The sequence below is a fragment of the Poseidonibacter ostreae genome, assembly GCF_009208075.1.
Classification (GTDB): Bacteria; Campylobacterota; Campylobacteria; order Campylobacterales; family Arcobacteraceae; genus Poseidonibacter; species Poseidonibacter ostreae.
On the sequence record NZ_WFKJ01000026.1, the window covers coordinates 1 to 40,937 of the forward strand.

The 40,937-nt window shown below is 26.4% G+C and carries 50 protein-coding genes; 36 read left to right on the forward strand and 14 right to left on the reverse strand.

Going from position 1 to position 40,937, the window contains the following annotated elements:
* Window positions 1–72: 72 nt before the first annotated feature.
* Together rlmF and GBG18_RS09120 are read left to right on the forward strand one after the other, a co-directional pair.
* Window positions 73–1,014 (forward strand): 23S rRNA (adenine(1618)-N(6))-methyltransferase RlmF, encoded by a 942-nt coding sequence (rlmF, locus tag GBG18_RS09115; protein ID WP_152190399.1) that lies wholly within the window; start codon window positions 73–75, stop codon window positions 1,012–1,014.
* Window positions 999–1,637, forward strand: a complete 639-nt coding sequence (locus GBG18_RS09120) for a SanA/YdcF family protein (RefSeq protein ID WP_152190400.1) — start codon at window positions 999–1,001, stop codon at window positions 1,635–1,637. The genes rlmF and GBG18_RS09120 overlap by 16 nt, the downstream gene beginning before the upstream one ends.
* On the opposite strand, the gene GBG18_RS09125 is transcribed toward GBG18_RS09120, so the two are convergent.
* The 3 genes from GBG18_RS09125 to GBG18_RS15325 are packed head-to-tail and all read right to left on the reverse strand — an operon-like array spanning window position 1,625 to window position 5,311.
* The gene (locus GBG18_RS09125; RefSeq protein WP_152190402.1) at window positions 1,625–4,429 is read right to left on the reverse strand and encodes a PAS domain S-box protein; all 2,805 of its coding nucleotides are present in this window, start codon (window positions 4,427–4,429) and stop codon (window positions 1,625–1,627) included. The two genes, GBG18_RS09120 and GBG18_RS09125, sit on opposite strands and share 13 nt — an antisense overlap.
* Before the next feature lies 1 nt (window position 4,430).
* Window positions 4,431–5,096: a leucyl/phenylalanyl-tRNA--protein transferase gene (aat, locus tag GBG18_RS09130; RefSeq protein ID WP_152190404.1), complete on the reverse strand. Its 666-nt coding sequence runs from the start codon at window positions 5,094–5,096 to the stop codon at window positions 4,431–4,433.
* Window positions 5,097–5,140: 44 nt separating this feature from the next.
* A complete protein-coding gene (locus tag GBG18_RS15325; RefSeq protein WP_193311107.1) occupies window positions 5,141–5,311 on the reverse strand; it encodes a hypothetical protein in 171 nt (56 codons plus the stop codon).
* A 276-nt stretch (window positions 5,312–5,587) separates the two neighbouring features.
* Between GBG18_RS15325 and GBG18_RS09135 the strand changes: the two genes are divergently transcribed.
* From GBG18_RS09135 to GBG18_RS09145, 3 genes are all read left to right on the forward strand, one after another.
* Window positions 5,588–6,355, forward strand: a complete 768-nt coding sequence (locus tag GBG18_RS09135; protein ID WP_152190406.1) for a DUF4344 domain-containing metallopeptidase — start codon at window positions 5,588–5,590, stop codon at window positions 6,353–6,355.
* A 59-nt stretch (window positions 6,356–6,414) separates the two neighbouring features.
* Complete coding sequence (locus tag GBG18_RS09140; RefSeq protein WP_193311108.1) at window positions 6,415–7,254, forward strand: 3'-5' exonuclease; 840 nt, start codon at window positions 6,415–6,417, stop codon at window positions 7,252–7,254.
* A 184-nt stretch (window positions 7,255–7,438) separates the two neighbouring features.
* Window positions 7,439–7,657 carry a cold-shock protein gene (locus GBG18_RS09145; protein ID WP_152190409.1) on the forward strand — a complete coding sequence of 73 codons (219 nt, stop codon included), beginning with the start codon at window positions 7,439–7,441 and terminating at the stop codon, window positions 7,655–7,657.
* Window positions 7,658–7,706: 49 nt separating this feature from the next.
* Here GBG18_RS09145 and GBG18_RS09150 read toward each other — a convergent pair whose 3' ends face one another.
* The 5 genes from GBG18_RS09150 to tatB all read right to left on the reverse strand — a co-directional run bounded on the left by GBG18_RS09150 (window position 7,707) and on the right by tatB (window position 12,145).
* Window positions 7,707–9,044, reverse strand: coding sequence for a sodium-dependent transporter (locus GBG18_RS09150; RefSeq protein ID WP_152190411.1), 1,338 nt, complete (start codon window positions 9,042–9,044; stop codon window positions 7,707–7,709).
* Between the two features lie 69 nt (window positions 9,045–9,113).
* Window positions 9,114–9,866, reverse strand: a complete 753-nt coding sequence (locus tag GBG18_RS09155; protein WP_152190413.1) for a 3'-5' exonuclease — start codon at window positions 9,864–9,866, stop codon at window positions 9,114–9,116.
* A gap of 15 nt (window positions 9,867–9,881) precedes the next feature.
* Window positions 9,882–10,904 carry a tRNA preQ1(34) S-adenosylmethionine ribosyltransferase-isomerase QueA gene (gene queA / locus GBG18_RS09160; protein ID WP_152190415.1) on the reverse strand — a complete coding sequence of 341 codons (1,023 nt, stop codon included), beginning with the start codon at window positions 10,902–10,904 and terminating at the stop codon, window positions 9,882–9,884.
* Window positions 10,905–10,910: 6 nt separating this feature from the next.
* The gene (tatC, locus tag GBG18_RS09165) at window positions 10,911–11,705 is read right to left on the reverse strand and encodes a twin-arginine translocase subunit TatC (protein WP_152190417.1); all 795 of its coding nucleotides are present in this window, start codon (window positions 11,703–11,705) and stop codon (window positions 10,911–10,913) included.
* Entirely contained in the window at window positions 11,705–12,145 is a 441-nt protein-coding gene (tatB, locus tag GBG18_RS09170) for a Sec-independent protein translocase protein TatB (RefSeq protein WP_152190418.1), read from the reverse strand. The genes tatC and tatB overlap by 1 nt, the downstream gene beginning before the upstream one ends.
* 132 nt (window positions 12,146–12,277) lie before the next feature.
* Here tatB and GBG18_RS09175 point away from each other — a divergent pair, with 132 nt between their 5' ends.
* Genes GBG18_RS09175 through GBG18_RS09215 form a run of 9 tightly spaced genes read left to right on the forward strand, consistent with a single transcriptional unit; the run spans window position 12,278 to window position 17,771 of the window.
* On the forward strand, window positions 12,278–13,033 hold the full coding sequence (locus tag GBG18_RS09175; RefSeq protein WP_152190420.1) for a TerB family tellurite resistance protein: 756 nt from the start codon (window positions 12,278–12,280) through the stop codon (window positions 13,031–13,033).
* Window positions 13,033–13,266 (forward strand): (2Fe-2S)-binding protein, encoded by a 234-nt coding sequence (locus GBG18_RS09180; protein WP_152190422.1) that lies wholly within the window; start codon window positions 13,033–13,035, stop codon window positions 13,264–13,266. The genes GBG18_RS09175 and GBG18_RS09180 overlap by 1 nt, the downstream gene beginning before the upstream one ends.
* Window positions 13,266–13,496: a (2Fe-2S)-binding protein gene (locus tag GBG18_RS09185; RefSeq protein WP_152190424.1), complete on the forward strand. Its 231-nt coding sequence runs from the start codon at window positions 13,266–13,268 to the stop codon at window positions 13,494–13,496. The genes GBG18_RS09180 and GBG18_RS09185 overlap by 1 nt, the downstream gene beginning before the upstream one ends.
* Before the next feature lie 3 nt (window positions 13,497–13,499).
* Window positions 13,500–13,712 carry a hypothetical protein gene (locus GBG18_RS09190; RefSeq protein ID WP_152190425.1) on the forward strand — a complete coding sequence of 71 codons (213 nt, stop codon included), beginning with the start codon at window positions 13,500–13,502 and terminating at the stop codon, window positions 13,710–13,712.
* Window positions 13,713–13,733: 21 nt separating this feature from the next.
* A complete protein-coding gene (locus tag GBG18_RS09195) occupies window positions 13,734–14,501 on the forward strand; it encodes an NAD+ synthase (RefSeq protein WP_152190427.1) in 768 nt (255 codons plus the stop codon).
* Complete coding sequence (locus tag GBG18_RS09200) at window positions 14,501–15,640, forward strand: DegT/DnrJ/EryC1/StrS family aminotransferase (RefSeq protein WP_152190429.1); 1,140 nt, start codon at window positions 14,501–14,503, stop codon at window positions 15,638–15,640. Before GBG18_RS09195 ends, GBG18_RS09200 begins: the two co-directional genes overlap by 1 nt.
* Window positions 15,641–15,646: 6 nt before the next feature.
* The gene (locus GBG18_RS09205; RefSeq protein ID WP_152190431.1) at window positions 15,647–16,600 is read left to right on the forward strand and encodes a tetraacyldisaccharide 4'-kinase; all 954 of its coding nucleotides are present in this window, start codon (window positions 15,647–15,649) and stop codon (window positions 16,598–16,600) included.
* Window positions 16,593–17,066: a hypothetical protein gene (locus GBG18_RS09210; protein WP_152190433.1), complete on the forward strand. Its 474-nt coding sequence runs from the start codon at window positions 16,593–16,595 to the stop codon at window positions 17,064–17,066. Before GBG18_RS09205 ends, GBG18_RS09210 begins: the two co-directional genes overlap by 8 nt.
* A 15-nt stretch (window positions 17,067–17,081) precedes the next feature.
* Window positions 17,082–17,771, forward strand: coding sequence for an aspartate/glutamate racemase family protein (locus tag GBG18_RS09215; protein ID WP_152190435.1), 690 nt, complete (start codon window positions 17,082–17,084; stop codon window positions 17,769–17,771).
* On the opposite strand, the gene GBG18_RS09220 is transcribed toward GBG18_RS09215, so the two are convergent.
* From GBG18_RS09220 to GBG18_RS09230, 3 genes are all read right to left on the reverse strand, one after another.
* The gene (locus GBG18_RS09220; protein ID WP_193311109.1) at window positions 17,764–18,660 is read right to left on the reverse strand and encodes a formate dehydrogenase subunit gamma; all 897 of its coding nucleotides are present in this window, start codon (window positions 18,658–18,660) and stop codon (window positions 17,764–17,766) included. The two genes, GBG18_RS09215 and GBG18_RS09220, sit on opposite strands and share 8 nt — an antisense overlap.
* A 192-nt stretch (window positions 18,661–18,852) precedes the next feature.
* On the reverse strand, window positions 18,853–20,031 hold the full coding sequence (locus tag GBG18_RS09225; protein ID WP_152190439.1) for a glutathionylspermidine synthase family protein: 1,179 nt from the start codon (window positions 20,029–20,031) through the stop codon (window positions 18,853–18,855).
* A 3-nt stretch (window positions 20,032–20,034) separates the two neighbouring features.
* Window positions 20,035–20,676, reverse strand: coding sequence for a UPF0323 family lipoprotein (locus GBG18_RS09230; protein ID WP_152190441.1), 642 nt, complete (start codon window positions 20,674–20,676; stop codon window positions 20,035–20,037).
* 322 nt (window positions 20,677–20,998) lie between these two features.
* Between GBG18_RS09230 and GBG18_RS15835 the strand changes: the two genes are divergently transcribed.
* From GBG18_RS15835 to GBG18_RS09245, 3 genes are all read left to right on the forward strand, one after another.
* Window positions 20,999–22,411, forward strand: coding sequence for a methyl-accepting chemotaxis protein (locus GBG18_RS15835; protein WP_152190443.1), 1,413 nt, complete (start codon window positions 20,999–21,001; stop codon window positions 22,409–22,411).
* Complete coding sequence (locus tag GBG18_RS09240) at window positions 22,408–22,620, forward strand: hypothetical protein (RefSeq protein ID WP_152190445.1); 213 nt, start codon at window positions 22,408–22,410, stop codon at window positions 22,618–22,620. The genes GBG18_RS15835 and GBG18_RS09240 overlap by 4 nt, the downstream gene beginning before the upstream one ends.
* A 95-nt stretch (window positions 22,621–22,715) precedes the next feature.
* Window positions 22,716–23,240 carry a PAS domain-containing protein gene (locus tag GBG18_RS09245; protein ID WP_152190447.1) on the forward strand — a complete coding sequence of 175 codons (525 nt, stop codon included), beginning with the start codon at window positions 22,716–22,718 and terminating at the stop codon, window positions 23,238–23,240.
* Between the two features lie 114 nt (window positions 23,241–23,354).
* Here the strand turns inward: GBG18_RS09245 and GBG18_RS09250 are convergent, their stop codons facing one another.
* Both GBG18_RS09250 and GBG18_RS09255 read right to left on the reverse strand, forming a co-directional pair.
* Entirely contained in the window at window positions 23,355–24,143 is a 789-nt protein-coding gene (locus tag GBG18_RS09250; protein WP_152190448.1) for a shikimate dehydrogenase, read from the reverse strand.
* Between the two features lie 11 nt (window positions 24,144–24,154).
* Window positions 24,155–24,763, reverse strand: a complete 609-nt coding sequence (locus GBG18_RS09255; protein WP_152190450.1) for a class I SAM-dependent DNA methyltransferase — start codon at window positions 24,761–24,763, stop codon at window positions 24,155–24,157.
* An 81-nt stretch (window positions 24,764–24,844) separates the two neighbouring features.
* Here GBG18_RS09255 and pgeF point away from each other — a divergent pair, with 81 nt between their 5' ends.
* From pgeF to GBG18_RS09310, 11 genes are all read left to right on the forward strand, one after another.
* Entirely contained in the window at window positions 24,845–25,513 is a 669-nt protein-coding gene (pgeF, locus tag GBG18_RS09260; RefSeq protein WP_152190452.1) for a peptidoglycan editing factor PgeF, read from the forward strand.
* Window positions 25,514–25,827: 314 nt separating this feature from the next.
* Window positions 25,828–27,084: a malic enzyme-like NAD(P)-binding protein gene (locus GBG18_RS09265; RefSeq protein WP_152190454.1), complete on the forward strand. Its 1,257-nt coding sequence runs from the start codon at window positions 25,828–25,830 to the stop codon at window positions 27,082–27,084.
* A gap of 79 nt (window positions 27,085–27,163) precedes the next feature.
* Entirely contained in the window at window positions 27,164–27,997 is an 834-nt protein-coding gene (purU, locus tag GBG18_RS09270; RefSeq protein ID WP_152190455.1) for a formyltetrahydrofolate deformylase, read from the forward strand.
* Window positions 27,997–28,461 carry a tRNA (cytidine(34)-2'-O)-methyltransferase gene (locus GBG18_RS09275; protein ID WP_152190457.1) on the forward strand — a complete coding sequence of 155 codons (465 nt, stop codon included), beginning with the start codon at window positions 27,997–27,999 and terminating at the stop codon, window positions 28,459–28,461. The genes purU and GBG18_RS09275 overlap by 1 nt, the downstream gene beginning before the upstream one ends.
* Window positions 28,462–28,470: 9 nt before the next feature.
* Window positions 28,471–29,130 (forward strand): response regulator transcription factor, encoded by a 660-nt coding sequence (locus tag GBG18_RS09280; protein WP_152190459.1) that lies wholly within the window; start codon window positions 28,471–28,473, stop codon window positions 29,128–29,130.
* A complete protein-coding gene (locus GBG18_RS09285; protein ID WP_152190461.1) occupies window positions 29,120–29,971 on the forward strand; it encodes a sensor histidine kinase in 852 nt (283 codons plus the stop codon). Before GBG18_RS09280 ends, GBG18_RS09285 begins: the two co-directional genes overlap by 11 nt.
* Window positions 29,972–30,004: 33 nt before the next feature.
* Complete coding sequence (locus GBG18_RS09290) at window positions 30,005–30,934, forward strand: SPFH domain-containing protein (RefSeq protein ID WP_152190486.1); 930 nt, start codon at window positions 30,005–30,007, stop codon at window positions 30,932–30,934.
* On the forward strand, window positions 30,927–31,355 hold the full coding sequence (locus GBG18_RS09295) for an NfeD family protein (protein WP_152190463.1): 429 nt from the start codon (window positions 30,927–30,929) through the stop codon (window positions 31,353–31,355). Before GBG18_RS09290 ends, GBG18_RS09295 begins: the two co-directional genes overlap by 8 nt.
* Before the next feature lie 17 nt (window positions 31,356–31,372).
* On the forward strand, window positions 31,373–31,798 hold the full coding sequence (gene exbB / locus GBG18_RS09300; protein WP_152190465.1) for a TonB-system energizer ExbB: 426 nt from the start codon (window positions 31,373–31,375) through the stop codon (window positions 31,796–31,798).
* Window positions 31,779–32,156: a TonB system transport protein ExbD gene (exbD, locus tag GBG18_RS09305; RefSeq protein WP_152190466.1), complete on the forward strand. Its 378-nt coding sequence runs from the start codon at window positions 31,779–31,781 to the stop codon at window positions 32,154–32,156. The genes exbB and exbD overlap by 20 nt, the downstream gene beginning before the upstream one ends.
* Window positions 32,153–32,860 carry an energy transducer TonB gene (locus GBG18_RS09310; protein WP_152190468.1) on the forward strand — a complete coding sequence of 236 codons (708 nt, stop codon included), beginning with the start codon at window positions 32,153–32,155 and terminating at the stop codon, window positions 32,858–32,860. The genes exbD and GBG18_RS09310 overlap by 4 nt, the downstream gene beginning before the upstream one ends.
* Window positions 32,861–32,875: 15 nt before the next feature.
* On the opposite strand, the gene GBG18_RS09315 is transcribed toward GBG18_RS09310, so the two are convergent.
* Window positions 32,876–33,502 (reverse strand): HAD family hydrolase, encoded by a 627-nt coding sequence (locus GBG18_RS09315; protein WP_152190470.1) that lies wholly within the window; start codon window positions 33,500–33,502, stop codon window positions 32,876–32,878.
* Between the two features lie 303 nt (window positions 33,503–33,805).
* Here GBG18_RS09315 and GBG18_RS09320 point away from each other — a divergent pair, with 303 nt between their 5' ends.
* The 8 genes from GBG18_RS09320 (at window position 33,806) to GBG18_RS09355 (ending at window position 40,866) form a co-directional block, all read left to right on the forward strand.
* Complete coding sequence (locus tag GBG18_RS09320) at window positions 33,806–34,309, forward strand: hypothetical protein (protein ID WP_152190472.1); 504 nt, start codon at window positions 33,806–33,808, stop codon at window positions 34,307–34,309.
* On the forward strand, window positions 34,309–35,019 hold the full coding sequence (locus GBG18_RS09325; protein ID WP_152190474.1) for a sulfite exporter TauE/SafE family protein: 711 nt from the start codon (window positions 34,309–34,311) through the stop codon (window positions 35,017–35,019). The genes GBG18_RS09320 and GBG18_RS09325 overlap by 1 nt, the downstream gene beginning before the upstream one ends.
* Window positions 35,020–35,100: 81 nt before the next feature.
* Window positions 35,101–35,286: a hypothetical protein gene (locus GBG18_RS09330; RefSeq protein ID WP_152190475.1), complete on the forward strand. Its 186-nt coding sequence runs from the start codon at window positions 35,101–35,103 to the stop codon at window positions 35,284–35,286.
* A 22-nt stretch (window positions 35,287–35,308) separates the two neighbouring features.
* Window positions 35,309–37,132, forward strand: coding sequence for a TonB-dependent receptor plug domain-containing protein (locus GBG18_RS09335; protein ID WP_152190477.1), 1,824 nt, complete (start codon window positions 35,309–35,311; stop codon window positions 37,130–37,132).
* A 1-nt stretch (window position 37,133) separates the two neighbouring features.
* Window positions 37,134–37,961 carry an ABC transporter substrate-binding protein gene (locus GBG18_RS09340; RefSeq protein WP_152190479.1) on the forward strand — a complete coding sequence of 276 codons (828 nt, stop codon included), beginning with the start codon at window positions 37,134–37,136 and terminating at the stop codon, window positions 37,959–37,961.
* Window positions 37,945–38,643, forward strand: coding sequence for an ATP-binding cassette domain-containing protein (locus GBG18_RS09345; protein WP_152190481.1), 699 nt, complete (start codon window positions 37,945–37,947; stop codon window positions 38,641–38,643). Before GBG18_RS09340 ends, GBG18_RS09345 begins: the two co-directional genes overlap by 17 nt.
* Entirely contained in the window at window positions 38,640–39,599 is a 960-nt protein-coding gene (locus GBG18_RS09350; protein ID WP_152190483.1) for a FecCD family ABC transporter permease, read from the forward strand. The genes GBG18_RS09345 and GBG18_RS09350 overlap by 4 nt, the downstream gene beginning before the upstream one ends.
* 16 nt (window positions 39,600–39,615) lie before the next feature.
* Entirely contained in the window at window positions 39,616–40,866 is a 1,251-nt protein-coding gene (locus GBG18_RS09355) for a cobyrinic acid a,c-diamide synthase CobB (RefSeq protein ID WP_226898697.1), read from the forward strand.
* Window positions 40,867–40,937: the final 71 nt, after the last annotated feature.

A 40,937-nucleotide genomic window follows, 5' to 3' on the forward strand; every position in this document is an offset into this window, starting at 1 on the left:
ATATACTTAGTAAAATTTTAGAATTAGCAAGATGATAGTACAATACAAAAAACTAATACTAAGACAATAAATATGGCATATAAGAAACACAAAAAAGGCTTACATGAACGTAACCCACATAATAAAAGATATGATTTTCCTGAACTAATTAAAAGCTTAGCAAAATTAGGTGACTTTGTAGCAAAAAACAAATACGATGAATTATCAATAGACTTTTCAAACCCTGATGCTGTTTTGACTCTAAACAAAGCACTTTTATCTCACTTTTATGGTATTAAAAAGTGGTCCATTCCAAATGGCTATCTTTGTCCTCCTATTCCTGGACGTGCTGATTATCTTCATTATATTGCTGATTTATTAGCTGAGTTTAATGATACAAAAATTCCAACAGGTACAAATGTAAAAGGTTTAGATATTGGAATTGGTGCAAATTGTATTTATCCAATAGTTGGAAATAGTGTTTATAATTGGTCTTTTGTAGGTAGTGATATTGAAAAAGAGTCTATTGAATCTTCTCAAAAAATTATTGAAAACAATCCTTCTTTAAAAGGAAATATTGAGTGTAGATTACAATTAAATCATGATAGTATTTTTACAGGAATTATTAAAGAAGATGATAAATTTGATTTTACTTTATGTAATCCACCTTTTCACAAGTCACAAAAAGAAGCTCAAGCTGGAAGTAAAAGAAAGGTTCAAAATCTTACAAAAACAGTAATAGAAAAAGCCTCTTTAAACTTTGGTGGAAAAAATAATGAATTATGGTGTAAAGGTGGAGAGCTTGCTTTTGTTAAAGCTATGATAAAACAGAGTAAAAAATATGCTAAAAACTGTTTTTGGTTTACAACTATAGTTTCAAAAAAAGACAATCTTCCTTTTATTTATGATGCTTTAGATGCAATTAATCCAGTTGCTTATAACACAATTGAAATGCAACATGGACAGAAGATTAGCAGAATTGTAATTTGGACATTTCTTACAAATGAAGAACAAAATCAATGGTTCAAAAAATAAAATCACTTTTTTTAATTTTAGTTCTATTTTCAACAGTAGGGCTAAATTCTCTTTTTGCAAATGATAGTAATTATTTAATTTATTCTGATATAAATAAAGTACCAACAAAAAAAGCAGCTTTAGTTTTAGGAACTGCAAAATATGTTTCAAAGGGCAAGCAAAACTATTTTTATACTTATCGTATAAAAGCTGCTGTAAAACTTTGGAAAGCAAAAAAAGTTGATGCTATAGTTGTTTCAGGTGATAAAAGTAAATATTATGATGAAGTTACAACTATGTATAAAGATTTGATAAGAGCAGGGGTTCCAAAAAAATATATTACAAAAGATTACTTTGGTTTTAGGACTTTTGATTCAATTGTTCGAGCTAAAGAAGTTTTTGATTTAGATGATTATATTATTGTATCTCAAAAGTTTCATTTAAATCGTGCCCTTTATATTGCTCATGAAAAAGGACAAAATGCAATAGGTTTTGCAGCTAAAGCAATTGAAGGAACTAAAGCTGCTAAAAAGATGGAAGAACGAGAAGCTCTAGCTCAAATAAAAGCTTTTTTAGATATTAATATTTTGATGACTAAACCTAAAGTCTTGGGAAAGAAGATAAAAGTAAATTATCGAGAATAACTATCAAAAGTTATTGTAAATTCACATCCTTTGTATTTTTTATCTTTATAAATATAGTTAGAGTTTTCAACTACTATTTTGCCTTTCATTCCCTCAACTATAAAGTTATAAGTAATATTTAATCCTAAACCTGTTCCTAAGCTTTGATATTTACTTGTTGTATATGGTTCAAAAACTTTTTTTATTAGTTTTTCATCAATGCCACCTGCATTATCTTTTATTTTTATAAGGATTTTTTCATCTTCTTTTCTACTAGTAATAAAAAAATATTTTTCATCTTTTGAAGATTGTTCAAATGCATCAATTGAGTTATTAATTATATTTATAAAAGCTTGAATAATATCATTTTGATAATTTTGCATGATAATATTGTCATCTAAATCAAGTACAACTTTAAGATCACTTTTTATAATCGAACTATGAACAACATTTAAAAAACTTTTTATTGTATTTGTTAGATTAAAATCACTTATCTCTCTATTAGCTTTAATAAATTGTCTGAAATTATCTATTGTTTCTGATAAGTATTGAGTATTTTTATTTATAATTTCCATATGCTTATAAAAATCTTCATTTGATAAGATATCTAACTCTTTTTCAATCTTAGAAGCAGTTGCAATAGAAGAAATAATAGATAAAGGTTGTCTCCATTGATGCGCAATATTACCAATCATTTCACCCATTGAAGCTAGTTTTGTCTGTTGAAAGATGATATCTTGCTGTTTTTTTTGTTCAGTAATATCTGTAATATAACCAATAAAATGAGTAACTTTCTCATTTTCATCTTTTTTCATTACTGTATAATCTAAAACCCATTTTATATCACCATTTTTATGAAAAATTCTATATGGCTCATGTTTAAAATAGTCTAAATTATTTGAAAGAGCATTCTTTACTTCTTCTCTTACTTTTTTTATATCATCTTTATGTATAAATTTTGAATATATAAAATGGTTTTGTAAAACTTCTTCTTTTTTATAGCCTAATAATTTATAAATACTAGTAGATATATACTCTATATCCCAATCAGAATTGTTTTTCCATTCAAAAAGTACTGAATCACCTTTATCAAATAGTGATAATAAATTTGCTTGTGAATCTGTAAGTGATTTAGCTAATTTATTTAGCTCTTCTAACTTATCTAATTGCTCTTTTCTTTTTGTTACATCGTGACCAATTCCTAATACACCAATAATTTTGCCATTATGATCATGCATAGCTTTTTTTGTTGTATCAAGTAAAACTTGTTGTTTACTAGATGGATAAGATACCCATTCTTCATTTATAAGAGATCCTGATGCTTTCATAGCTAATTTATCATTTAATCTAAATTCATCAGAAGTTTTTTTATCTTTAAATTCATAATCAGTTTTATTAATAATATCTTCTTTTTTAGCTCCAAAAAACTTTTCAAATTCATGATTACACATTAAGTATTTTCCATTTGTATCTTTTAGCCAAATCATATCAGGGATAGTTTCTAGTATATTTTTATTTAATAATTCACTATCTCTTAATTTAATTTCATACGATTTTCGTAAAGAAATATCATTTATAGTCCATAAAACACCATTTGTTAATTCAATTGGAAGAGTTTTATCTAAAACTTTTCCTGAAAGTTCACACCATATGATAGTTCCATCTTTTTTCTTGAATTTATACTCTATATTAAAAAGTTCATTATCTTTTAAATGTAATGCAAACTGCTTTTTAAAATTTGAATTACTACTTTTTGATATATGAAAATCACTTGTCTTTCTACCAATTATTTCATCTACTGATTTATAACCAAAAATTTCTGCAAAACGCTTATTTGCTTTTATTATTTTTCTTCTATTATTTATATATATTAAACCACTTTGTGTATTATTAAATAGTTGCGAAAGTTGATACTCATTTTCAAGAACTTTTTTATAAACATTATCTTTCTCAATTGCTATTGAAGCCATATTTGAATAAGAAGAAATCAATTTTAATTCAAATTCAGAGGGTGCTTTATATATGCTATTATATATTGCAAAAGTTCCAAGAACTTCATTATTTGAAGATATAATTGGTTCAGACCAACATGCATGTAAGTTTGCTTTTCTTGTTAATTCTAAATAAGGTTGCCAATTTTCATGAGTATCAATATTTTCTATAATAACTCTTTGTTTCTTATAAGCAGCACTTCCACAAGAACCAATTTTTTCGCCAATTTCAACACCATTTATAGCTTCATTATAAAAATCAGGCAGACTTGGTGCAGCACCTTTTAATAGATGTTTTTTACTTTTATCTAATAATAGAATAGAACATTTAGTGTCTTCATTTCTTTCTTCTGCTAAAGAGATGATTTTTGTTAAAATTTTTTCTAAATCATTTTCTATCGCAATATATTCTAATAAGGATTTATTATCTTCATATATTAATTCATACTCTTTTCTAATAGTTATATTTCTTGCAACACAAAATAGTCCAACTTCATTATCTTCTAAATCATAAAGTATTTGTTTTGATATATTAAAATATGAGATGCCATTATCATCTTTTACTATTTGTTCTTCCATATTTTCTAAATCTATTTTATTTTCTAATATTTCTAAATCTATTTTTCTGAATCTACTTGCATCTTCTTTATTAAATAAATCATAGTCAGTTTTAAAAAGTACATCTTCTCTACTTTTATTAATAAAAGTTAAAAATGCTTTGTTTATATGAGTATATTGTCCTTTAAAGTTTTTAATAAATACTAAATCAGACATTAATTCTATAAAATTGTGTAATTCTTTTAAGTCATGTTTTGTTTTCATTTTAGACCTTTAGTATATTAAAATATTCTTCTCTAGAAATCTCTTTTGCACCTAGTGAAGCTAAGTGATCATTATAAACTTGACAATCAATCATTTTGATGCCATTTTCCTTAGCCTGATTACATAAATGATAAAAAGCTACTTTTGAAGTATCATTTACTTTTGCAAACATGCTTTCTCCACAAAATACATCATTTATAAGAAGACCATATAGTCCTCCAACAAGCTTCTCTTCTAAATAACACTCTATTGAAAATACATAACCTAATTCAAAAAGATTAGTATATGCTTGAATAAATTCCTCACTAATCCAAGTATCTTCTTCATGTTTTCTTTTAATATTAGCACAGTTTTTTATTACTTCTTCAAAGTTTTCATTTGATTTAATAACAAAACCCTTGTTTTTTATACTTTTTTTCAAGCTTTTTGAGAGCTTAAAATCTTCTGGATAAAGAACCATTCTTTTCTTAGGACTATACCAATGGATATAATTACTTTCATCTATAAACCATGGGAATATAGCATTTTTATAAGCTTTTATTAATCTTTGTGGATGAAAATCTCCTCCTATTGCAACTAGGTCATTATTCATCATTTTTAAGCTTGGAAAAGTAAAATTATTTTCTTCTAAAAGGTAAACCTTTTCTTCTATATCCAGTAATTCCATGATATTATTTTATCTTAAAAAGAATAAATGTAAGTTCAATATTATTAACATTCGTCTTTTAAGGTAATTGTCCAGTCTTTATATTCTGGATTATTTTTGATTTCATCTATTTGTTTTTGAGTTAAATCTTGATACTTCATAGTTTTACCATCCCAAATAATACACTCAAATAGTTCTTCTTTTACAAATATATTTTTTATAGTATTTAAAAACATTAGAATCCTTTAATTAATTTTATAAAAATAATACTAAAATTAAGCAAAGTTTAATTTAAAAAGATGTTATAATGTCAGTAAGAAAATAGTACGGAGGTGTAAATGACGAAGGTTTCACATTTTTAGTATTGTTACAAACTAAGATAATAATTTAAATCACTGTGTAGTGATAAGTTAAATAAATGTTTTATTTAACTAAGTATTTAAAAAAGGGAGATTAACTTTTAGTTAACTCCCTTTTTTTATGCCTAATAACTTCAAAAAGATGGATAGTATATGTTTTATAAAAGAGTTGTTTTAATATTGCTTTTTCCTTTACTTACTGTAAGTAGTTTATATTCTAATAATATAAAGTTAAGTTTTTTAAAGCCTAATAACTATTTTGAAAAACAAATAAAAAACAGTCTAAAGAATTCTGATTCATTAGATATTTTGATAGATACTTTAAATAGTAATTTCACTTTTAAAAAAGAAATAGTTATTGAAATAGGGCGAAATACAGGACCTTTATATGAGAATAAAACAAATAAAATTCTAATTCCTTATATCTTTTACCAAGAAACATATGATATGTTTAAAGAAGCTGAGTATGAAAAAACTGGTATTACACTAAAAGAGGCTACTATTGATGTTTTTATACAAACAATACTACATGAATTAGCACATGCAATAATTAAAATCCACAATTTACCAATTGTTGGAAAAGAAGAAGATATTGCAGATAGTTTTGCTGCTATTATTTTAATAGAATTTTTTAAAAATGGAGATGAAATACTTTTAACTTCTTCTGATGCTTTTAAACTTTATAGCAATAAGTATAAGTTTAACCAAGAAGATTTTATTGATGAGCATAGCTTAGATATACAAAGATTTTATGATTCTATATGTTATGTTTATGGAAGTTACCCCATAAAGTATAAAAATCTTTTGAAAAGTCTGAATTACAGTGAAGATAGAAAACTTTTATGTGAAGAAGATTATATTAAAAATGTAAATAATTGGTTTCATATTTTAAGAAATTATTTGAATAAAAATAGAACATAAGCTTGTTATTCAAATAGTTTTAGATATTATTTCAATAAAGTATAATTTCTGGAGATTTTTTGAAGATAGATATATCAGAATCGTTTATAAATAAAAGTAGAGTTAATTTAATAAAAAAGATTTGTGGCAATAAAGCTGGTGAAGAACTAGAAAAAGCTGTTTCAAATGCTTTTGAAAATATAGCAGACTCACTTGATGAAAAAACATATAAATTAATTGATTTTATCACTAAACTTGATAATATTAATACTCATACAGATGAGAACTTGCCTAATTACACATTAAAAAATAAAAATGTTCATGTTATAAAAGATGAAAAAAGTTTAAATGAAGCAGTTTCATCTTTGAATAATTCTAAAATATTAGGATTTGATACAGAACAAAAACCAATTTTTCAAAAAGGTGTTCCTCCAAGTCCTATTGCAATTATTCAAATGTCTAATGCAAGTGATTGTTATTTGTTTCAAGTTCATTTAATAAAAAATATAAAACCACTGTTAGATATTTTGACCAATAGAAATATTGTAAAAGTTGGAATTGGTTTAGATGGTGACAATTCAGCTTTATATAAAGAGTTTAGAATAAGGCCAAAATGTTGTATTGATTTTGGTTCTTTATTCAAATCAAAAATGGCATATCCAAATGATATTGGAGCAAAAAAGAGTGTTTTACTTTTTTTAAATAAAAACTTACAAAAATCGAAAAAAATATCTAGATCTAACTGGGAAAATATAAACTTAACAGATACTCAAGTTAAATATGCAAGTGAGGATGCTTCTTGTGTTTATGATGTATTTTGTAATATGCTTACAACTTATCCTTTTCTGATTCAAATACTTCCTTCATGGTTTGAAGAAAGATATAACAAAAATGAATATAGAGAATTAATCAAAATATAGCTAAATATACAACTTTTATACATCATTAGTGTAACTATTGCCTTTTTTTTGTATAAAAGTGAAAAAATATTGATATTGTAAAATTTTTTTGCTATACTTTAATAACTGAAACATAGAAGAGTATTTACTTTTTATTTTCGACCACTTTAGAAATAGAGTGTATTACAATTATAAGGATTTTGCAATGGCAGAACAAGTTAACGGAACTGTAAAATGGTTCAATAGTGAAAAAGGTTTTGGATTTATCCAACAAGAGACTGGTGGCGATGATGTATTCGTACACTTTAGACAAATCAATAACACAGGTTATGGTAGAGTTTCTCTTGAAGAAGGACAAAAAGTGTCTTTTGAAATCGGTGAAGGTCAAAAAGGACCTCAAGCTCAAAACGTTACAATTCTGTAAGTTTTTTCAATAAGCAGATTTAAATCTGCTTATTGTTTCTTTCTTTTTCTTATTTTAAAATTCCCAACTTATTTAATAACAATACTAATATCACAAATGGCACAATATATTTAACTAAAATATACCAAGTTTCAAATAGTGTTTTAGAAGTATGCTTTAAAAACTTTTCTTCAAGTAGTTTTTTATCAACATAATATCCTAAGAAAATACAAGTTAATATAGCAGCTAGTGGCATCATAACTGATGATGTAATAAAATCCATTATATCAAAAGCATTTTTTCCAAAGAAAGTTAAATCAGCTCCATATTTTGTAGACATTGAAAGTAGGGCAATAATACCTAAAATATAAAATGTACCACCACATAAAATAGTGGCTTTTTTTCTAGTCATATTAAATCTTTCTATAAAATACATTAGTGATGGTTCAATCATAGAAACAGCAGATGTAATACCTGCAAATACAAGTGCTAAGAAAAAAGAAACTGCAATAACTTGTCCTAATATTCCCCATCCTGAAAAAATCACAGGTAATGAAATAAATACAAGTCCAGGTCCTGCTGAACTTTGTGCACCTGCTTCAAAAAGAAAAGAGAAGATTATAAGTCCTGCAATAATTGCAATAGAAGTGTCAACAATTGCAACAAGTACAGATGATTTTACAAAATTTACTTCTTTATCAAGAGATGCTGAATAAGTCATAATTGTACCAACACCTAAAGAAAGAGTAAAGAAGGCTTGCCCTAAAGCTGCAAGTAAAGCATTCTCATCAATCTTTGAAAAATCAGGTGTAAACATAAAGCTAAGAGCTTTAGTAAAACTATCAAGAGATAAAGCATATAAAAGTAGTCCAAATAATATTACACCTAATAGGGGCATTAAAATTAGATTTATTCTTTCAATACCATCTTTAATACCTTTTAAAACGATATAAACAACAGTTCCTGCTATTAAAGTGTGATAAAAAAGTTGTAAAGCAATATCTTTTGATATTAATGTCTCAAAAGCTAAACCGGCTGTTTTAGCATCGCTTGGAAGAGTTGAAAAGGAAGTGAATACATAATTTAATATCCAACCTAATACAACTGAATAAAATGATAATATAATTAATCCTGAGAATATTATAATACCTGCGAATTTCCATTTGGAATTTTTTGATTTTGAAGTTTCTATAAATGAAGTTGCAACATTTGCTTGTGCATTTTGTCCAATTACTGCTTCAGCTAAAAAAACAACTAAACCAATAAATAAAATAGCTAATAAATAAACTATTACAAAAGCTCCACCACCATATTCACCTGTCACATATGGAAACTTCCATATATTACCTAGTCCTACAGCAGAACCTGCAGCTGCAAGGATAAAACCTATTCTTGAGAATTTATTCACATAAATACCTTTTTAGAAATTATAGTGTAATTAAAATGAAATTAATATGAATAAATCTTTATAGTAGTTTTAGTAAGGGTTTGCACTTCCTAAAACTTTGTCAAGAGTATATTTTAAATCCTCATCTAAATCCATATTTGTTCTCATCCAGTTTAAATAACCTGAATCTTCTTTAGCAACTTCTGCTACGTCTTTACCTTTGTGTTTACCGAACTTGAACGTTTTGATATATACAGGAGTTGATGTAAGTTCAACAAGTTTTTCCATTGGATTATAGTCTGGGTAAACTTCTCTACATTTAGCAACTAATTTAGATAAGAATAATTTCATTACTAAAACATCACCTAGTGCATCATGAGCTTTTATTGTAATACCAAGTTTATCTGCTTCTATTTTTTCTGTTTTATATAAATCAAGAGCATATCTTAAGTACTGAAGTCTATGAAAAGGAAGTTCAGAAAATAGATGTTTTGCACATCTTAATGTATCAATTTCTTTATAATTATTTACAAAACCTTCTTTTTTTATCATTCCCATATCAAAAGAGATATTATGTGCAATTATATAATTTTCACTTGTATTTAACTCTTCAAGCTTTTTATAGAATGTTGTTTGAGTTGCAGTTACTTTACCTTCAATCATATCTGGAGTAATATTGTGAACTTCCATTGCTTCAATTTTTATTCCAACATCAGTAGAACAAAATTCATCGTAAGCTTCAACTTTTCCTTTTTGGTCAATAATCATTGCTCCAAATTGAATAACTCTATCGTCGTCTTTATTACCTGTAGTTTCTGTATCAAATAGTACATAATGTGCCATTGTGTAAATTCCTCTTTATATAATTAACATTCCATCACCATAAGAGAAAAATCTGTATTCTTCTTTTATAGCTTCTTCATAAATCTCTAGTGTTTTTTCTAAACCAACAAATGATGCAATTAACATAATTAATGTTGATTTTGGTAGGTGAAAATTTGTAAGTAAGTGATCAACTTTTATAGGTTCATTTGCTGGATTTAAAAATAAATCACACTCTCCTGAAATCATATTTTTTCTTGCATAATACTCTATTGTTCGTGTAACCGTAGTTCCAACTGCAAGTACTTTAGAAGCTTTATCTAAAGACTCTTTAGCTTCTCTTCCTATTTCAAAATATTCACTGTGCATTGGATGACTTAAAATGTCTTCTGCATCAACTGGTTTAAATGTTCCTGCACCTACATGAAGTGTTAAATAGTTTACATCATATTTATCATTAATTTTTTCTAATAACTCTTGCGTAAAGTGTAATGATGCAGTAGGAGCTGCTACTGCTCCATAGTTTTTAGCAAATAGTGTTTGATAGTTGGTATTATCTTCTTCATTATCTTCTCTATTCATGTAGTGAGGAAGTGGTAAATGACCAATTTTATTTAAAGTCTCAACTAATGTTAAAAAATCAAGTTTTTTTTCATTTTGATAAAACTCTACTACTCTTGTACCATCTTCATTTATTTCTAGTACTTTTACTATTATATCTTCTTCAAAATATAAAAGCATTCCAATACTTACTTTTCCTCTAATCATTACTAAATATCTATCCATAAATAGAGGTTTATTTAGTAATAACTCAACTTTTCCACCTGATAATTTCTTACCAAATATTCTTGCTTTTATAACTTTTGTATCATTTAAAAAAACTGATATATCTTCAGGTAAAAAATCCATTAAATTTTTAAATGTTGAGTGAGTGATTGTATTAGTTTCTCTATTATAGACCAATAACTTTGCACTATCTGCTGGATGAACTGGTTTTGAAGCTATGAGTTCTTTGGGTAAATCATAATCATAGCTTGAAGTTTTTAAGGGGTCTAACATATATTCTTATTTTCTCTCTTTTTCATCTTCATAGTCTTCTTCTAATTCTTCATCTTTTTCGTCATCTAAATCTTCGTCTTCATCTTCTTCTGTTGGAGCAGGATTGAAAACTTTTGCAATATAGATTGATACTCCATAAAGAATAATAAGTGGACCTGCCATTAAGAATTGAGTTAATACATCAGGTGGCGTTAAAAGTGATGCTAAAATAAAGATTAAAACAACTGCATATTTAAAGAAGTCTTTTAACATTCTATCATCTACAAGACCTATTTTTGCTAGGAAAAATGTAATTACTGGTAATTCAAAAGCAACACCAAAACCAAATAATAGTTTTGTAAAAAAGCCTACATACTTACCAATACTAGGTAAGATTGTAACAACAGCAGAACCAAAGTTTACAAGAAATTCAAAACCATAAGGTACAACTACATAATAAGCAAATGAAGAACCCATTAAGAACATTAATGTTGCAAAAAATACAAAAGGAACTACAAGTTTCTTTTCATGGTCATAAAGTCCAGGTGCTAAAAACAGCCATAACTGCCAAAATATTACAGGTAGTGAAAGGATAAAACCTGAAAAGAATGCAACTTTAAGTGCTGTGAAGAATGTTTCTTGTATTTCAACTGCAACCATTTTTGAATCAGGTGGAAGAACAGCTTCAACAGGAACCATCATCCATGTTAAAATTGGTTCATAGAAGAAAAAACATGCAAAGAACATCACTAAAAGTGATAATCCTGATATCATTAATCTTTTTCGTAAATCCGCAATATGTGGTTTTAAATCATCAAACATTAAGCCTTGTCCTCTTTCTTTTCATCATCAAAATTAACTTTAAATTTATTTGCTGGATTTTCTTCTACTTTTGTAGCTTCTTCAATCTTTTCAGCTTTTTCAGTTTTCTCAGCTTTTTTCTTTTTATCTTTTTTGATTTTTGGTTTCTCTTCTTTTAGCTCATCATTCATAATATCATCAAGGCCTAAATCTACTTTAGAACTACTTGTCATTGACATCTTTGTATCTGATAGTTGAGCTTTAAACTTATTAGCTTCTTCTTTCATTTCTGTTATATTTAATTCATTATCTAAAGTTGATTTTGCATCTGCAACTCCAGATTTAAATTTCTTTAAAAACTTTGCTACTTCTACCATAGCCGTAGGTAGTTTATCAGGTCCAAGTGCAATAATTGCAATAATTGCAATTAAAAAGATTTCCATAAAGCCCATTCCAAACATTATCTAACTCCAATGTATATTTAAAGTAGAGATTTTATCCAATTAGAACAAAAAGACAAATTAATTTTATTTTTCAAGTAAAATTAGATAAAATCTATTAGAGTTATTTAAGATAAAAATTTAAGGAAAAGTATGAAAATTATAGTACTACTAATAATAGGATTTATATTATATATAATTGCAAAAAACTATAAAACAGAAAAGTTTAAAAATATTAATTTAAAATATAAAGAGAATTTTGATGGGGATTTATTAAATCATGAAGCAGGGCTATTAATAGCTTTAATGGCAAAAGTTGCAAAGGCAGATGGAAAAGTATGTGAATTAGAAGCAGAACTTTTAAAACACACATTTAATGATATTTCAAGTCATTTTGAAAATAATGAAGAGGTTAGAGAAAAACTAAAAGTATTATATAAAGAACAAAAAGAGAGTTTTGATAATACTCTAGAAATTTGTCAAAGTTTATACACTTTAACAAAATTTGACTATTCAAAACGTGTTAAAATTATGGAGTATTTACTAAATCTTGCATTTATAGATAAAGAGTTTTCCAAAACTGAAAAAATGATTGTTGAAGATATTTCAAATGCATTAAAAATTAAAAAACACGATTTTGAAAATTTAATTAATACTTTTGAAGCTTTCTATTCTAATCAAGCTTCTTCAAATGCACTCTCTTTAGAAAAAGCATATGAAGTTTTAGAATCTAATAGTAGTGAAGATAATAATACTATTAAAAAAAGTTATAGAAACTTAGTAAAACAGTATCATCCAGATATTATGTCAGGACGTGGTGAAGCTCAAAATATAATTGATGAAGCTACTAAAAAACTTCAAGAGATAAATGAAGCTTATGAATTAATCAAAAAAGATAGAGGAATCTAATGTTAGGTTTTGATACTTCATATGAAGTTTGTAATTGTAAAAGAGTTTCTATTGAACAAATTGTTTTAGCACTTGAAGATAAGAGTGAACCAACTTTAAGAGATATACAAGACTTAACTACAGCAGGTACTGAATGTAGACATTGTATTTTTAAAGAGGGCGATAATGGAAAATTAAAAAAGAAAATATATTGTAAAGATATATTAAATGAAATTAAAAATAAGAGAGTATAATGTCTAGAAAATTTCAACACTCATATGAAGTTTGTACTTGCAAACATACAACATTAGGTGAGATTATTCATGCTATAAAAGATAGAGGAGCTTCTTCAATTGAAGAGATTGGAGAGTTAACAGACGCAGGTACTTGTTGTAAATCATGCATAAATCCAAGTCATGATAAAGGCGTGGAAAAGATGGAACTATATTTAGAAGAAATAGTAAATAAATTTGTAAAGAATTAGAAGATGAAAGAAGAATTAATAGTTCAAATAAAAGAGTTACTAAAGATTAATAAAAATGAAGTAATAGATATCAACCCTAATTATCTTGAATATTTTCAAGAAGAAGAATTAGAAGATATTGTAAATCAATTAAATGGTAGAAAACAGAACGTATCATCGATAACTGCAGAGTATTTAGATGAGATTTATGAAAAAACAAAAAAAGATGAGATATAATTATTATATAAAGGATTATAATTGATAAATTGGCCAAATATAAAAATACAATTAATTGACTTTTTAAAAAGTGAAGTTGAAAAGTCTGGGTTAGAGAAAGTTACAGTTGGATTATCAGGTGGATTAGATTCAGCAGTAGTTGCAGTACTTTGTAAAGAAGTTTTCGGAGATAAGTTAAACTGTGTTTTAATGCCCTCACAATTTTCATCACAAAGTTCAACAGACCATGCAGTTGAGCTTTGTGAAAAATTTAATATTAAATATGAAATCATCTCAATAGCACCAATGGTTGAGTCTTTTATAAACAATATGGATGAAGATAAATTAAGAATTGGGAATTTTTCTGCAAGAATGAGAATGTCTGTACTTTATGATGTATCTTCACGTGAAAAATCTTTAGTAGTAGGAACTTCAAATAAAAGTGAATTATTATTAGGTTATGGAACAATTTTTGGTGATATTGCTTGTGCTATTAATCCAATTGGTCAAATGTATAAAAGTGATGAATTTGAATTTGCAAAACATTTAGGAGTTGTTGACTCAATTCTTACAAAAGCTCCAAGTGCAGACCTTTGGGAAGATCAAACGGATGAAGATGAACTTGGATATTCATATAAACAAATGGATGATGCATTAAAACTTTTAGTTGATGAAAAAAAGAGTAAAGAAGAATTAATATCAACTGGTTTTGAAAAAAAATTAGTAGATATGTTAGATTATAGAATGAAATCAAATGCCTTTAAAGGTAAATTACCAACAATTGCAAATATTAATTGGAGCTTGAAATAATGAAAAGAGATATTGCTATATATAAAGCATCTTTAGATAATGAAGAATTAACTCAAATTAGAAGTGTTTTAGAATCAAAAGATGATTTATCTAAATCTATTGAATTTGAAGAAAAAATGATTAAATTCATTGGTTCAAAATATGCAGTTGCAACATCAACTTCTACTTCAGCTATTCATCTTGCTTTGAGTGCAATAAAACTTAAAAGAGGTGATAAAATTTTAATGTCTGTAAACTCTTTTGTAAACTTACCTGAAGTTGTAAGACATTTTGATGCAGAGCCTGTATTTATTGATATTAATATGGAAGATATGAATATTGATGTTGATAAGTTTGAAAAAGCCTTAGCTGCAAATGAATCAAAAAAATTAAGAGGTGCTATTATTACTTTTGTTGGTGGTCAAACTCCTGACTTAGATAGAATTTATGATATTGCTCAAAAATATGGAATTATTTTAATTGAAGATTGTAGATCAGCTTTAGGTGTAATGTATAAGGGAAAAAGAGTAGGAAATTTAAGAGCAGATATGACTATTTTCTCAACAAATCCATCAAATAGTAAATATGCAATTTCTAGATCTGGAGTTATTACAACAAATAATGAAGAGATAGCAAATAGAGCAAAACTTCTTAGAACTCATGCACTAACAACTACATATGATAGTTATGGAAACTTAGATTATGTATATGATGTAGTTGATATTGGTCATAAATATGATTTATCTGAATTAGATGCAGCCTATGCACTTGCACAGTTAAATAAAACAGATAAGTTTATAAAAAGAAGAAAAGAAATAGCAAAACTTTATGCAAAAAGATTAACAGGTGTTAAACATATAGAAATACCTACATATAAAGATGAGCATATTTTTACGCAGTTTATTATAAAAGTTTCAAGAAATAGAGATGCTTTTGCAAGAGCATTAAAAGAAAGAGGAGTTGCTACTGGTCTTAACTATATTCCTTTACATTTACTTTCTTATTATAAAACAAAATATTCTATAAAAATTACTGCATTTTCAAATGCATTAAATAATTATCAACAAATATTGTCTTTACCAATATATGCAAGTTTAACAGATGAAGAAGTTAATTATGTATGTGATCAGGTAATTGATGTTGCTTCTGAGTGGATTTAATCTACTTTGAAACAAAAACTTTATTTATGGATTGAAGATTATCTCTTCTTTCCAAATGCTTTTCAGCAAATAATTGCCTATCTTTTACTCCCTTTAACATTTATCTATATGCTTATCATCTTAACAAAACGTACTTTTGCAAAAGAAAGAGATTTTGGAATACCAGTGATTTCTATTGGAAATATTATAGTAGGTGGAAGTGGGAAAACTCCAGTTGCTATAAAATTAGCAAGCTCTTATGAAGATGTATGTGTGATTTTAAGAGGTTATGGAAGAGCTTCTAAAGGATTGTATGTAATATCTAATAAAGGTCAAATATTAGAAGATATTAGTGTTAGTGGTGATGAAGCAATGCTTTTAGCAAAGTCTTTATCAAAAGCTACAATTATTGTAAGTGAAGATAGAAGTAAAGCTATTTTAAAAGCAAAAGAGCTTGGCTGCAAAATTATATTTTTAGATGATGGTTTTTCAAAATATAATATTAAGAAGTTTAATATTTTATTAAGACCAAAAGATGAACCAACAAACTTTTATTGTCTGCCAAGTGGTGGGTATAGAGAGCCTAAAGGCTTATATGCTTATGCTGATTTAGAATTAAAAGAGGGTAGAGATTTTAATAGAATTATAACCATTAGAAAAAATGCAAAAGATAATAAGGAAGTTAGTTTAGATAAGAAAGTTCTAGTTTTAACAGCTATTTCTAAACCAAAGAGACTTTTAGAATTTTTGCCAAAAGATACAAAACTTTTAGCTTATCCAGATCATCATACTTTTATAAAAGAAGAAATAGAAGAAATAAAAGAAAAATATAAAGAGTATCAAATATTAACTACTGGAAAAGATTTAGTAAAGCTTGAAAATTTTAATATCAAAAATTTATACTTAATGCACTTAGATATAAAAATAGAGGAAAGTGTAGACTTTTCTTTAATGAGGGAGTATATAAAAAGCTATGAATAAAATATATTATTTAGATGATGAAGCTTTATTTCATTTGGACTCAACGAAAAAAACCAACTCTTTATTATGGAAAGTGATGTATAAAAGAGTAAAGAAAAACTTAAATACAAAGCTAATAAATCCTTTAACTTTAAAAGAGATTATTTTTAATAAACACATAAATAAAAGTATAGTTTATAACTCTCCTCTTCCAAATGTAATGATACAAAAAGGTTCTAATTGGTATTTAGGAGATGATGAAAAAGAGTATTATTTACCAATCTCATTAAGCTTTTCAAATGATAAAATAAGATTTGACCTTGTGTTAATTGACGGTGTTATTGATATTAGAAATGTTGAGTTAAATGATGATAAAAAACCTTTAAAACATAAACCAATGTTACTTTTAAAAAATTTAAAAGTTCTTGAATTATGTTTTGAATTATTGTTAGATCAATTACGAAATTATGAAGAAGATAATGCATAAAAGAGATAAGAGATTATGAAAACAATTGGATTATTAGGTGGAATGTCTTGGGAAAGTACAGCAGGTTATTATAAAGCTATAAACGAAGGTGTTAAAAATTCCCTTGGTGGTTTACACTCTGCAAAAATTGCAATGTATAGTGTTGATTTTGACCCAATTGAAAAGTTACAACATGAGGGTAATTGGGAAGAAACAGCTACAATTTTATGTAATGCTTCTAAAAACATAGAAGCAGCTGGTGCAGATTTTCTACTTATTTGTACTAATACTATGCATAAAGTTGCTCCTATTATTGAAAAATCAATTAATATTCCTATTCTTCATATAGCAGATGCTACAGCAGAAATTTTACTAGAAAAAGAAATTAAAACTGTGGGTTTATTAGGAACTGCTTTTACAATGGAACAAGATTTTTATAAAGGAAGACTTGAAGATAAATACTCTTTAGAAGTATTAATTCCAAATAAAAAAGATAGAGCTATTATTCATAATGTTATTTATAAAGAACTTTGTTTAGGTCTTACAAATGATGATTCAAAAAAAGAGTATTTACGAATAATTAAATCATTATTTGATAATGGAGCTCAAGCTGTGATTTTAGGATGTACTGAAATTGGAATGTTAGTTAGTCAAGAAGATACAGAAGTAATACTTTTAGATACTACTTCTATTCATGCACAAAAAGCTGTTGAGTATGCTATTTAACAGCTATATCTTTTTCTTTTAACTCTTTATAATATGAGCTATGTAAAATCTTAACTTCCTCTTCTTCTTTATATCCACTTATGATACTTTGTAATGCACCTTTAATAGCAAACATTGACATATAAACATGTGTAAAAAATAGTGCAACCATAGCCATACCTACTACATTATGAACAATAATACAATATCTTAACATTTCAATTTTTGTAAATCCAAACATTGTTAAAACACCCAAATTTAAGTCTTGAACATAAATAGTAATACCTGTAAAAATCATTGCAATACCACCTATTGTACATACCCAGAACCACATTTTTTGACCAGCATTGAATTTTCCAGCAGGAATTGGTTTTTTCTCTTTAGATAAATATCCACCTAAAATCATAAACCATTTAATATCTTCACCTGTAAATAACATATTTTTAACCCACATTATAAACATAGGAACAACACTTATCATAAATAAGAAGTTTGATACTGCATGAAGTTCTTTAGATACTCTTACAAACTCTCCACCACCAAAATATGAACCAAACATCATAATTAATCCTGTTGGTACTAAAATCATAAATGATACAGCGGCCATTCCATGAACTATTCTATTAAACAAAGAGAATATATAATACTTTTTTCCCTCATGACTGAACTTTTTTGGGCCAATAATTAGATAATGAACTAAAAAAATCAATGGAATAATTACAATGATTCCTAGATAAGTATTTTTAAATAGTTTTGTTTGTAAAGCTACAAATACTTCATCTAAATAAACACTACCTTCTTTTCCATAAGCTAGCATTGTATAAATTAAATCTTGATTTGATTCACTAACTGCTGTATAAGCAAAGGCAATTGAACTAAGACCTAAAAGCATTAACAATGTCTTTAACATGACATACTCCTGTTTTATAAATTATGTGAAATTATGTCTTTGCAATATGACCTTAGTATGACATTTAGAATAATAGTAAATTTTTATTTACTAAAAATTTTTAAGATTAAAGAAGTTTCTAGGAGTTTTAAAAGTTAAAGTAAAAAAATATTTACTCTTGAAGTAGATTAAATAGCTAAGAATAAATCTTAACTATTTAACAATATGACCTACAAATTTAGATGTGTTATTTAAAATCTTTTCTCCACGTCTAAATCCTAAAGCACAAGCTTCATAGGCATAAAATACACCAGCTTGGTAAGTAACCCCATTTGAGTCTGTATTTAGCTCTACATACTCTTGGTATATTGCTTTATGACCTTCGTATTCTCCAGAAGTTTCAACATCAATACTTCCATCTTCATTTATGATTTTAGTATTAGCTCCCTCTCTTCCAAAACATCTTTTTTCAACTTGCTTTTTCCCTTCTAAAGGCTCAAAAGAAGTTTCAAGTAGAAGAGGGTGATTTGGATATAAATCCCAAAGAATTTTCATAAAACCTTTAGATTGAAACATTAAAGTATAAGCAGGATTAAAAATAATTGCTTTTTTCTCTTTTATAATCTCTGCTAAAATAAGAGCTAATTCACTCTCATCAATTGCAATATCTTCCCAAGGAATTAATTTAAACCAGAATTCAAAGCTTTCTTCGCCTTTAAAAATTCCTTCATCATTAAATTCAACTTTGTCAATATGTTCAAAGTCAGTATTAAAACCAGCCTCTGTTGCAATATGTTGTAAAAGTTTAGTTGTGTTTTCATCTTCATCTGAACTTGAAATAGAAGAAAATAGTATTTTCCAACCTAAATCTTTATAGTATTCTTCAAACTTTTCAATATCAGAATCTAATGTAATAATTCTTTTAAAGTTATCTTTTAATGCATCATAAAGATTGTTAAATTGACTAGCTTCATCTAAACCATTTGCTTTAAGTAATGCCCATTGAATAATTGCTGTTTCAAAAAGAGAAGTTGGTGTATCAGAGTTTAATTCAATAAGTTTAATAGGTTTACCATCAAGTCCACCTGCTAAATCAAATCTTGAATATAAATGCCAATGTACGTCATTTTCCCAAGATTCTTTTATTGTATCAACTAAATTAAAAGGTATATTTATTTCATGAAATAAATCATTTTCTATTACATACTCCCCAGCTTCACAAAACATATCATATAGTTCATTTGTTGCTTCGTAAAAAGCATTTGCTTCTTCTTCACTTACTTCAACTACTTCATCTGCAATATATGAAGTGTTATCTTCATCTGTATGCCATTTAAAACCAATTGATTCTAAATATTCATCTGTTAAGGCTTGTAATTTTAATAAATTCATTTTTTAACCCCCAAAGAATGAAGATCTAGATTTTGTACTTGAAGAACTTTTATTTCCAAAGAATCCACTTTTTTTAGAAGCACTTGATTTATTAGTAGTTGATGCTGCTTTAGAAAATGAACTTTTTGACTTACTATAAGTTTGAGGAGATTTATACTGTGCTTTTCTTTGATTTTGGTAGTTTTGGTTACCAAATAGTTTATTTCCAATATATGAACCTAACATAGCTCCTGCAATTGAAGACATTAAAACTCCACCAAGTCCCATTCCCGCACTTGCTTCTTCTGAATTAGGATTTGTTAATCCAGATGTTCCATTATCAATTTTCGTAGCTTCTAATTTTACTAACTTATCAATCTCTTCTTTTGTAAGAATTCTCTCTGTTCCATCTGGTTTTCTTAAAACAATTGTAGTTTTAGATGCAGGAAACTCATCAACAATTGCATATTTACCATCTGTTGACTCTTCTATAATTACAAAAGCTGCTTGTCTTTGGCTCGCATTTCCAAAGGCTTCACTTTGTTGAAAATTCTCTTGATTGTTTGATTTGTCTTCACAACCAACTAAGCCAGATACTAAAATAGCTCCTAGTCCACCAACCATTGCGTAATTTGATATTTTCTTAATATTATTATTCTTTTTCAAAATTAATAATCCTTTTAATCTTTTTATTCTGTTTAAATTTTAGTTATATTACTGAATTATTACTATAAAGCTAATAAATAGAATTTTATTTATAAAATTGAAAATAAATCCAATTATTTCGATTTAATATATTATTAAATTATATTATTAAAAAATTACATTTAATTAGTAATAGTTAAAAAAATAATTGCTATAATCTAAATATCAGGAGTATTATGATGTTTTTAAATTTAACAATCAAGGGTAAACTTTTTATATCAGCAGTTATTTCAATATAAATAGTAATATAAAAGATAATTTGATATCTTATAAAAAAGATTTTTTGAATTTAGTTAAAAAAGAAGAAGATATAGGTTTAAATAGTAAATTAGGTCTTCAAGGAAAAATGCGTACTACTATTCATAAAACAGAAACTATTTTAAAAACTATTATTCTAGAATTAGACAAAACTGTTAGTGATAAAGTTCATTTCTTAGAAAAAATAATTGCCTTATTAGGAATAGCTTTTGTTATAATAATTGCAATTATATCTTATTTTACTGCTAGAAATATAATAAAAAATATACTTAAATTTAGAAATAGTTTATTTTCTTTTTTTGATTATTTAAATAGAAGAATTGATACAGTAAAACCTTTAGAAGTAAAAGGAAACGATGAAATAGCTCAAATGGGATCAATGGTAAATGAGCAGATTCAATCAATAGAAAATAGTTTAGAAGAAGATAAAATTCTTATAAATGATTCTATATCTACATTAAAAGAGTATGAACAAGGAGATTTCAGCTTTAAAATCACTTCTACTTCATCAAACCCAGAATTAAATGAATTGGTAACTATTATTAATAATATGAGTGTTAATCTAGAGAAAAATATTGATGATATTTTAGAAGTTATGAAAATATATTCTGCTTCAGATTATACAAAACAAATATCAATTGAAGGTAAAAAAGCAAATTTAAAAGAACTATCATTGGGTGTAAATGATTTAGGAAAAAGTATCTCTGAACTTTTAAAAAAATCTCTTGAGATAGGTTTAACTTTAGATAATTCATCTGATATTTTAATTGATAATGTTCAAATACTAAATGATTCTTCAACTTCTGCAGCAACTTCACTTGAAGAAACTGCTGCTGCACTTGAAGAAGTTACTAGTACTATAATAAGCAGTAATGAAAATATTGCTCAAATGAGTATCTATGCAAAAGATTTAAATACTGCTGCAAAACAAGGTCATGACGATGCTTCTAATACAAGTCATTCAATGGATAATATTACAGAGCAAGTTACTTTAATTAATGAATCTATCTCAATTATTGATCAAATTGCTTTCCAAACAAATATTTTATCATTAAATGCTGCTGTTGAAGCTGCCACTGCAGGAGAAGCTGGTAAAGGATTTGCTGTAGTTGCTCAAGAAGTTAGAAACCTTGCAAGTAGATCAGCAGAAGCTGCCAAAGAAATTAAAAACTTAGTTGAGAATGCAACAATAAAAGCAGTAGATGGTAAAAAAATTAGTGATAAGATGATTAATGGTTATAGCTTGCTTCTTGATAATATTGAAAAGTCAACTAAAAAAATTGAAGAAATTTCATATTCAAGTAAAGAGCAACAAAGTGGAATTAAACAAATAAATAATGCAATTAATCAATTAGACCAACAAACACAACAAAATGCATCAATTGCAGCAAAAACAAATGAAATAGCAAAAGACACTGATAAAGTTGCAAAAAAATGATTGTATCGGATGTAAATAGTAAAGATTTTATTGGTAAGGATGAGATTAAAATTGTAAAGAAAGAAATAAAAACTCCACAAGCAAATTTAGCTCCAAAAATTAAAGTGGAAAAGAAAGAAGAAAAAAAAGAAGCAGCAGTATCTCCATCACTATTAAATAAAACAATTACTCCTCAAAATGACAAAGAAGAGGAATGGGAAAGTTTTTAATTAAAAACTTTCTTCGTTAAAAAAGAATAAAAATTATTGATATGTTACGTATTTTTATTTTAAGATAAAAGATATAATTTTTAAAAGGATTATATATGAGTAAAATAGTTCCTCTAAATGAAGAAATAAAACTAGAAAATAAAAGATATTTAGTTAGTGAAACAGATGCAAAAGGTGTGATTACGTATTGTAATGATTATTTTACAGAAATCTCTGGTTATTCAAAAGAAGAATTACTAGGAAAACAACATAATATTATAAGACATCCAGATATGCCAAAAGTTATATTTAAACTACTTTGGGAAAGAATCCAATCTGGAAAAAATGTAAACGCAGTAGTTAAAAATCTTGCTAAAAATGGTAAATACTATTGGATATTCACAGAGTTTAAGACAAGAGTTGATTTAGATACAAATACGGTTATTGGTTATACTGCACATAGAAAAACAATCTCACATTCAGCTATTGATGTTATCGCACCTTTATATGCAAAGTTACTTGAAATTGAAAAAGATAAAGATGTTGAATCTGCTCAAAAGTATTTAAGTGAATTTTTAAATGAAAAAGATGAAAATATAACTTTTGTTAATTTATTAGATTATATTCACAAATTTTATTAAAACTTAAAAATTAGAGTATAAAAACTCATAATCACTATTATGATAAAATTTATAATAGTGATTATTTCTTGTAAGAAGACAATAAAACCACCTTGCTTTAGCACTTAAAGAATATTATCCTTTTAATCCATCTCTCATAGCTTCAACTACCTTTTCATCTACTTTTTGTTTAGTAAAGTATTCAAAAGCTAAAACCCCTTGATATAAAAGCATGTCTTCTCCGTCTTTAATTTCAAGACCATTATTTTGAGCAAGTTTTAAAAATGGTGTTATTTTTCCATAAACACAATCAAAAGCATAATTTGCTGTTTTAAAAATCTTTTCTAATAGAGCTTTATCACAAGGCAAGTATTCATCTTTTAATCCAGCACTTGTAGAGTTTACAACTAAGTCATAATCTTTTGGAGTAAATGTATCCCAAGAGTATGAAGTGATATCTTCATTTTTAAAAAATTCTAGTTTCCCTTCACTTCTATTTAATACAGTTACATCAATATTACTTTCTTGTAAAGCAAGTGCAATTGCCTTAGCAGTTCCTCCTGCACCTAATAATAATACAGATTTAACATTTTTAAAACTCTGTATTGCTTTTAAAAATCCTGGTGCATCAGTGTTATAAGCTATAACTTTACCATTTTCATTTATATATGTATTTACTGCTTGTATTTTTTGAGCTAAGCCTCTTACTTCATCTGCATTTTTAAACGCATACTCTTTATGTGGTACTGTAATATTTGCACCCTCATATTTGTTTTCTAAAAAAGTATTTTTTATTGTATTTCCATCAACTAAATGATGTTTTTCATAAATTGCATCATAGTTTAGGTTTTTAAATCCTGCATTTTGCATTTGAGGTGATTTTGAATGAGATACTGGATTTCCAAATATTACGAATTTTTCCATGTTTTGCCTTTTTATTTTTTTACTATTAAATTAAATAATGGATAATATTGTTCATTTTTAAGTTGATTATATACAATTTTGTATGATAGTATTTTAAATCCAATATTCTTAGCAATTGCAAGAAGTTCTTCTTTTTCATATCCAAAGTGTTCAACTCCGTCATTCTCTTTGTCTTTATGAAAAGAGCCATCTTCTTTATCTAAGTCATTTATACATAAAATACCATCATTTTTTAATGCGTTATATGATTTTTTAAAAAACATATTTGTATCTTTTATATGATGCATTGTTTTTGAGGATATGATTAAATCATAAGTATTTTTTGGTAATTCATCTTCATTCATATTATGTTTTATAGCTTTTATATTTTCACAGTCAAACTGTGAAACTTTGTTATTAAATACTTCAATCATTCCCTTTGAATAGTCCATACCTGTTACATTGTTTGTTTCATTTTTCAAAGCAAAAGCAATAAATCCTGTACCACATCCATAATCTAAAATGTTTGCATTATTTTTTAGTTTTACATTGTTTAATAAATCTTGTACACAGGCATCTGAACTTTCAATACTTACTTGTCTTTTATCCCAAGTTTTTGCAGCTTCATCAAATCTATTCAATTTATATCCTTTAAATTAAAATCGAATTATATCAAAATCAATCTTTTTAATGTAAAATAAGAAAAAAGAAAAAGAAGAAATATGAAAGATATATTATCAATTTTTACAGATATACATGATGGGAACTTGGCTTATCATGTAGGAGATGAAAAAACAAATGTAGATAAGAATAGAGAAGCTTTAGCTTTAAAATATAATTATGATTATAAAGAACTTGTTTCTATGAATCAAACACATGGCAATAATGTAGAGATAATAACGAAAGATTCAAAGAAAATCATAGATGATTGTGATGCTTTAATCACAAATGTAAAAGATATTCCTTTAATGGTGATGGTGGCTGATTGTATACCAATTTTATTGCATGATGAAAAAAAAGGAGTTATTGCAGCAATACATGCAGGAAGAAACTCTACATTTTTAAGAATTGTGGAAGTAGTAATTAATAAAATGAAAGAAAACTTTGGAACTAATCCTTTAGATATAAAAGCTATTTTAGGACCAAGTATTCAAAAGTGTTGTTATGAAGTAAGTTCAGAGTTGGTAAATATAGTAAAAACATCTTTTGGTTCGCAGTTTGTAAAGGGCCGAAATATTGATTTACAAGGAATAAATAAAGCAATTTTAGAAGAGAATAAAGTTGAAAAAATTGATGTTTCCACTATTTGTACAAAATGTACAAGTAAGGTACATTATTCTTATAGAAAAAATCCAAAAACAGGACGTTTTGCAGGAGTTATAAAATTATGAGTAAAAAGTTATAAGAATAATATTAACTATTTCTAATATAACAAAAAAATAAATTATAAAGAAAACTTATTTTAATAAAAAATAAAAACCTATAGTATCGATATTAATAGACAATTTGTTCTAATCTGACAAAAATACTTAACTTTAAATATAGATTAATAAAATTTACTAATTTTTCTAGCTTACATAAAATTTACATAATTAGCTTAATTTATGCTTTAATACTAAATTAATTGATTTTTTTATTTTATTTAAGTTTCTTTTGGTTACTATTTTCACAATCAAATAAATAGCAGAAAATTTAAAGGATTATAATGAGTAGTAAAGTTACAAAAAATGAAGCGTTAGATTATCATAGAGTTCCTAACCCTGGAAAGGTAGCAATTGCTACAACAACAAAGTTAGAATCTCAAAGAGATTTATCATTAGCATATAGCCCAGGTGTTGCATTTCCTTGTGAAGAAATACAAAAAGATCCAGAATTAGCATATGAATATACATCAAAAAGAAACCTTGTAGCAGTTATTTCAAATGGTACTGCTGTTTTAGGACTTGGAAATATCGGAGCTATTGCTTCTAAGCCTGTAATGGAAGGAAAAGCTGTATTATTTAAAAAGTTTGCAGCTGTTGATTCTTTTGATATTGAAGTTGATGAAACTGATATTGATAAATTTTGTAAAATTGTAAAAGCTATTTCTCCAACATTTGGTGGAATAAACTTAGAAGATATTAAAGCTCCTGAGTGTTTTGAAATTGAAAAAAGATTAATTGAAGAACTGGATATTCCAGTTATGCATGATGACCAACATGGAACTGCAATTATCACAACAGCAGCACTTATGAACGCATCTGAAATGATGGGAAAAAAACTTGAAGATATGAAAGTTGTTGTTGTTGGTGCTGGTGCATCAGCAGTTGCTTGTTCAACTATGTATAAGCAAGCAGGAATTAAAAACTTAATTATGTGTGATTCAAAAGGTGTAGTACATTCTGGAAGAAGTGACTTGAATAAATACAAATTAGAGTTTGTTACTAATAAAGCTACAACTATGAAAGAAGCTTTTACAGATGCGGATATGGTTTTAGGATTATCTAAACCTGGAAGTTTTACAAAAGAATTAATTGCTTTAATGGCTGAAGAACCAATTGTATTTACATTAGCAAATCCTACTCCTGAATTATTCCCTGAAGAAGTAAGAGAAGTAAGACCAAATGCAATTATTGGTACAGGAAGATCTGATTTTCCAAATCAAGTAAATAATGTTCTTGGTTTCCCGTTTATTTTTAGAGGTGCTTTAGATGTACAAACTAAAAAAATTAATATGGAAATGAAAATAGCAGCAGCAAAAGCAATTGCAGATTTAGCAAAAGAGCCTTTAACAGCAGATATGATTGCATTATTTGGTGACTTAAAATATGGAAGAGATTATATTATTCCAGCTCCATTTGATAAAAGACTTATGGTTGAAGTAAGTTCAGCAGTTGCAAATGCAGCTTATGAAACTGGTGTTGCTAGAGTTAAAGAATTTAACTTAGAAGCATATAGAGAAAAACTTTCTCACATGGTATAGTTCCTAAACAATCTATTAATCAATAAAATGGTATTATTCTCATTAAATTTTAATGAGAATAATACAAAATAGGGCGACAATGGAAGAATACACACTTTTAATAGATACTGAAGATGCAAAAGGTTTAGTATATAATATCTCAAAAGTACTTTTTGCAAATAACTTAAATATAGAACAAAATGCTGAATATGTTGATTCAGAAACTAATAAATTTTTTATGAGAACTATAATTTCAGGAAAAATCTCTCAGAATATTTTACTTAAAGAACTAAAAGAAGTTTTACCACAAAATGCAGAAATAAAACTAAATAAAAAAGCTAAAAAAGACGTAGTTATTTTAGCAACAAAAGAATCACATGTTTTAGGTGATTTACTAATAAGATATATTGATGGTGAATTAAATGCAAATATTAAAGCAGTAATTGCAAACCATGAAGATTTAAGATCTTTAGTTGAAAACTTTGGTATTCCATTTACATGTATAAGTGCAGAAGGAATGAGCAGAGAAGAGCATGAAGAGTTAGTGATTAAAGAAGTAAATAACTATGAACCAGAATTAATAGTATTAGCAAAATATATGAGAATTTTAACTCCTAATTTTGTAGAGACTTTCCCTAGAAAAGTTTTAAATATTCATCACTCATTTTTACCTGCCTTTATTGGAGCAAATCCATATAAACAAGCACACCAAAGAGGTGTTAAAATTATTGGTGCAACTGCCCATTATGTTACTAATGATTTAGATGAAGGTCCAATTATTGCACAAGATGTTGTAAGAATTGACCACTCTTACTCTTGGCAAGATATGAGAAAAGCTGGACGAAATGTAGAAAAAATTGTACTTTCTGATGCTTTTCAAATGTTACTTGATGATAAAGTTTTTGTACATGGTAATAAGACGGTAATTTTATAATGTTTAATCTTGTTTTATTAGAACCAAGAATGCCTGGAAATGTTGGAACTATTGGAAGATTAGCTTTTGCGATGGATTGTACTTTACACCTAATAAAGCCTTATGGTTTTGGTGATATTACTGAAAAAGAAGTACGACGAGCTGGACTTGATTATTGGTTTGAATTAGATGTAAGAGAATATGAAAATATTGAAGAGTTTTGGGAAAAAAATCCTTTTTCACCAAGACATTTTTTTGCAACTACAAAAACAAAGCAAAATTATTTTGATGCTTCTTATGAAGTAGGAGATTATTTTTACTTTGGACGTGAAGATGCTGGACTTCCACAAGAAATATTAGATAAAAGAAAAGAGTCTTGTATTACAATTCCTATGACAAATGATGCTAGAAGTTTAAATATTGCTAACTCTGTTTCAATTATTGCTTATGAAGCATTAAGACAAAACTATAAAGATTTTAAGTAAAGAATTTGTATGTTTAATATATTAGTTTTAGAGGATGATGAACTTTTTGCTAGTACTTTAGAAGATTTTTTAAGTGAAGAAGGTTTTGCCGTTGATTTAGCTTTTAATGGTGAGGAATGTCTTGATTTAAACTACGAGAAAAAATATGATTTATATATTTTTGATATAAATGTACCTAAAATAAATGGTTTAGATTTACTAAAACAGTTAAGAAGTGCAGGAGATGAAACACCCTCAATTTTTTTAACATCATATAAAGATAAAGATACTTTACAAGAAGGTTTTTTAAATGGTTGTGATGATTATTTAAAAAAACCAGTAGATTTAGATGAATTAATATTACGAATAAAAGCCTTATTAAAAAGAAATAAAAAGCAGTTTGAAATAGTAAGTTTAAGTCCTACTTTGAGTTTTAACCCTGAAACAAAAAGAGTTTTAGAAAAGGGAATTGATTTAAACCTTTCTGTAAAAATTACTGATTTACTAGAACTATTTATTGAAAATAGAGGTTCAATTGTAACTAAAGAAATGATTATATCAAAGCTGTGGAATATGGATGAAGAGTATAGTGAAGGTTCTATTCGAGTATATATAAATCATATTAAAAAACTTTTAGGAAAAGAAAGTATCTTAAATGTTAAAGGTATTGGATACAAAGTTGAATTCTAAAAAAAGAGATTTTTTAATCTCTATTTCAATAATATTTACCTTTACTTTAATTATAATTTTATACATTAACTATGTACTTATCTCCTTATTTGGAATTAATCAAGAGAATTTTATTTATGTAATTATTCCTCTACTTTTTCTTGCTATTATTATTTTTCTAAGCTTTACTACAAGTATTTTAAAACCTTTATTTGAAAGTGATGATAACTTACAAAAAAATATAAAAGAGACTATTCATGAACTAAATATTCCTGTATCAACTATAAAAATGAATACACAACTTTTAGAAAAAAATATTAGTGATGAAAAGAGTTTAAAACGTCTACAAAGAATAAAACAAGCTAGTAATAATCTTTTGAAACTATATGAAGATATGGAATATAACATCAAAAAAGAGATAGACAAAATAGAAAAACAAGAGTGTTATTTAGATGAAATTCTTGCTAATTCTATTGTAAAGTTTGATGATATTAAAAAAGATATACAAATAACATCAACACTTCCTCATATATCTGTTTTAACTGATATAAATGGTTTTGAAAAAGTTATAGATAATCTTATTTCAAATGCAATTAAATATAATAGTAAAGAAGAACCAAAAGTAAGTATCACTTTTGAAAATAATACTTTATGTATATTTAATAAGGGTGAGAAAATTGATACAAAAAACTTACTAATAATATTTGATAGGTATTACCAATCAGATTCTACAAATGATGGTTTTGGCTTAGGTTTAAATATTGTAAAAGAGTTTTGTGATAAAAATAAAATTACTATTAAAATTGATACAATAGACAATGGAAATATTTTCAAGCTAAATTTAGAGAATATTTTAAATTAACAACTTATAAATAAAAAAGGATTTATTATGGAAATAGAAGAAAACTTAGTTTTTGCACTAGCAATTATAATTTTTGCACTAGTTATTATTATAAAAGGTGTGAGAATTGTTCCTCAGTCAGATTTATATTTAGTAGAAAGACTAGGTAAATTTAATAGAGTACTTCACGGTGGTTTTCACTTAATTATTCCTGTTGTTGATTCTATTAGAGCTGTTTTAACTTCACGAGAACAATTAGTTGATATTGAGAAACAATCTGTAATTACTAAAGATAATGTAAATATTTCAATTGATGGAATTGTATTTTGTAAAGTTGATGATGCAAAAGAAGCTACATATAATGTAGTAAATTTCAAAAATGCAATTGCAAACTTAGCAATGACTACACTTAGGTCTGAAATTGGTGGAATGGATTTAGATGATACTTTATCAAATCGTGAAACACTAAATGCAAAGCTTCAAAATGAACTAGGAAGTGCAGCAGCTAACTGGGGTATCAAAGTAACTCGTGTTGAAATATCTGATATTTCTGTTCCTGCTGAAATTGAGAGAGCTATGAATATGCAGATGGAAGCAGAGAGAGAAAAAAGAGCTATTGAAACAAAAGCTCGTGCAGATAAAGAAGCTGTTATTAGAAGAGCTGAGGGATTTAAGCAAGAAGAGATTTTAAAAGCAGAAGCAATTGAGAGAATGGCAGATGCAAAAAGATATGAACAAGAGCAAATTGCAGCTGGTCAAAAAGAAGCAATGAGATTAATTAATGAATCAATGAATCAAAATGAAAATGCAGCTGAGTTCTTACTTGCAAAAGATAGAGTTGCAGCATTTAAAGCACTTGCAGAGAGTTCATCAACAGATAAAATGATTTTACCTTATGAAGTAGCTCAAATGGTTGGAAGTACAAGTGTTTTAGGAGATGCTTTCTTTAAAGGTGTATCTAACGAAAGTAAAAATAATGTTTAGTGTAATTGATCCATATATTTTATTAGGAATTGGTGTTGTATTGATTGCTTTTGAAGCAATAATAACTTCATTTATTTTAATCTGGTTTGGAATAGGTTTTGTATTAACTGCTTTAATTTCTTACTTTTATCCTTTTGATGATGGATTATGGCAGTTAGCTATTGTATCTTTTATCTCAATTTTATTACTAGTAATACTAAGAAAAAAGACTTTTAAAAAGTTTCTTAGTTCAAGTGAGAAAATCACAGATGACTTTTTAAATGAAAAAGGAATAGGGCAAATAAAAAATGAAAAAGTTTTTTATAAAGGAACTTATTGGGAAATTGATGGAGAGATTGATGAATCAATTTTTAGTGAAGGTGAGAAAGTAGTAGTTACAAAAACTTTTAAAAACTTTGCAACTATAGAGAAAAAGAATTAAAAAAATAGGATTAAAAAGTGGATATAGAAGTTTTAAAAGATTTAGTTGATTATGGTGTAATTGCCTTATTAATTTTTATGAGTTTTCTTTCAGTTTGGTTTTTTATAGAAAGATTATTCTTTTATAGAAAAGTTGATGTAAAAACTTTTAAAAATAAAAAATCTTTAGATATAGCTCTTACAAAGCACTTAACTATTATTGGAACTATTGCTTCTAATTCACCTTATATTGGTTTATTAGGAACTGTATTAGCTATTATGTTAACATTTTTTACTATGGGAAATGGTGATATTGAAGCTGCTAAAATTATGAGTTCACTTGCTCTTGCACTTAAGGCAACAGCTGCGGGATTAGTTGTTGCAATTATATCTCAGATTTTTTATAATGTATTAGGAAGATATGCTGAAGTTTTAGAGAGTGATTATGAAACTGAAGAAGTTTGATTCCATAAATGTAATACCTTTTATTGATGTATTATTAGTTTTACTTACGATTGTTTTACTAACTTCAACTTTTATATCAAAAGGTATAATTCCAGTATCTCTTCCAAATGCAGATAATGCAAATGATATGAAAGTAAAAAAAGAAGTAATTATTACAATAAAAGAAGATAATACCTTACATTGTGGAAAAGAGATAAATGGTCTTAAAAATATTCAAGAACATATTTTAAGTTTGCCAAAAGATACTCCTATTCATATAAATAGTGATAAAAACTCGAAATTTGAAACTTTTGTTAATGTATTAGATATGTTAAAAAAACATAATTATTCAAATATTTCTATTGTAACTAAAAAATGAAACGATATTTAAACTCTTTTTTAATTACACTTATTTTATATATAGGTGTAGTTTTTACTTTTATTATTATATTCACAGATAAAATAATTGTAAAAAAAGAAAAACCTTTACAACAAACAATTTCATTAAAACATATTGAATTAGTGCCTATTCCAAAGCTTGAGAAAAAAGTTGAAAAGGTAGAAAAACTAATAGAAAAACCTAAAGAGATTAAGAAAATTGAGCCTAAAAAAGTAGTAAAAAAGAAGGTAGTAAAAAAGCCTAAAAAAGTAGTTAAAAAAGAGACTATAAAAAAGAAAGCACCTAAAGTAAAAGAAGTAAAAAAAGTTAAAGAAGTAAAAAAAGAGCCTATAAAAAAACAAATAAAGAAGCCTCAAAATACAGAAAAAATAGCAAAAGTTAAAAAAGTAGAAAAAATAGATATAAAAAAAGAGTATTTATCAAAACACTTAAGCTTAATTAGAAAATATATTAATCAAAATGTTTATTATCCAAAAAGTGCAAAAAGACTGAAAATTCAAGGAATTGTAAAGATTAGATTTACACTAAATAAAAATGGTAATGTTAATAATATTGTGATTTTAAGTGGTCATAGTAGATTAAAAAAATCTACTATAAATGCAGTAAAAGATGCAGCTTCTTCTTTCCCAAAAGTTAAGAAAGCAATTACAATTGAACTACCAATTGAATACAAACTTATTTAGTTTGCTTATTCAGTCTTATTGCTTAAATTTTTGATAAATTTTACTTTCTAACTCTTCTATTGTTTCAATAGCACCTTCTTCATGATTTGAAAATCCCCAGTTAACTAAAACAGAATCAACTCCAGCACTATTTGCTGCAAGTATATCTTTATGTGAATCTCCAATCATTTGGGCATTTATATTCGTAATACTATGTTTATTTAAAATCTTATTTACCATTTCTGGATGTGGTTTAGGGTTTGTAACACTATCATAACCTAAAATAGTAGAAAAATTAGCTCCAATTCCTACATGGTCTAACATCTTTTTTGCATACTGTGAATTCGCATTTGTAGCAACAGTTAAGATGAAATCATCTTTTAAATCATCGATTAGTTTTGCAATTCCATCATAAAGTACTAAGTCTGTTAAACAGTGTTCATTATAATACTCTTCAAAAAGTTTTGTTTGTTGTTCTGTAAACTCTTTTGTACCATAAAAGAACTCTGAAGAGTTTAAATGAGGCTCATTTACTTTCTCTAGAATATAATTTTTCTCTAATCTTTCAAAACCAAGATTTTCTCTTACATAATTTATTGTATTTGTAATAGCAAAGCCACTATCTATCAAAGTTCCATCCATATCAAACATTATTAAACGCATCTATTATCCTAAGTTATTTATATTCGCGTATTATATGATTAAAAATAAAAAGTAAGATTAAAATTTTTACTAAAATTGAAAAACTAATAGAATATAGGACAAAAAGTATCTTGATTTAACAAATATTTAACAAAGTATTGTTATAATACGAAACAATTTAGGGTATTACTAGATTAATCCTCCTACTAAACTGATTATATACAAGATTAGTATCCTATATACTATTATAATAAATTTGAATGCGGCTTCACAAATCTTTGTGAAGCTTTTTTTTTGTATAATAACAATCTTGGAGTTTATCAAATGAAAAAAATCTTACCTTTCTTAACAATCGTAATAATAATAGCAGTAATCGTAATAATATTTTTATCAATGTCTAATAAAAAACAAATGGTCGTAATTCATGAGGGTAATCATACTCATCAGCCTGTAAATATTAAACATGATCATTTTCAAGATACTCAATGTGGAATGACAATTACTCAAGATGATAATTCTGCACAAGCAGTATCTCCTGATGGAAAAACATGGTTTTTTGATGATGTTGGATGTTTAGTTCTTTGGTACAATAATATAAAATTTAAAGAAAAAGCTACTTTATGGGTATTTTCAAACGATACAAAAGAATATATAAATGCAAGAGAAGCTTGGTATAGTAGAACTGAAAGAACACCAATGGGATATGGTTTTGGTGCATATAAAGAAAAACAAGAAAAATTCATAGGTTTTGAAGAAGTTGTTTTAAAAATGATTAGAGGTGAAAACCTTACAAATCCATATATTAGAAAAGAATTAGTTGGTAAATAATGGAAACAGTTAGTATTTTAACAATTATTTCCATTGCTTTTTTAGGCTCTTTTGGACACTGTGTTGGAATGTGTGGTGGTATTGTAATCGCATATTCTAGTACAAAAATTAAAAGTACTTGGTCAAAAAAACTACAAGCTACTGTTCATTTATTATACTCATTTGGAAGAATTACAACTTATACAATTTTAGGTGCTTTATTTGGTCTTGTTGGTGGTGTTGTTACTTTTGATAATTTAACTAGCGGTATTTTACTTCTAGTAACTGGTTCAATGATGATACTTATTGGTTTATCATTGATGGGAAAAATAAAATTTCTTACAATTTTAGAGCATTCATGTTCAAAATCTCCACTTTATCAAAATACTTTTAAATCATTAATTGGCTCAGATTCACTAATGAGTTTTTATTTATTAGGAATGTTAAACGGACTTTTACCTTGTGGGTTTGTTTATGTATTTGCAATAACAGCTGCAAGTACAGGAAGTGCTTTTTGGGGTGCTTTTGTAATGTTTATCTTTGGATTAAGCACATTGCCTGCACTTTTTTCACTTGGCTTTTTTATAGGCTTATTTAAACAAACTAATTTAAGAGACTTATTTATAAAATTAGCATCTTTTTTAGTTATTGGCTTTGGTATTTATATTGCTTATTTAGGCTATGAATACATAATAGATCCAACAAAAAGTATCTTAAGCTGTCATATTTAAAACTATTGATTCAATAGTTTTATCTACTTTTATATATAATCCCGATAATTATTACAATAAAACTTTTTAAAGGAGGAATACATGATTAGTAAATCAAAAAAATATTTTACAATTTTTGGAATATTAGCAGCTACTGTTGATAAAAAAATGCAATCTTTAAACTGCATGATAGATGCTATTTTACATAGTAGTAAACCCAGAATAACAAAAATATTACTAGCAAAAGAATTAAAACCCATAAATCTAGATTCAACAAATAAAATATAATAAAAATTAGGAACATAAAATAATGAATAATAAAATAACTACAAGCTTAGTTGCAAGCTTTATCTTAGCAACAAACGTCTACTCATCAGAAACTTTTCAATTAGATGAAATTACAGTTACAAGTGCTACAAAATCAAATCAATCAATCAAAGATGTTACATCAAATATAGATGTTATAACTAAAGAAGAAATTGAAGAAAGAAATTTCTCTGGAGTTAGTGAAGCTTTAAATACATTATCAGGAATAAATATTATTAGTAATGGTGGTGTTGGTCAAAATGATTCACTATTTATTCGAGGAGTTTCTTCAAAAAGAATTTTAATATTAGTTGATGGTGTTCGGTATAATGAACCTGCTGGATTAAGTGGTGCTCCATTAGCTCAACTATTAATTGATGATATTGAACAAATAGAAGTTGTAAAAGGTGCACAAAGTGGTATATGGGGTGCAGATGCAAGTGGTGGAGTAATTAATATTATTACAACAACTGCAAAAAAAGGTTTTCATGGAAATGCTTTAGTTGAAATGGGTAGTTTTAATACTAAGAAATATGCAACAACTTTATCAAATAGAACAGATTTAGGATATATAAAAGTTAATGCAAATAGAACAGAAACTAGAGGTTTTAGTGCATTTGAAGCTAAAGAAGGCTCTTCAGATTATGGTAGAAGAGGAAATGAACTAGGTTATGAAAGAGATGGATATCAAAATAATACTTATTCAATTCAAGCAGGATTAAATCTTAGTGATAATGATGAGTTAAATTTTTCATATAAAAAAATAAATGCTAAATATGATTATGATAGTTCTTCTGGTGATAACACTACGAATAAAACAGATTTAAATCATTTTTTTAAATCATCAAATTATGTACATACTGAAGATAATTATGATATAAAATTAAATATTCAACAATCAAAATTTGATAGAGATCAATCAGGCTTCATTGCAAAAAGTTTAATAAATGAATTTGGAATACAATCAACAATAAATTATACTAATGATGGATATTTAGTTCTTGGAGCAAATAAACAGAATTTTGAACATATTACAAGTGAATTTAAATATCAAACTTCAGGTATTTTTTTATCTAATACAAATACTTTTGGTAAATTATTATTAACTCAAGCATTAAGATATGATGACAATAATGCATTTGATGAAAAAGTAACTGGTAAACTAGGGGTAAAGTATAACTTTACAAAAGATTTCAATACATCTGCAAATTATGGAACAGCATATAATGCTCCAACATTAAGTAATTTAAATCGTACTTCTACATTAAAACCAGAAGAGAGTAAATCTTTTGATATTGGATTTGAATATAAAAATCTAAAAGTAACATATTTTGACCAGAAAATAAAAAATTTAATTAGTTACAATGATCCAACTCCAACAAATTATTCTAATGATGATTATTATTACGAAAATATTGAAGGTAAATCACGATTTAAAGGTTATGAACTAGCCTACAAACAAAACTTAGGTGAAGATACTTTATTAAGTTTAAATTATACACACTTAAGTGCACAAGACAGTGATGGGGAAGATTTAGCAAGACGGGCTAAAAGACAACTTAGTTTTGCAGTAGATTATTATGGCTTTGATAAATTACATTTAAATGCAAATGGTTCATATGTAGGAACTAGATATAATGATGGAAATAAAAGTGGTGCAAGCACTGGAAACTATACTCTTTGGAATACAGTTGCTAATTATAAAATCAATAAAACTTTTTCTACATATTTAAAAATTGACAACTTATTTAATAAGTACTACCAAACAATTGATGGTTATGCAACAGCTGAACGAAGTGCTTATATTGGGTTAAAGGCTACATTCTAATATGAAAAAATTTATATTTATTCTTTTTATCTTTTGTATTAATTTATTTGGGGAGAGCAGAATCGTAACTCTTACTCCTTCAATAAATGAGATAGTTTATGCTCTTGGAATGGGAAATAGTGTAGTAGCTAATACTAAATATTGTGATTTTCCAGAAGAGTCAAAAGAGGTAAAGAAAGTAGGGGGATATGCAACTATATCTTTAGAAAAGATTATAGAAACAAAACCTACTGTTGTAATTGCTCAAAATTATGATGAAAAACTATTACGAAATTTAAAAAGTTTAGATATAAAAACCTTAGTATTTAAAACAGATACTATTGATTCAATTAAACATACTATTAAAACTTTAGGTGAATATTTTCACAAAGAAAATAAGGCTAATGAAATTATTTTAAATATAAATAATTCATTGGCTTCTTTAAAAGGAATCATATCAAATAAAAAAGTTTTAATAGTAATCGGTCCTAGAAAAAACTTAAATAATCAAATTTATATTACAGGGAATAATCTATATTTTGAAGATATCTTAAAAGCTTCAGGAAATAAAAATGCATTTTTTTCAACTAGTAAAAATCAACCAGTTGTAAATAGTGAAAAAATTATAAATATGAATCCTGATATAATAGTACTTTTATCTCCATTTTTGGATGGAAAAATAGAAGAACAAAAAGAACTTATGTCTAATTGGTTAGAGTTACCTGTAAATGCTGCAATTAAAAAAAATATTTATATTGTAGATAAATTATATTCTGGAATTCCAAGTCAAAGAGTAGTTTATTTTATAAAAGATTTTAAAAAGATATTAGAAAATGTTAGAAATAAATAAATATAATAGTGATATATTAGAAGATATTTCTTTCTCTTTAGAAGAGAATGAAAATCTAATAATATTAGGTGAAAATGGAGCAGGGAAGTCAACTCTTGCAAAAGTTTTATCTAATCTAATTGAAAACGATAATGTGAAGCTTTTTGATGAAAATCTATGTGATTTAAGTGACAAAAAAAGAGCAGAATATATAAACTATATTCCTCCAAAACTATCAATATTTGATGAGTACATAACTTTACGAGAATTCTTTGAATTAGCATGTATTGATCAAGTTGATAATAAAAAAATAGATGAATTAATCAATATTTTAAAGCTTAAAAAGCTTGAAGACAAATATTGTAAAGCTTTTAGTTCAGGAGAAAAACAACTTCTTCTTTTAGGTTCAAGTATTTTACATAATGCAAAGATTACTATATTTGATGAGTTAACTGCAAATTTAGATATTACAAGATTAAAAGAGGTTTTTGATATTTTTAACTCAGATTTTCTAAAACAAAAAATTATCATTACACATAATCTTGACTTAGCCTATGCTTTAAAATTTAAAGTTTTATATATAAAAGATGGGAAAATAGAGTTTTTTGGAAAGCATGAGGAATTTTTTTGTAATGAAAATCTTAAAAAGTTTTATAATGATTCAATATCAAAAATCAATGAGCATTTGGTTGTAAACTTATGAAATTAGTGTTGTATATATTTTCAATAATTATTCTTGCCATATCACCTTTTTTAGGTGAAATTACTTTAAACCTAAATGAACTATTTGATTCAAGTACTATTACTTATAAAGTATTTTGGGAACTTAGGGTTTCTAGAGTTTTATTAGCTTTTTTTGTTGGTGGAATACTTGCTTTAAGTGGTTTGATATTTCAAATTATTTTCAAAAATGCACTTATAACTCCTTATACTTTAGGAATTGCAAGTGGTACGACACTGTTTACTGCAATATCAATAGTTTTCTTTCCTGCTATGATTTTATCTATATCATCTGCATTTGGTTCACTTATCACTATTACAATTTTATACTATATTTCAAAAAATATCAATAAAAATACAATAGCAGTTTCTACAAACTCAATACTTTTAATTGGTATTGCCTTATCTTATTTTTACTCATCTGCTTTGATGTTAGTATTTTATATGAGTAACTTAGAGCAAAATTATTCAATTGTACGATTTACACTAGGAAGCTTAGATACAGTTGGTTTTACAAGTTCTTTTGTGATTTTTATAATGGCTGCAATTATGTACTTTACAATTTATTCTAATAGAGCAAAAATAAAACTTCTACTTATCTCAAATGATACAGCTTTTTTAAAAGGTTTAAATGTACACAAATTAAACCTTCTTTTACTTATAGTTATTTCTATTTGTGTGGGAGTAAGTATTAGTTTTGTAGGACCCATTGGTTTTATTGGTTTAGTAGTACCTCATATTATAAAACTTATTTATAAAAAAAGTGCGGATCAGTTAATTTTTCCTGTATTCTTTTATGGGGGAGTTTTTTTAGTTATGTCAGATTTAATTGCAAGAAATTTAAATACAGCATCTTCTTTACCTATTGGAGTAGTTACTGCATTTATAGGTGCTCCTTTCTTTGTATATCTATTAATAAAAAGAAATAAAAAGGACTAAAATCAAAGCTTTATGTATTAGTGCAACTGCATCAAATCAAGGTAAAACTATTTTGACAACGGCTTTACTTTATCATTACAAAAAATCTGTAAGACCATTTAAAATTGGTCCTGATTTTATTGACCCTTTATTTCATAAAAAAGTTTGTGACACGCCCAGTGTAAATTTAGATACTTGTATTATGAATAAAAATCAAGTTAAATGGATATTCAATAAATATTCTAATAAAAATATTTCTATACTTGAAGGTGTTATGGGCTTTTATGATGGCATTGATAAAGGTTCATCTGCTTATGATGTTTCAAAGCTTCTAAATATACCAACAGTACTAATTTTAGATGCAAGTGGTTCTTATATAACTCTTAGTGCGATTATAAAAGGTTTAAAAGAGTATCGAGAAGGAAATACTGTAAAGGCAGTTGTTTTTAATCATGTATCTTCACAAATGCATTTTGAACTTATAAAAAAACAAGTAGAAAAAGATTTTGATGATATTGTGATTTTAGGTTGGATAAAAAGTAAACTTGACTCTTTAGACTCTATTCATTTAGGCCTTGATTTAGAGGACAATGATAAAGATAAATTAGAAGAAATATCAAAAGAAGTGCTTACTCATATTGATTTAAAAAAACTAGAAAATATAGCTTTTTCAAATTGTGAAACTAATGATATTTATCCTTTTGAGAAAATAGAAAAATACAATAAACATTTAGCTGTTGTAAATGATGATAACTTTGCTTTCCTTTATCATGATAATTTAGAGTTTTTAAAAGAGCATTTTTCAAAAGTTACAATTGTAAATAGTATTAAAGATGAGATAATTCCAAGTGATTGTGATATTGTATTTATTTGTGGAGGTTATATTGAAACGCAAAAAGCATATGATAAATTTAAAGATTCAAAAAACTTCAAAAACTCTCTTATAAATCATGCTAAAACTAAAGTTGTTTATGGTGAATGTGCAGGACTTATTTTACTTGGTAGAAAAGTTGATGATAAAGAGATGTTAGGACTTTTACCTTTAGATTTTGAACTAACAAATAGACCAAATAGGCTAGGGTATTATGACAATGATTTAGGTATAACAGGTCATGCTTTTCATTATACAAAAGTTATTGGAGATATTAAAGGCGAGTATACTTTGTACAAACACAAAAATGAATATGAAATTTATGCTGCCTTTAAAAAAGAAAAAGTTTTTGGAACTTACTTACATACTATGTTTAGAAACAACTTTTCAAAGATAAAAATATACTTTAATCTTTAATTATTATAACTTAATCTTATGTCAAATACAACTTAATTTAATTATAATAAGTTATAATTATGAAAATAGTT

What these genes read in the sequence shown, in the direction of transcription:
- GBG18_RS09345 (WP_152190481.1), top strand. Translation starts at nt 37,945, where the DNA reads ATGTTAGAAATAAATAAATATAATAGTGATATATTAGAAGATATTTCT.
- GBG18_RS09220 (WP_193311109.1), bottom strand. Translation starts at nt 18,660, where the DNA reads ATGTTAAAGACATTGTTAATGCTTTTAGGTCTTAGTTCAATTGCCTTT.
- GBG18_RS09330 (WP_152190475.1), top strand. Translation starts at nt 35,101, where the DNA reads ATGATTAGTAAATCAAAAAAATATTTTACAATTTTTGGAATATTAGCA.
- GBG18_RS09225 (WP_152190439.1), bottom strand. Translation starts at nt 20,031, where the DNA reads ATGAATTTATTAAAATTACAAGCCTTAACAGATGAATATTTAGAATCA.
- GBG18_RS09320 (WP_152190472.1), top strand. Translation starts at nt 33,806, where the DNA reads ATGAAAAAAATCTTACCTTTCTTAACAATCGTAATAATAATAGCAGTA.
- rlmF (WP_152190399.1), top strand. Translation starts at nt 73, where the DNA reads ATGGCATATAAGAAACACAAAAAAGGCTTACATGAACGTAACCCACAT.
- GBG18_RS09240 (WP_152190445.1), top strand. Translation starts at nt 22,408, where the DNA reads ATGATTGTATCGGATGTAAATAGTAAAGATTTTATTGGTAAGGATGAG.
- GBG18_RS09180 (WP_152190422.1), top strand. Translation starts at nt 13,033, where the DNA reads ATGTTAGGTTTTGATACTTCATATGAAGTTTGTAATTGTAAAAGAGTT.
- GBG18_RS09125 (WP_152190402.1), bottom strand. Translation starts at nt 4,429, where the DNA reads ATGAAAACAAAACATGACTTAAAAGAATTACACAATTTTATAGAATTA.
- GBG18_RS09190 (WP_152190425.1), top strand. Translation starts at nt 13,500, where the DNA reads ATGAAAGAAGAATTAATAGTTCAAATAAAAGAGTTACTAAAGATTAAT.
- GBG18_RS09245 (WP_152190447.1), top strand. Translation starts at nt 22,716, where the DNA reads ATGAGTAAAATAGTTCCTCTAAATGAAGAAATAAAACTAGAAAATAAA.
- GBG18_RS09280 (WP_152190459.1), top strand. Translation starts at nt 28,471, where the DNA reads ATGTTTAATATATTAGTTTTAGAGGATGATGAACTTTTTGCTAGTACT.
- GBG18_RS09275 (WP_152190457.1), top strand. Translation starts at nt 27,997, where the DNA reads ATGTTTAATCTTGTTTTATTAGAACCAAGAATGCCTGGAAATGTTGGA.
- GBG18_RS09350 (WP_152190483.1), top strand. Translation starts at nt 38,640, where the DNA reads ATGAAATTAGTGTTGTATATATTTTCAATAATTATTCTTGCCATATCA.
- pgeF (WP_152190452.1), top strand. Translation starts at nt 24,845, where the DNA reads ATGAAAGATATATTATCAATTTTTACAGATATACATGATGGGAACTTG.
- GBG18_RS09175 (WP_152190420.1), top strand. Translation starts at nt 12,278, where the DNA reads ATGAAAATTATAGTACTACTAATAATAGGATTTATATTATATATAATT.
- aat (WP_152190404.1), bottom strand. Translation starts at nt 5,096, where the DNA reads ATGGAATTACTGGATATAGAAGAAAAGGTTTACCTTTTAGAAGAAAAT.
- GBG18_RS09120 (WP_152190400.1), top strand. Translation starts at nt 999, where the DNA reads ATGGTTCAAAAAATAAAATCACTTTTTTTAATTTTAGTTCTATTTTCA.
- GBG18_RS09250 (WP_152190448.1), bottom strand. Translation starts at nt 24,143, where the DNA reads ATGGAAAAATTCGTAATATTTGGAAATCCAGTATCTCATTCAAAATCA.
- GBG18_RS09215 (WP_152190435.1), top strand. Translation starts at nt 17,082, where the DNA reads ATGAAAACAATTGGATTATTAGGTGGAATGTCTTGGGAAAGTACAGCA.
- queA (WP_152190415.1), bottom strand. Translation starts at nt 10,904, where the DNA reads ATGTTAGACCCCTTAAAAACTTCAAGCTATGATTATGATTTACCCAAA.
- GBG18_RS09145 (WP_152190409.1), top strand. Translation starts at nt 7,439, where the DNA reads ATGGCAGAACAAGTTAACGGAACTGTAAAATGGTTCAATAGTGAAAAA.
- GBG18_RS09210 (WP_152190433.1), top strand. Translation starts at nt 16,593, where the DNA reads ATGAATAAAATATATTATTTAGATGATGAAGCTTTATTTCATTTGGAC.
- GBG18_RS09135 (WP_152190406.1), top strand. Translation starts at nt 5,588, where the DNA reads ATGTTTTATAAAAGAGTTGTTTTAATATTGCTTTTTCCTTTACTTACT.
- GBG18_RS09295 (WP_152190463.1), top strand. Translation starts at nt 30,927, where the DNA reads ATGTTTAGTGTAATTGATCCATATATTTTATTAGGAATTGGTGTTGTA.
- GBG18_RS09200 (WP_152190429.1), top strand. Translation starts at nt 14,501, where the DNA reads ATGAAAAGAGATATTGCTATATATAAAGCATCTTTAGATAATGAAGAA.
- GBG18_RS09155 (WP_152190413.1), bottom strand. Translation starts at nt 9,866, where the DNA reads ATGGCACATTATGTACTATTTGATACAGAAACTACAGGTAATAAAGAC.
- GBG18_RS09310 (WP_152190468.1), top strand. Translation starts at nt 32,153, where the DNA reads ATGAAACGATATTTAAACTCTTTTTTAATTACACTTATTTTATATATA.
- purU (WP_152190455.1), top strand. Translation starts at nt 27,164, where the DNA reads ATGGAAGAATACACACTTTTAATAGATACTGAAGATGCAAAAGGTTTA.
- GBG18_RS09185 (WP_152190424.1), top strand. Translation starts at nt 13,266, where the DNA reads ATGTCTAGAAAATTTCAACACTCATATGAAGTTTGTACTTGCAAACAT.
- GBG18_RS09315 (WP_152190470.1), bottom strand. Translation starts at nt 33,502, where the DNA reads ATGCGTTTAATAATGTTTGATATGGATGGAACTTTGATAGATAGTGGC.
- GBG18_RS09335 (WP_152190477.1), top strand. Translation starts at nt 35,309, where the DNA reads ATGAATAATAAAATAACTACAAGCTTAGTTGCAAGCTTTATCTTAGCA.
- GBG18_RS09325 (WP_152190474.1), top strand. Translation starts at nt 34,309, where the DNA reads ATGGAAACAGTTAGTATTTTAACAATTATTTCCATTGCTTTTTTAGGC.
- GBG18_RS09265 (WP_152190454.1), top strand. Translation starts at nt 25,828, where the DNA reads ATGAGTAGTAAAGTTACAAAAAATGAAGCGTTAGATTATCATAGAGTT.
- GBG18_RS09340 (WP_152190479.1), top strand. Translation starts at nt 37,134, where the DNA reads ATGAAAAAATTTATATTTATTCTTTTTATCTTTTGTATTAATTTATTT.
- exbD (WP_152190466.1), top strand. Translation starts at nt 31,779, where the DNA reads ATGAAACTGAAGAAGTTTGATTCCATAAATGTAATACCTTTTATTGAT.
- tatC (WP_152190417.1), bottom strand. Translation starts at nt 11,705, where the DNA reads ATGTTTGATGATTTAAAACCACATATTGCGGATTTACGAAAAAGATTA.
- GBG18_RS15325 (WP_193311107.1), bottom strand. Translation starts at nt 5,311, where the DNA reads ATGTTTTTAAATACTATAAAAAATATATTTGTAAAAGAAGAACTATTT.
- tatB (WP_152190418.1), bottom strand. Translation starts at nt 12,145, where the DNA reads ATGTTTGGAATGGGCTTTATGGAAATCTTTTTAATTGCAATTATTGCA.